48 protein-coding genes and 1 tRNA gene are annotated in these 57,389 nt (G+C 61.4%); 27 read left to right on the forward strand and 22 right to left on the reverse strand.

Going from position 1 to position 57,389, the window contains the following annotated elements; all coding sequences use genetic code 11:
• The first annotated feature begins 333 nt into the window (after positions 1-333).
• The 12 genes from AC244_RS00005 (at position 334) to AC244_RS00060 (ending at position 14,425) form a co-directional block, all read left to right on the forward strand.
• Complete coding sequence (locus AC244_RS00005; RefSeq protein ID WP_053246830.1) at positions 334-588, forward strand: hypothetical protein; 255 nt, start codon at positions 334-336, stop codon at positions 586-588.
• Between the two features lie 42 nt (positions 589-630).
• Positions 631-1,302 (forward strand): two-component system response regulator FeuP, encoded by a 672-nt coding sequence (feuP, locus tag AC244_RS00010; RefSeq protein ID WP_053246831.1) that lies wholly within the window; start codon positions 631-633, stop codon positions 1,300-1,302.
• A complete protein-coding gene (locus AC244_RS00015; protein ID WP_053246832.1) occupies positions 1,292-2,677 on the forward strand; it encodes a sensor histidine kinase in 1,386 nt (461 codons plus the stop codon). The genes feuP and AC244_RS00015 overlap by 11 nt, the downstream gene beginning before the upstream one ends.
• Positions 2,678-2,844: 167 nt before the next feature.
• Positions 2,845-3,288: a hypothetical protein gene (locus AC244_RS00020; RefSeq protein ID WP_053246833.1), complete on the forward strand. Its 444-nt coding sequence runs from the start codon at positions 2,845-2,847 to the stop codon at positions 3,286-3,288.
• A gap of 91 nt (positions 3,289-3,379) precedes the next feature.
• Positions 3,380-4,528, forward strand: a complete 1,149-nt coding sequence (ccmI, locus tag AC244_RS00025; protein ID WP_053246834.1) for a c-type cytochrome biogenesis protein CcmI — start codon at positions 3,380-3,382, stop codon at positions 4,526-4,528.
• The gene (ccmE, locus tag AC244_RS00030) at positions 4,525-4,977 is read left to right on the forward strand and encodes a cytochrome c maturation protein CcmE (protein WP_053246835.1); all 453 of its coding nucleotides are present in this window, start codon (positions 4,525-4,527) and stop codon (positions 4,975-4,977) included. The genes ccmI and ccmE overlap by 4 nt, the downstream gene beginning before the upstream one ends.
• Positions 4,974-6,962 (forward strand): heme lyase CcmF/NrfE family subunit, encoded by a 1,989-nt coding sequence (locus AC244_RS00035; protein ID WP_053246836.1) that lies wholly within the window; start codon positions 4,974-4,976, stop codon positions 6,960-6,962. The genes ccmE and AC244_RS00035 overlap by 4 nt, the downstream gene beginning before the upstream one ends.
• On the forward strand, positions 6,959-7,414 hold the full coding sequence (locus AC244_RS00040) for a cytochrome c-type biogenesis protein CcmH (RefSeq protein ID WP_053246837.1): 456 nt from the start codon (positions 6,959-6,961) through the stop codon (positions 7,412-7,414). The genes AC244_RS00035 and AC244_RS00040 overlap by 4 nt, the downstream gene beginning before the upstream one ends.
• A 219-nt stretch (positions 7,415-7,633) precedes the next feature.
• Positions 7,634-9,193, forward strand: a complete 1,560-nt coding sequence (locus AC244_RS00045) for a Do family serine endopeptidase (RefSeq protein ID WP_053246838.1) — start codon at positions 7,634-7,636, stop codon at positions 9,191-9,193.
• Between the two features lie 136 nt (positions 9,194-9,329).
• Positions 9,330-10,031, forward strand: coding sequence for a response regulator transcription factor (locus AC244_RS00050; protein ID WP_053246839.1), 702 nt, complete (start codon positions 9,330-9,332; stop codon positions 10,029-10,031).
• The gene (locus AC244_RS00055; protein ID WP_053246840.1) at positions 10,028-11,434 is read left to right on the forward strand and encodes a sensor histidine kinase; all 1,407 of its coding nucleotides are present in this window, start codon (positions 10,028-10,030) and stop codon (positions 11,432-11,434) included. The genes AC244_RS00050 and AC244_RS00055 overlap by 4 nt, the downstream gene beginning before the upstream one ends.
• A gap of 33 nt (positions 11,435-11,467) precedes the next feature.
• Positions 11,468-14,425, forward strand: a complete 2,958-nt coding sequence (locus AC244_RS00060) for a bifunctional [glutamine synthetase] adenylyltransferase/[glutamine synthetase]-adenylyl-L-tyrosine phosphorylase (protein WP_053246841.1) — start codon at positions 11,468-11,470, stop codon at positions 14,423-14,425.
• On the opposite strand, the gene AC244_RS00065 is transcribed toward AC244_RS00060, so the two are convergent.
• Positions 14,404-16,764, reverse strand: coding sequence for an ATP-binding protein (locus AC244_RS00065; protein WP_053246842.1), 2,361 nt, complete (start codon positions 16,762-16,764; stop codon positions 14,404-14,406). The genes AC244_RS00060 and AC244_RS00065 overlap by 22 nt on opposite strands.
• Before the next feature lie 288 nt (positions 16,765-17,052).
• Complete coding sequence (pepN, locus tag AC244_RS00070) at positions 17,053-19,701, reverse strand: aminopeptidase N (RefSeq protein WP_053247604.1); 2,649 nt, start codon at positions 19,699-19,701, stop codon at positions 17,053-17,055.
• A 420-nt stretch (positions 19,702-20,121) separates the two neighbouring features.
• Here pepN and AC244_RS00075 point away from each other — a divergent pair, with 420 nt between their 5' ends.
• On the forward strand, positions 20,122-21,060 hold the full coding sequence (locus tag AC244_RS00075) for a DMT family transporter (RefSeq protein ID WP_053246843.1): 939 nt from the start codon (positions 20,122-20,124) through the stop codon (positions 21,058-21,060).
• A 111-nt stretch (positions 21,061-21,171) separates the two neighbouring features.
• Here AC244_RS00075 and AC244_RS00080 read toward each other — a convergent pair whose 3' ends face one another.
• The 5 genes from AC244_RS00080 to AC244_RS00090 all read right to left on the reverse strand — a co-directional run bounded on the left by AC244_RS00080 (position 21,172) and on the right by AC244_RS00090 (position 25,468).
• Positions 21,172-22,464 carry an MFS transporter gene (locus AC244_RS00080; RefSeq protein WP_053246844.1) on the reverse strand — a complete coding sequence of 431 codons (1,293 nt, stop codon included), beginning with the start codon at positions 22,462-22,464 and terminating at the stop codon, positions 21,172-21,174.
• A 211-nt stretch (positions 22,465-22,675) separates the two neighbouring features.
• Complete coding sequence (locus AC244_RS37355) at positions 22,676-22,831, reverse strand: hypothetical protein (RefSeq protein ID WP_167590825.1); 156 nt, start codon at positions 22,829-22,831, stop codon at positions 22,676-22,678.
• 66 nt (positions 22,832-22,897) lie between these two features.
• Positions 22,898-23,074, reverse strand: coding sequence for a hypothetical protein (locus AC244_RS37360; RefSeq protein ID WP_152975804.1), 177 nt, complete (start codon positions 23,072-23,074; stop codon positions 22,898-22,900).
• 142 nt (positions 23,075-23,216) lie between these two features.
• On the reverse strand, positions 23,217-24,128 hold the full coding sequence (locus AC244_RS00085) for a uracil-DNA glycosylase (protein ID WP_053247605.1): 912 nt from the start codon (positions 24,126-24,128) through the stop codon (positions 23,217-23,219).
• Between the two features lie 41 nt (positions 24,129-24,169).
• Positions 24,170-25,468 carry an Hsp70 family protein gene (locus AC244_RS00090; RefSeq protein WP_053246845.1) on the reverse strand — a complete coding sequence of 433 codons (1,299 nt, stop codon included), beginning with the start codon at positions 25,466-25,468 and terminating at the stop codon, positions 24,170-24,172.
• 482 nt (positions 25,469-25,950) lie between these two features.
• On the opposite strand from AC244_RS00090, the gene AC244_RS00095 reads away from it, so the two are divergent.
• From AC244_RS00095 to AC244_RS00105, 3 genes are all read left to right on the forward strand, one after another.
• Positions 25,951-27,615: an electron transfer flavoprotein-ubiquinone oxidoreductase gene (locus tag AC244_RS00095; RefSeq protein WP_053246846.1), complete on the forward strand. Its 1,665-nt coding sequence runs from the start codon at positions 25,951-25,953 to the stop codon at positions 27,613-27,615.
• A gap of 458 nt (positions 27,616-28,073) precedes the next feature.
• Positions 28,074-29,072, forward strand: coding sequence for an ABC transporter substrate-binding protein (locus AC244_RS00100; protein ID WP_053246847.1), 999 nt, complete (start codon positions 28,074-28,076; stop codon positions 29,070-29,072).
• A gap of 222 nt (positions 29,073-29,294) precedes the next feature.
• Positions 29,295-30,182 (forward strand): ABC transporter permease, encoded by an 888-nt coding sequence (locus tag AC244_RS00105; protein WP_053246848.1) that lies wholly within the window; start codon positions 29,295-29,297, stop codon positions 30,180-30,182.
• A gap of 60 nt (positions 30,183-30,242) precedes the next feature.
• Here the strand turns inward: AC244_RS00105 and AC244_RS00110 are convergent, their stop codons facing one another.
• Positions 30,243-31,154: a DMT family transporter gene (locus AC244_RS00110; protein ID WP_053246849.1), complete on the reverse strand. Its 912-nt coding sequence runs from the start codon at positions 31,152-31,154 to the stop codon at positions 30,243-30,245.
• 151 nt (positions 31,155-31,305) lie between these two features.
• On the opposite strand from AC244_RS00110, the gene AC244_RS00115 reads away from it, so the two are divergent.
• Together AC244_RS00115 and AC244_RS00120 are read left to right on the forward strand one after the other, a co-directional pair.
• Entirely contained in the window at positions 31,306-31,773 is a 468-nt protein-coding gene (locus AC244_RS00115) for an Lrp/AsnC family transcriptional regulator (RefSeq protein WP_053246850.1), read from the forward strand.
• 175 nt (positions 31,774-31,948) lie between these two features.
• A complete protein-coding gene (locus AC244_RS00120; RefSeq protein WP_053246851.1) occupies positions 31,949-32,860 on the forward strand; it encodes a diacylglycerol/lipid kinase family protein in 912 nt (303 codons plus the stop codon).
• Here AC244_RS00120 and AC244_RS00125 read toward each other — a convergent pair.
• On the reverse strand, positions 32,850-34,334 hold the full coding sequence (locus AC244_RS00125; protein ID WP_053246852.1) for an ArnT family glycosyltransferase: 1,485 nt from the start codon (positions 34,332-34,334) through the stop codon (positions 32,850-32,852). The genes AC244_RS00120 and AC244_RS00125 overlap by 11 nt on opposite strands.
• On the reverse strand, positions 34,327-35,304 hold the full coding sequence (locus AC244_RS00130) for a glycosyltransferase family 2 protein (protein WP_053246853.1): 978 nt from the start codon (positions 35,302-35,304) through the stop codon (positions 34,327-34,329). The genes AC244_RS00125 and AC244_RS00130 overlap by 8 nt, the downstream gene beginning before the upstream one ends.
• A gap of 135 nt (positions 35,305-35,439) precedes the next feature.
• Here AC244_RS00130 and AC244_RS00135 point away from each other — a divergent pair, with 135 nt between their 5' ends.
• Entirely contained in the window at positions 35,440-36,393 is a 954-nt protein-coding gene (locus tag AC244_RS00135) for a lysylphosphatidylglycerol synthase domain-containing protein (protein ID WP_053246854.1), read from the forward strand.
• 21 nt (positions 36,394-36,414) lie between these two features.
• Here AC244_RS00135 and AC244_RS00140 read toward each other — a convergent pair whose 3' ends face one another.
• From AC244_RS00140 to AC244_RS00150, 5 genes are all read right to left on the reverse strand, one after another.
• Complete coding sequence (locus tag AC244_RS00140) at positions 36,415-37,917, reverse strand: AMP nucleosidase (RefSeq protein ID WP_053246855.1); 1,503 nt, start codon at positions 37,915-37,917, stop codon at positions 36,415-36,417.
• Positions 37,918-38,108: 191 nt separating this feature from the next.
• Complete coding sequence (locus AC244_RS00145) at positions 38,109-38,429, reverse strand: YnfA family protein (RefSeq protein WP_053246856.1); 321 nt, start codon at positions 38,427-38,429, stop codon at positions 38,109-38,111.
• Between the two features lie 94 nt (positions 38,430-38,523).
• A complete protein-coding gene (locus AC244_RS37365) occupies positions 38,524-38,700 on the reverse strand; it encodes a hypothetical protein (protein ID WP_162174731.1) in 177 nt (58 codons plus the stop codon).
• Between the two features lie 13 nt (positions 38,701-38,713).
• Positions 38,714-38,887: a hypothetical protein gene (locus AC244_RS37370; protein ID WP_025426369.1), complete on the reverse strand. Its 174-nt coding sequence runs from the start codon at positions 38,885-38,887 to the stop codon at positions 38,714-38,716.
• A 499-nt stretch (positions 38,888-39,386) separates the two neighbouring features.
• On the reverse strand, positions 39,387-39,728 hold the full coding sequence (locus tag AC244_RS00150; RefSeq protein ID WP_053246857.1) for a DUF2147 domain-containing protein: 342 nt from the start codon (positions 39,726-39,728) through the stop codon (positions 39,387-39,389).
• 593 nt (positions 39,729-40,321) lie between these two features.
• Here AC244_RS00150 and AC244_RS00155 point away from each other — a divergent pair.
• Positions 40,322-40,588: a sel1 repeat family protein gene (locus tag AC244_RS00155; protein WP_025426371.1), complete on the forward strand. Its 267-nt coding sequence runs from the start codon at positions 40,322-40,324 to the stop codon at positions 40,586-40,588.
• 69 nt (positions 40,589-40,657) lie between these two features.
• Here the strand turns inward: AC244_RS00155 and AC244_RS00160 are convergent, their stop codons facing one another.
• The 3 genes from AC244_RS00160 to AC244_RS00170 form a co-directional block, all read right to left on the reverse strand.
• The gene (locus AC244_RS00160) at positions 40,658-41,782 is read right to left on the reverse strand and encodes a pyridoxal phosphate-dependent aminotransferase (protein ID WP_053246858.1); all 1,125 of its coding nucleotides are present in this window, start codon (positions 41,780-41,782) and stop codon (positions 40,658-40,660) included.
• Between the two features lie 236 nt (positions 41,783-42,018).
• Positions 42,019-42,393 carry a PilZ domain-containing protein gene (locus AC244_RS00165; protein ID WP_053246859.1) on the reverse strand — a complete coding sequence of 125 codons (375 nt, stop codon included), beginning with the start codon at positions 42,391-42,393 and terminating at the stop codon, positions 42,019-42,021.
• Positions 42,394-42,602: 209 nt separating this feature from the next.
• Positions 42,603-42,959, reverse strand: coding sequence for a hypothetical protein (locus AC244_RS00170; protein ID WP_053247606.1), 357 nt, complete (start codon positions 42,957-42,959; stop codon positions 42,603-42,605).
• Positions 42,960-43,282: 323 nt separating this feature from the next.
• Between AC244_RS00170 and AC244_RS00175 the strand changes: the two genes are divergently transcribed.
• The 3 genes from AC244_RS00175 to AC244_RS00185 all read left to right on the forward strand — a co-directional run bounded on the left by AC244_RS00175 (position 43,283) and on the right by AC244_RS00185 (position 47,520).
• Positions 43,283-45,502, forward strand: a complete 2,220-nt coding sequence (locus AC244_RS00175) for a caspase family protein (protein WP_053246860.1) — start codon at positions 43,283-43,285, stop codon at positions 45,500-45,502.
• A 199-nt stretch (positions 45,503-45,701) separates the two neighbouring features.
• Positions 45,702-45,791, forward strand: a tRNA-Ser gene (locus AC244_RS00180).
• A gap of 676 nt (positions 45,792-46,467) precedes the next feature.
• On the forward strand, positions 46,468-47,520 hold the full coding sequence (locus AC244_RS00185; protein ID WP_053246861.1) for a porin: 1,053 nt from the start codon (positions 46,468-46,470) through the stop codon (positions 47,518-47,520).
• Between the two features lie 114 nt (positions 47,521-47,634).
• On the opposite strand, the gene AC244_RS00190 is transcribed toward AC244_RS00185, so the two are convergent.
• From AC244_RS00190 to AC244_RS00195, 3 genes are all read right to left on the reverse strand, one after another.
• Entirely contained in the window at positions 47,635-48,513 is an 879-nt protein-coding gene (locus tag AC244_RS00190; RefSeq protein ID WP_053246862.1) for an alpha/beta fold hydrolase, read from the reverse strand.
• A 229-nt stretch (positions 48,514-48,742) separates the two neighbouring features.
• Positions 48,743-49,228, reverse strand: coding sequence for a BA14K family protein (locus tag AC244_RS34910; RefSeq protein ID WP_082366690.1), 486 nt, complete (start codon positions 49,226-49,228; stop codon positions 48,743-48,745).
• A gap of 239 nt (positions 49,229-49,467) precedes the next feature.
• On the reverse strand, positions 49,468-51,540 hold the full coding sequence (locus AC244_RS00195; RefSeq protein WP_053246863.1) for a lytic transglycosylase domain-containing protein: 2,073 nt from the start codon (positions 51,538-51,540) through the stop codon (positions 49,468-49,470).
• Positions 51,541-51,835: 295 nt separating this feature from the next.
• Between AC244_RS00195 and dapA the strand changes: the two genes are divergently transcribed.
• Positions 51,836-52,720, forward strand: coding sequence for a 4-hydroxy-tetrahydrodipicolinate synthase (gene dapA / locus AC244_RS00200; protein WP_053246864.1), 885 nt, complete (start codon positions 51,836-51,838; stop codon positions 52,718-52,720).
• A complete protein-coding gene (smpB, locus tag AC244_RS00205; protein ID WP_025426380.1) occupies positions 52,720-53,199 on the forward strand; it encodes an SsrA-binding protein SmpB in 480 nt (159 codons plus the stop codon). Before dapA ends, smpB begins: the two co-directional genes overlap by 1 nt.
• 181 nt (positions 53,200-53,380) lie before the next feature.
• Here the strand turns inward: smpB and AC244_RS00210 are convergent, their stop codons facing one another.
• Positions 53,381-53,962, reverse strand: coding sequence for an NYN domain-containing protein (locus AC244_RS00210; RefSeq protein WP_053246865.1), 582 nt, complete (start codon positions 53,960-53,962; stop codon positions 53,381-53,383).
• Between the two features lie 470 nt (positions 53,963-54,432).
• Between AC244_RS00210 and rpoZ the strand changes: the two genes are divergently transcribed.
• On the forward strand, positions 54,433-54,840 hold the full coding sequence (rpoZ, locus tag AC244_RS00215; RefSeq protein WP_025426382.1) for a DNA-directed RNA polymerase subunit omega: 408 nt from the start codon (positions 54,433-54,435) through the stop codon (positions 54,838-54,840).
• Positions 54,841-54,943: 103 nt separating this feature from the next.
• Positions 54,944-57,169 carry a RelA/SpoT family protein gene (locus AC244_RS00220; protein ID WP_053246866.1) on the forward strand — a complete coding sequence of 742 codons (2,226 nt, stop codon included), beginning with the start codon at positions 54,944-54,946 and terminating at the stop codon, positions 57,167-57,169.
• Positions 57,170-57,389: the final 220 nt, after the last annotated feature.

The following is a 57,389-nucleotide window of genomic DNA, read 5'->3' on the forward strand; positions in this document are numbered from 1 at the left end:
GCGATATCCGCTCCCACTGCTCGTCCCGAAGGATCAGACGATCCAAAACACCCATGACTGCCTCCAAAAGACAGTCTTGAATCTGATTTGCTCACCCTTGGAAAGCCCAAGAGTCCACACGACCTAGCGCTCAGTACGGGCGCTTGCCAGGAGATGGTTTTCTGCCGTTGGCTTTTGCCGTCGAGGAATCGTTGCAATCTGCGGTCGGGTCACAGTGAATGTGTGCCTTCACTGATTGCTGTTCGCCGGGCTGGGCGGCCGACATTCATTTGCCATTCAGCCTCTATCGGTTATTGCTTTTGCCATGATGCTTCCCAAGTTGAAAGTGCGTTCATGTCTTCACCAGTGATCATCGCCGCGCTTGCCGCAGGCCTTGCGGGATTTGCTCCGCCTGAGATCAGCGTACCGTTGGACTCTGTCGTCCGTGTGGCCGGCGATTGCAGCGCGGCTGCTCAGCAAGTCGTTTCGGAGACCGGCGGCGAGTTGCTGTCGGCACAACCGACGTCCGATGGCCAGTGCGTGATCACGGTACTCGTGCCGGGCAATGGTGGACGACCGAAGAAGGTGACCGTAAGGGTGCCGATGTAATTCGCTCGTGAAGACGCTGCGAAAGAGGGGAAGTGGTTACGAATGCGCATTCTGATAGTCGAGGACGACGTCAACCTGAACCGGCAGCTCGCCGAAGTGCTGAAGGAGGCTGGCTACGTCGTCGATCAGGCCTATGACGGCGAGGAAGGGCACTATCTCGGCGATGCTGAGCCCTATGATGCCGTGATCCTCGACATCGGCCTGCCCGAGATGGATGGCATCACGGTTCTTGAAAAATGGCGCGGTGGCGGCAAGACCATGCCGGTCCTGATCCTGACGGCGCGTGATCGCTGGAGCGACAAGGTGGCCGGCATCGATGCCGGAGCCGACGATTATGTCGCCAAGCCGTTCCACGTCGAAGAAGTGCTTGCCCGCATCCGCGCGCTGATCCGTCGGGCGGCGGGCCACGCAAGCTCGGAAATCGTCTGCGGCCCGGTGCGGCTCGACACCAAGGGATCGAAGGCAACCGTCGACGGGACGGCGCTGAAGCTGACGTCGCACGAGTTCCGGCTCCTCTCCTATCTCATGCACCACATGGGCCAGGTCGTATCGCGAACGGAACTGGTCGAGCATATGTACGACCAGGACTTCGATCGCGATTCCAACACGATCGAAGTCTTCGTCGGTCGGTTGCGCAAGAAGATCGGCAACGACCTGATCGAGACGGTGCGGGGCCTGGGATACCGCATGCAAGCACCCGGCAATGGCAATTAGATCTCTCACGGCCCGAGTATTGGCGGTTTCGACCGTCTGGGCCGTCGTCGCCCTGGTGGTGATCGGGGTGGTCATTTCGGCTCTCTATCGGCAGGGATCGGAGCGCGGCTTCAAGGACCTCCTGCGCGCCCAGCTTTTCAACGTCGTCAACTCGATCTCGGTCAATGAGAAGACGGTGCTCGCCGGCAGTCCCCAGCTCGGCGACCTGCGCTTCTCCCAGCCGCAGACCGGCTGGTACTGGATCGTCGATCCGATCGGCGAGTTCGATACGCCGCCGTTGATCTCGACCTCACTCGGCAATGCCAAGCTGCCGATCGCGAGCGTCGACGAAGTGCCCTTCGATACCGGCTATGTCCGCTTCTACACCACCAAGGACCCCTTCGGGAATGAGGTCGAAGTGGCCGAGACCGAAGTCGTTCTCGATATTCAGGGCCACACCGCCCGTTTCCGCGTTGCCGGCAATCGCGACGTGCTGGAGGCCGACGTCAATCGCTTCACCCGCAATCTGACGATCGCGCTTTCCATCTTCGGCCTCGGCGGCCTCGGGATGAACGCGCTGACCATTCTCTTTGGTCTGAGGCCCCTCGATCAGGTCCGCCGCTCGCTGGAGAAGATCCGCGCCGGCGAAAGCGAAAGGCTCGACGGCGCCTTTCCGCGCGAGATCCAGCCGCTTGCAAACGAGGTGAATGCGCTGATCGACAGCAACCGGCGCATCGTCGAGCGCGCGCGCATGCAGGTCGGCAATCTCGCGCACTCGCTGAAAACGCCGATCGCCGTCCTCCTCAACGAGGCCCGCGTGCTTGAGGCGTCGCACGGCGAACTCGTACGGACCCAGGCCGATGCGATGCAGATGCAGGTCCAATCCTATCTGAGCCGCGCGCGGATCGCTGCTCAGCGCGAATCCGTTCTCGCCCGCACGGAAGCGCAGCCGGCGCTCGAGCGGCTGGTCCGCGTGATGCGCAAGCTCAATCCGGAAAAAGAGGTTCATCTATCGATCAACCCGCCGGGTCTGGTGCTTGCGATGGAGCTGCAGGATGTCGAGGAAACCGTCGGAAACCTGCTTGAAAACGCTGCCCGCCATGCCAAGGGCGAGGTCTGGCTGAATGTTCGTCCGGCTACGAACGAAGAGCACGCCAAGGAAACCGGGCGGCAATGGATCGTCCTCGACGTGGACGACGACGGAGCAGGCCTCGATCCCGATCAGATCGCGCTGGCGATGAAACGCGGCAAGCGGCTTGATGAAAGCAAGCCCGGAACAGGTCTTGGGCTGTCGATCGTCAGTGAAATTGTACGGGAATATCAGGGCACTCTGACGCTGTCGCGTCGCGACGAGGGCGGATTGCGGGCCGAGCTGGTGCTGCCGGCTGCGGTTTAGGTGTCACACTGAGGCGCGAAAGTATCGTGTCGGCGGCCCTTCCGGTTGCCTCTGCCAACAGGGGATGCCAAAAGAAAATCAAAGGGAAGTCTCGGCTCCGCCGGTCGGCGCATTCGGAGCCCCGCAGTAGAGAGTACATGTCGCGGATCATGAGGAACCAGGCAGAAATGACACGAACTATTGTCGTCAGCGGCAGGATCGCGGTGATCGCGTCGGCGGTGGCTCTTGCCGGCTGCAGCACTACCTCGGGCGGGCAGACCGCGGCGGCGGGGCTGGGCGCCACTGCGACCCGCAGCGTGTCTTCGACGACGTACATCGCGGCCCTCCAGGGTGGCGTTATCGGTCGGCTCAGCAATCTTGATATCGGAACGTCGGACCGCCAGCGTGCGCTTGAGGCCGAGTACCGTGCGCTGGAGGCTGCTCCGGGCGGTCAGCCGGTCAACTGGCAAGGGCGCAGCGTCACCGGTTCGGTCGTCGCCGCCGCGCCTTATCAGGTCGGTTCGCAGAATTGCCGCCAGTACAGCCACACCGTGACCGTCAAGGGACAGCCGACCACTGCGCGGGGTGCCGCCTGCCGGAATTCCGATGGCAGCTGGACGCCGCTCAGCTGACCGGATTTCCGGTTGCGGCGAAACGCCTCAAATCTCCGTCATCGCAGGTTTTCGAGTTGGAATGGCATGGGTGCCATAGTATTGAGCATCCATGTTGTTCTGGATCCTCGTCGCCACGCTGACGGCGGCTGTAGCCGTCATGCTCATCCTCCCGCTCTTGCGGGCGGCAGCGCCCGCATCGTCTCCCCATAGTCATGATATCGAAGTCTATCGCGACCAGCTCGACGAGCTGACGCGCGATCAGGAGAGCGGCTTGATCAGCGGCGACGATGCCGAGCTCGCCCGAGCCGAGGTCGCCCGGCGACTGCTTGCAGCCGGCGAGATCGACCGTGCCGCAGAGCCCGTCGCAACGACGCGCCGCGGCGTCAACATCGTGGCGCAGGCCTTCGTGCTGCTCTGTCTTCCCGCCATCGGGCTCTGTCTTTACCTGTTCACAGGCAGCCCAGGTGTTCCGGCGCAACCGCTGGCGGCACGCCTTGCCGATCCCGGCGCCGATATCAACATTCTGATTGCCCGCGCCGAAAACCACCTGGCGCAGAACCCGAATGATGGTGCCGGCTGGGACGTGCTTGCGCCGATCTACATGCGCAACGGTCGCGTCGAGGAGGCGGTCGCCGCCTATGACAGCGCCGTGCGCCTGCTCGGGCCGACGCCGGCGCGGCTGGGTGGCTATGCAGAGGCGCTGATCACGCTGTCGGGCGGACTGGTGACCACCGAGGCACAGTCGGCCCTGCGCAGATCCCTCGCCATCGATCCGAACGATCCGCGTTCCGAATTCTATCTTGCCCTCGGCCTGAAGCAGGAAGGCAAGAAGGATGAGGCACTGGCGGCCTTCAACAGGCTCGTCGCCCGTTCTCCGGCGGATGCGCCGTGGGTGCCGCTGGTCAAGCAGCACGTGGCCGAGCTTTCGGGTGGCGCTGCCGGAAATGTTGCGGGTGCGGCACCGGGAAATCCGAGCGCGGACGATATCGCCGCCGCGCAGGATATGAGCGCCGGCGACCGCCAGGAGATGATCCGTGGCATGGTCGAGAGCTTGGCGAGCCGTCTCAAGGAGGATCCCGCCAACGCCGAAGGCTGGGCGCGGTTGATCCGCTCGCATGTTGTGCTTGATCAAAGAGATCAGGCGGCTGCCGCCCTAAAGGAAAGTCAGAAAACCTTCCCGGCGGACGGCGAGCAGGGGAAACAGCTGCTTGCGCTCGCCCGTGAACTCGGGATCGCGACGGACGGAGAGACGCAATGACGCGCAAACAGAAGCGCCTGGCGATCATCGGCGGCGGCGTTGGCTTTCTGACGATGGCCATCCTCCTGGTGATGTTCGCCTTCAGTCAGGCGATCGCCTATTTCTACGTGCCGAGCGACCTCGCCAAGGCCGACGTGCCGCCGGGAACGCGCATCCGCTTGGGCGGCCTGGTTGAGGCCGGTTCGGTCAAGCGCGGCGACGGCAAGACGGTGACGTTTACCGTCACCGATACGCTGGGCCAGGTGCCGGTGACCTATACCGGCATCCTGCCGGACCTGTTCCGCGAAGGGCAGGGCGTGGTCACCGAAGGCACGTTCGTTGCCGGCAGCTCCGTCTTCGTTGCAGATTCCGTGCTTGCCAAGCATGATGAGACCTATATGCCCAAGGATGTCGCCGACCGCTTGAAGGCGCAGGGTGTCGAACTCAGCGGGAAGGAAACCGTTCGATGATCATCGAACTTGGACATTATGCGCTGGTTCTGGCGCTGGCGACCGCCTTCGTGCAGGCGGCCTTGCCGATTCTCGGCGCCAGGCTCAACGATCGCGCCCTGATGGAGCTCGCCTCCAGCGCGGCTGTTGCCTGCTTCCTGCTTGTCGCCTTCGCCTTCGCGGTTCTGACCTTTGCCTATGTGACGTCGGATTTCTCGGTCCGAAACGTCTGGGAAAATTCGCACTCGCTGAAGCCGCTGATCTACAAGATCTCCGGCGTGTGGGGGAACCATGAAGGATCGATGCTGCTCTGGCTCTTGATCCTGGTATTCTTTTCGGCGCTGGTCGCCACCTTCGGCCGCAATCTGCCGGAAACGCTGAAGGCGAACGTGCTCGCCGTCCAGGCCTGGATTGCCGTGGCGTTCACGCTGTTCATCCTCCTGACCTCCAACCCTTTTGCCCGCCTGATTCCGGCGCCGGGCGAGGGCAAGGACTTGAACCCGATCCTGCAGGACGTCGGCCTCGCCATCCATCCGCCCTTGCTTTATCTGGGCTATGTCGGCTTTTCCGTCTGCTTCTCCTTCGCCATCGCCGCCCTGATTGAAGGGCGCATCGACGCGGCCTGGGCGCGCTGGGTCCGCCCCTGGACCCTTGCCGCCTGGACATTCCTGACGGCAGGCATCTCGATGGGCTCCTATTGGGCCTATTACGAGCTTGGCTGGGGTGGCTGGTGGTTCTGGGATCCGGTCGAAAACGCCTCCTTCATGCCTTGGCTTGCCGGTACTGCGCTGCTGCACTCCGCCCTGGTCATGGAGAAGCGCGAGGCGTTGAAGATCTGGACCGTGCTGCTCGCGATCATGACCTTCTCGCTGTCGCTGCTCGGCACCTTCCTGGTCCGCTCCGGCGTGCTGACCTCGGTTCATGCCTTTGCCACCGACCCGACGCGCGGCATCTTTATCCTCGCCATCCTCGTCTTCTTCATCGGCGGCGCCTTTTCGCTGTTTGCCTTCCGCGCATCGCGGCTGAAAGCCGGCGGCATCTTCGCGCCGATCTCGCGGGAAGGGGCTCTTGTCTTCAACAACCTCATCCTGACGACGGCGACCGCGACCGTGCTGACCGGCACGCTCTATCCGCTGGTGCTCGAAGCGTTGACTGGTGACAAGATTTCGGTTGGGCCGCCCTTTTTCAACATGACCTTCGGGCTGTTGATGCTGCCGCTTCTGTTTGCGGTGCCCTTCGGACCGCTGCTTGCGTGGAAGCGCGGTGATCTCATGGGCGTTGCCCAGCGGCTGTTTGCGGCGGTTGCCGTCGGCCTCGTCGTCGGCAGCGGCTATTATTACGCCATGAACGGCGGGCCTATCCTGGCCCTGTTCGGCATTGCGCTGGGCGTCTATATGATCGGCGGCTCGCTGACGGATCTGGCGCTGCGATCGGGGCTCGGCAAGGTTGCGGGCAACGTCGCCTGGAGGCGGTTCTCCGGCTTGCCGCGCTCGGCCTTCGGCACCGCCCTTGCGCATATCGGTCTTGGCGTCACGCTGATCGGCATCGTCGCGGTCACCGCTTTCGAGACCGAGACCGTCGTCGAGATGAAGCCGGGCATGACGGTGGACGCCGGAGGCTACACCCTGCGCTTCGACGGCATGCGCAATGGCAGTGGCCCGAACTACTCCGAGGAATCGGGGCATTTCACCATCAGCAGCGGTGGCGTCGTCGTCACCGACATCTGGTCGTCGAAGCGGCTGTACCAGGCCCGGCGCATGCCGACGACGGAAGCCGGCATTCGCACGTTCGGCCTGAGCCAGCTCTATGTCTCTCTTGGTGACCAGATCAGCGAAGGCGGCATTGTCGTGCGCATCTGGTGGAAACCGATGATCCTGTGCATCTGGGGCGGAACACTGTTCATGATGGCAGGTGGTTTCGTCTCGCTCAGCGACCGCCGCCTGCGCGTCGGTGCGCCGACGCGCGCCAAGCGGCCGAAGACGATCCCGGTGGGGGCGGCCGAATGAACCGTTTGCTGCTTGCGCTCTTTTTGTTTCTGGCGCCGCTCGGTTCGGCCTTCGCGGTCAATCCTGATGAGGTCTTGCCCGATCCGGCGCTTGAGGCGCGGGCACGGGCGATCTCTGCCGAGCTTCGCTGCATGGTCTGCCAGAACCAGTCGATCGACGATTCCAATGCCGAACTTGCCAAGGATCTCAGGGTTCTGGTGCGCGAACGGCTGGCAAATGGCGACAGCGACGAGGCGGTGATCGACTATGTCGTCTCGCGCTATGGCGAGTTCGTGCTACTGAAACCACGGTTCGGAACCAAGACGATGATCCTGTGGGGTATGCCGGTCCTGCTTCTGCTGGTCGGTGTGGTGACCTTGCTGGTGGCGGCACTCAGGCGCGGCCGTCAATCGCGCGGCACGCCGCTTTCCGACGACGAGAAGGAAAAGCTGAAGAAGCTGCTTCAGCCCTAGAACCGACCGGATAGCGCGCCATCGCCGGCGGCCTTCGCCAACATTACCAAAAATTCATCTTCCGGACAGAACTCAGTAAGGTCCCATCCGTTACATCTTTCGTCATCGGCTGTTCCTCCAGTCAGCCAACAGCGAGATCGCCACCCCCGCGGCGGTTCTCGAAATCACGATGTCGAAGCTGCTTGTCCGCGGCTTCAAGGAAGAGAAAAGGCAAAACGGATGTTTACGACCAAATTCCTGCGTCCCTCCCTCAAGACTGTCCTGAAGACCTCGACGGTTGCGGGTCTTGCGGCCGTCATGCTGACCTCCGGTCTGCCGGCAACGATCACCCAATCCTTCGCCGAAGCCGTCAAGGTCGATGCGCCCTCGGTGCCGAGCTTTGCCAATGTCGTCGACGCCGTTTCCCCGGCCGTCGTCTCCGTCCGCGTTCAGTCGCGCGCCAACCCCGTTTCCGACGACAGCAGTGGCTTTACTTTCGATTTCGGCGGCCGCGGTCTTGACGAGCTGCCGGATGATCACCCGCTGAAGCGCTTCTTCAAGGAATTCGGCGGACCGCGTGGCGATGATCGCGCCGAACGCGGCCCCGGCCGTCGCGGCCCGCACGGCGAAGGCCGCCTGCGTCCGACCTCGCAAGGGTCCGGCTTCTTCATCTCCGAAGACGGCTATCTCGTCACCAACAACCACGTGGTTTCCGACGGTTCGGCTTTTACGGTGATCCTCAACGATGGCACCGAGCTTGACGCCAAGCTGATCGGCAAGGACAGCCGCACCGACCTCGCTGTGCTCAAGGTCGATGACAAGCGCAAGTTCACCTATGTCACCTGGGCTGACGACAACAAGGTACGCGTCGGCGACTGGGTGGTTGCCGTCGGTAACCCGTTCGGCCTCGGTGGCACCGTGACATCCGGCATCATCTCGGCCCGCGGCCGCGACATCGGCTCCGGCCCCTATGACGATTATCTGCAGGTCGACGCAGCCGTGAACCGCGGCAACTCGGGCGGCCCGACCTTCAACCTCTCGGGTGAAGTGGTCGGCATCAACACCGCGATCTTCTCGCCGTCGGGCGGCAATGTCGGCATCGCCTTCGCGATTCCGGCATCCGTCGCCAAAGATGTCGTTGCTGACCTGATCAAGGATGGCTCGGTATCGCGCGGTTGGCTCGGCGTTCAGATCCAGCCGGTGAGCAAAGACATCGCTGAATCGCTCGGTCTGTCCGAAGCAAACGGCGCGCTCGTCGTCGAACCGCAGGCCGGCTCGCCGGGCGAAAAGGCCGGCATCAAGAAGGGCGATGTCGTTACCGCACTCAACGGCGACACGATCAAGGATCCGCGCGATCTCGCCCGCAAGGTAGCCGGCATGCGCCCGGGCACCACGGTGGATGTCACGTTGTGGCGCAACGGCAAGTCTGAAACCGTCAAGCTCGAGATCGGCACGCTGCCGAAAGATGACAAGGAAGCGGCCAAGGATCAGGGCACCCAGCCCGAGGAAACGCAGCCGTCGAGCGAACAGGCCCTGGCCGACCTCGGTATGACGGTTGTCCCTTCCGATGACGGCAAGGGCGTGACGATTGCCTCGGTGGACGAAGATTCGGATGCCAGCGATCGTGGCCTGAAGCAGGGCGAGAAGATCGTCTCCGTCAACAATCAGGAAGTGAAGTCGGCGGACGACATCCTCAAGGTGATCAACCTTGCCAAGAAGGACGGCCGCAGCAAGGCGCTCTTCCAGATCGAAGCCGAGAACGGCAGCCGTTTCGTGGCGCTTCCCATCGACCAGGGTTGATCGCGGCAGCGAATGAATGACCAGGGCGCCGCGACATCTGATCGATTTCGCGGCGCTCGCCGTTTGGGGCGAAGTGATCGCCATGCCGGTTGTCGGAGAGACCGAAACCGGTTGAGACAGACAGGGGTCCGGGACTATGGTCACGCGTATGAAGATTCTTATTATTGAAGACGATATCGAGGCAGCCGCCTATCTCGCAAAGGCGTTCCGCGAGGCTGGCATTGTCTGCGACCATGCCAGCGACGGCGAAAGCGGCCTCTTCATGGCCAGTGAAAACAGCTACGACGTTCTCGTGGTCGACCGCATGTTGCCGCGCCGCGATGGCCTGTCGGTAATCTCGGAACTGCGCCGCAAGGATATCCACACACCGGTGCTCATTCTGTCGGCGCTCGGCCAGGTCGACGACCGGGTGACGGGCCTGCGCGCCGGTGGCGATGACTATCTGCCGAAACCCTATGCCTTCAGCGAGCTTCTCGCCCGTGTCGAAGTACTCGGCCGCCGCAAGGGTACGCCGGAACAGGACATGGTCTATCGGGTCGGCGACCTCGAACTCGACCGCCTGTCGCATTCGGTTCGCCGCCAGGGCAAGGAAATCCCGCTGCAGCCGCGCGAATTCCGGCTCCTCGAATATCTCATGAAAAATGCTGGTCAGGTCGTGACCCGCACGATGCTGCTCGAAAACGTCTGGGACTATCACTTCGACCCGCAGACCAATGTGATCGACGTGCATGTCTCGCGGTTGCGCTCAAAGATCGAGAAGGACTTCGATCTGCCGCTGCTTCGCACAGTGCGCGGCGCCGGCTATATGATCAAGGACGACCGGACCGCCGGCGCATGAGCAAACTCGGCGTCCTGTTCAGGACAACCGCCGTTCGGTTGTCCGCGCTCTATCTGATCCTCTTCTCGCTCTGCGCCGCCTTTCTCGTCTTCTACGTCACCGGCATGTCCGAACGCCTGCTCCAACAGCAGACGCGCGACGCGGTGACCGCAGAGGTGACCCAGATCGAACAGGTCTATACCCGTGCCGGGATCAATGGTCTGCTGCGTTCGCTTGAACGACGTGCACGGCAACCGGGCGCCAATCTCTATGTGATCGCCGGGCCGAGTGGCGAAATCCTTGCCGGCAATGTGGCGAGCCTGGAACCCGGCCTGCTCGATCGCGAAGGCTGGACGGAGCGGCCTTTCGCCTACCAGCGCTATACCGACGAGACCCGCAAGGACAGCCATGTCGCGCTTGCCCATGTGCTGATGCTCGACAACGGCCTGCGCATCCTCGTCGGGCGCGACCTGCAGGAGCCACAGAAGTTTCGCGCCCTGGTGCGGCAGGCGCTGATGGTGGCGCTTGGCATCATGGGCCTCGGTGCGCTGATCATCTGGTTTGCCATCGGCCGCAATGCGTTGAAGCGCATCGACCGCATGTCGGAGGCGAGCACCAAGATCATGGCGGGCGATCTGTCGCAGCGTCTGCCGACGAGCGGTTCCGGCGACGAGTTTGATCGGCTTTCCGAATCCCTGAATGCGATGCTCGGGCGTATCGAGAAACTGAATGAGGGCCTGCGTCAGGTCTCCGACAACATCGCCCATGACCTGAAGACGCCGTTGACGCGGCTGCGAAACAAGGCGGAAGCCGCACTTGCACGCAAGGGCACAAGTCAACGCGGTGCGCTTGAAGAAATCATCGGCGAGTCGGACCAACTGATCCGTACCTTCAATGCGCTTCTGATGATTTCGCGCGTCGAAGCGGGCTCGGCTGCCGCCGAGATGAGCGAGGTCGACCTTTCGCAGATCGTGTCCGATTGCGTCGAACTCTATGAGCCGGTCGCGGAAGACGTCGGCCTGCGGCTGGAAGCGGATTTGGCTCCCGCCATGGCGATTTCGGGCAATCGCGAGCTTGTCGGCCAGGCGCTCGGCAATCTGCTCGACAACGCGATCAAATACGCCGAAGGCGCAGGCGAGCCACTGATCAAGGTTGCGCTCGGCAGGCGTGACGGCAAGGTTGTCCTCTCGGTTGCCGACCGTGGCCCGGGCGTTCCCGAGGAAAAGCGCGACGACGTTGTCAAGCGTTTCGTCCGGCTGGACGACAGCCGCTCCAAGCCCGGCACGGGTCTTGGTCTGTCGCTCGTCGAGGCGGTTATGGAAATGCACCATGGTGCACTGGAGCTGGCCGCGACTGTTCCTGATAACGCCGACAACGGCAAGGGACTGACGGTACGCATGGTTTTCCCGGCGTCGGCGACCTGATAGACCTGTTTGCGGAGAACAGGGGGGGACGGCATGCAGGACACGACGGCAGGGCACTGGTGGGGCATGGAAACGGCGCCGATCAAACCGGCAAGCCAGGCCGACGCCAAATCCGCGCTGTCGGTGCTGAAGGACATGGCCAAGGGCCATGACCAGATCAGCCGCCTGCTGGCGTCCGAAACACCGTTCAAGGCCTTCATCGTTGCCGCCTTCGCCTTGTCGCCGTTCCTGCGTGACACCGGTGGCAGTCAGCCCGGCATACTCGAACAGATCCTGTGTGAACCGCTGCTGGAATTTCTCACCGAACGGGTCCGGCGGGCGCGGGATGCCTGGGTGCCCGCCGAGCCCGGCGTGGCGCTGCCCGATACCGAGATCATGACACGGCTTCGAAAGGCCAAGCGCGAGCTTGCCTTTGCCGTAGCACTTGCGGACCTCTCCCGGCATTTCGACGGTCGAGAGACGACGCGATGGCTGAGCGAATTCGCCGGCGCTGCGGTTTCGGCGACGATCGACCATCTGCTCTTAAGCGGCCACCAGGGCGGCAAGCTGGTGCTCAAGGACGTGACCGCACCCAGCGTTGGTTCGGGCGTCGTGGTGCTCGGCATGGGCAAGCTCGGCGCCTTCGAGCTCAACTATTCCTCCGACATCGATCTCGTGGTGTTTTATGACCCGCAGTCTGGCATCGTCGTCGATCGCGACGATGCATCCGAGACCTTCGGCCGGTTGCTGCGCCGCCTCATTCGTATTCTCCAGGAGCGCACGGGCGACGGCTACGTCTTCCGCACCGACTTGCGCCTTCGCCCGGATCCTGGCTCGACGCCGCTCGCAATCCCCGTCGAGGCGGCGATGCTTTACTATGAGAGCAGGGGTCAGAACTGGGAGCGCGCAGCCTTCATCAAGGCACGACCCGTTGCCGGCGATATCGCCGCAGGCGATGCGTTTTTGAAGGAACTAACGCCCTTCGTCTTCCGCAAATACCTCGACTATGCGGCAATCGCCGACATTCATTCGATCAAGCGGCAGATCCACGCCCACAAGGGTCACGGCGAAATTGCGGTCAAGGGACACAATATCAAGCTCGGTCGCGGCGGCATCCGCGAGATCGAGTTCTTCGTTCAGACACAGCAACTGATCGCCGGCGGGCGCATGCCCGAACTGCGGCTGAAGGCGACCGAGCCGATGCTGCGTGCGCTGGTGAAGGCCGGCTGGATCGACGAGACCACGGCAGACGAACTGGTCGAAGCCTACTGGTTCCTGCGCGATGTCGAACACCGCATTCAGATGGTGCGTGACGAACAGACCCATGTGCTGCCGGAGACCGAAGCGGAGCTGAAACGCATCGCCTTCATGCTCGGTTTCGAGGATACCGCCACTTTTTCCAAGGCCCTGTCGAAGGTCCTGCGCACGGTCGAGCGACGTTATGCCCAGCTCTTCGAGCAGGAGGCGAAGCTTTCGAGCGAGACGGGCAATCTCGTCTTCACCGGCCAGCGGGACGATCCCGATACGCTCGAAACCTTGAACAAGCTTGGATTCCAGCGGCCGTCCGACATCTCGCATACGATCCGGACCTGGCACTACGGTCGCTACCGCGCGACACAGTCGGTAGAGGCGCGCGAGCGGCTGACGGAACTGACACCGGAACTCCTGCGTGTCTTCGGCGAAAGCCGGCGCGCCGACGAGGCGCTCCTGCGTTTCGACCACTTCATCTCAGGCCTGCCGGCCGGCATCCAGCTGTTCTCGCTGCTCGGCAACAATCCGCGGCTTTTGTCTCTGATCGTCAACATCATGTCCTCGGCGCCACGGCTTGCCGAAATCATCGCCGCGCGGCCGCATGTGTTCGACGGCATGCTCGATCCGGGCCTCCTGGCGGAGCTGCCGACCAGAGACTATCTGGCGCCGCGCATCGCCAACTTCGTCGCCGGCGCCCGCCACTACGAGGAGGTCCTCGACCGGCTGCGCATCATCGCCGCCGAGCAGCGTTTCCTGATCGGCATTCGCCTGTTGACCGGCTCCATCTCAGGCGCGCAGGCCGGCCGCGCCTTTACCGATCTCGCCGACCTGATCATCGCTGCGGCGGTGGATGCGGTGCTCGCCGAGGTGCGTTCGGTCCATGGCGATTTCCCGGGTGGGCGCATTGTCGTCGTCGGCATGGGCAAGCTTGGCAGTCATGAGCTGACGGCGGGCTCCGACGTCGACCTGATTCTGCTCTACGACTATGACGACGCGGCTTCGGATTCGGATGGCGGCAAGCCACTCGATCCGATGCGCTACTTTACCCGGCTGACGCAGCGTCTGATTGCCGCGCTCTCGGCGCCGACGGCCGAAGGTGTGCTTTATGAGGTCGACATGCGGCTGAGGCCGTCCGGTAATAAGGGGCCGGTCGCCACCCGCATCAACGCCTTTGCCAAGTATCAGCGCGAAGAGGCCTGGACCTGGGAGCATCTGGCCCTGACACGGGCGCGCTGCATCTGCGGCGACGACAGCCTGAAGGCGCAGGCCGATGCCATCTTCGCCGAAGTGCTCGGCCAGAAGCGTGATGTCGCCAAGATCGGCGCCGACGTGATCTCGATGCGCGAGATGATCGACAGCGAGAAGCCGCCAAGCGACATCTGGGATTTCAAGCTCATTCCCGGCGGCCTCGTCGATATCGAGTTCATCGCGCAGTCCCTGGCGCTGATCGCGCCCGCCAAGGGCGTGCCGCCGCTTGAAGCCGGCGCCCACACGGTCGACGCCTTGAAGGTCCTCGGCGGCGCGATGATGAACCCCAATGATCTCGATACGACCATGGAGGCATTGAGCCTCTTCACCGAGCTGTCGCAGATCGTGCGCCTGTGCATTGAGGGAGAGTTCGACCCGAAGGAGGCGCCTGCCGGTCTCGTCGACCTCGTCTGCCGTGCAGGGGACTATCCCGACCTGAAAACGCTGGAGGCCGATATCAAGCGGCTGTCGAAGGCCGTTCGACGCATCTTTCAGTCGGTGGTTTCGGGATAGGGGCGCACGTCGCCGTCGCGATCGGGCATGCGCAATGAAATGATGGTACCGACATTCTCGGCGGAATGGATCTTCATCGTTCCGCCGTGCAGGCGCGTCAGCGACCGGGAGATCGCAAGCCCGAGGCCGGAACCGCCCTTGCTCTTGGCATACTGGCTCTGCACCTGCTCGAAGGGCTGGCCGATCTTCTGCAGGGCGTCGCGCGGAATGCCGATGCCGGAGTCAGCGATCGTCAGCGTCACTGCGCCCGTGACCTTGCGGGCGCGCAGTGAAATGCGCCCACCTTCATTGGTGAACTTGACCGCGTTCGACAACAGATTGAGCAGAACCTGCTTCATCGCGCGCCGATCCGCGACCACGGTCAGGCCCGAGGCAATATGTTGCACGACATGGATGTTCTTCTGCTGCGCCGGGATCGTGGTGAAGCGCAGCGTCTCCTCGATCAGCGGAGCGAGATCGATTGTCTCGCGACTGATGCGCATATGCCCGGCTTCGATCTTCGACATGTCGAGAATGTCGTTGATGACGTTCAGCAGGTGCTTGCCGCTCTCGTGGATGTCCCGCGAATATTCATCGTATTTTTCCGAACCGAGCGGCCCGAACATCTGGTTCTGCAGGATCTCCGAAAAGCCGAGAATGGCGTTGAGCGGTGTCCTGAGCTCATGGGACATGTTGGCCAGGAATTCCGACTTGGCGCGGTTCGCCCCCTCGGCACGTTCCTTTTCCGCCTGGTAGTTGGCATTGGCGATCGATAGCTCGGTCTTCTGTCGCTCCAGGGTCATGCGCGAGGCCGAGAGGTCGCCGATGGTCGCCATCAGCCGGCGCTCGGATTCGCGCAGTCGCACCTGGTGGCGCTTCAACAGCGTGATGTCGGTGCCGACCGAAACGAGGCCGCCGTCGCGCGTGCGTCGTTCGTTGATCTGCAGCCAACGCTCGTCGGCGAGCTGCACCTCTGTCGTTTGCGAATGGTTGCTGCGGTCCGGATCCGCGATGCGCCGCTCCACCACCGGGCGCGCGGCCGCCGCGTGAACGGCAATGCGCTCCGTACCCGGCACCAGCACATGGTCCGGAAGCTTGTAGGCTTCCTGGTAGTGCGTGTTGCACATGACCAAGCGGTCCTGCTTGTCCCAGAGGACGAAGGCCTCGGAGGTACATTCGATGGCATCGGCCAGGCGCTGATCTGCCTCCGCATAGCGTTGGGCCAGGCGATGCTGCTCGGTAACATCCATGGCGATGCCGATGAGATGGGCGCGGCCTGAAACGGTACGGATGATCTCGGCGCGGGCGCGCAGCCAGACATAGTGGCCGTCCGCATGGCGCATGCGGAACACCTGGTCGATCTGACGCGCATCGCCGCGGGCAATCGTGCGTGCGACCCCGTAGATACCGCGATCGTCCGGATGCATCAGCCGCGCGGCATCACCGAAGGAAAGCACGCTGCTTTCGCCGGGCATACCCAGCATTTCATACATCGACCGCGACCAGAACAGCCGTCGGTTGGCAAGATCGAAATCCCAGAGGCCGCATCGGCCACGTGACAGCGCGGTTTCGACCCGCAGGTTCGATTCCGCAAACACCGAGTCGGCGTCGCGGGCGCGCTTGGCCTGGATGTAATAGGCGTAAAGCACCACCAGCAGGATCGCCGAGATGCCGGCAAACAGCGTCACATTCAGTGAAACCTCGTCGCGCCACGCCGTTTCGAGCTGGGTCACCGGCGTTGCTGCCAGAATGACGCCGGCCGCTTCGGGCAACTGTGCAAGGGCGACGATATGGTCGACGCCGTTGAGGGCCGTCTTCATGATGCTGGAATGTTCGCCGTAATATTGCAGCGTGGCGATATCAGGCGCGACCGAGGCGAGTGTCCGGCCGATCAGCGGCACGCCGTCCGGCGTGCTGGCGAAGATCCGGCCGTCCTTGCGCACGGTCAACAGGAACATGCCCGGATCGAGCATGGTGGTGGGCAGGAACTGGGTCAGTCGCTGTTCGGCGTCCCAACGTCGGCCCTCGTCGAACAGCGTCATGCCGTCGGCCTGGAACGCAGCCACGGCCGTTGCCGCTGCGAGCCCGACGGTCTGGCGCGAGTTGTCTTCCATCCGGGCGTGTTCACCCATGATGCCGGACATGCGCGATACCGCCACGATGATCAGGAATGCGATGATGAGGATGGGAATGGAGCGCTTGAGAATAGGCTCCGCGCTCGCAAGACGCTGCGACGTCGGCTCGGCGAAAATCTTCGCCTGCGAGATGAACTCGCGTTCCAGGCCGGAAAAGCCTGGAAACTTGAGTCGCAACCGCCCGTCGGCTGCGCTCGCTGGTCGCGCGTCCGCCATCTTACCCAATGTAAAACCCTCTGATGATTCGCCGCGCCGCTCGCCCGAATCTGACTCAATGAATCACAGGGCGATTCGCCTTGTCCAGAGGCAATGGTAAAGATTTCTTAACCATTTCTTATCGTTGGAAAATAATAGGCCGGGTCGCGCAAGCGGCCCGGCCCGTGAAAAGCACATGCATTCCCCACTGCATGTTTCCTTTAATCGTATCCGATTGAAGGAAAAAACATGCAGTCAATCAAAGTGCTACAGCGACCTTAGCGCGTCTTAAATGACGCGCGGCGCTGTAGGCTTTTTTCAGGCCTTGAGCATGCGCTCGACGATGTCGCTGACATCGGCCGAAAGCTTGGTCGCGCCGGCGATTTCCTTCAGCGCATTGCGGGCATGTTGGGCGCGCGCGTCTTCGAGCGAGCGCCAGGAGCGCATCGATGTCAGGATGCGTGCCGCCAGTTGCGGATTGCGCGGATCGATGTCGAGGATCTGCTTCGCCAGGAAACGATAGCCCTCGCCATCGGCGCGGTTGAAGCCTGTCGGATTGGCGAAGGCATAGCTGCCGACCAGAGACCGGACGCGATTGGGATTGTTGCCGTTGAAAAGCGGCTCGGTCATCAGCGCCTTGACGCGCTCGAGTGTCGCGGATCCCGGGATCGTCGCCTGAACCGCGAACCACTTGTCGATGACCAGCGCGTTATCGGCGAAGCGCTTGCGGAAGGCCGCCAATGCCTGAGCCGTCTCGGAAGCGTCCGGGAACCGGTGCGCGAGCAGTGCCAGCGCATGACTGAGATCGGTCATATTGTCCGCGGCTGCGAAGGCTTCGGCCGCCCGCTTCGGATCGTCCTCGCCCTGGACGAGATAGGTGAGTGCTGCGTTGCGCAGAGCGCGACGTCCGGCACTTTCCGCATCGGGGCTGAACGAACCCGTCGACGCCATTTCGCCCGCCAGTCGAAGAAAGGTCTCGCGGCCGACGGCCGCGATCGCCTTGAGGATCTGCTGCCGGGCGGCATGGATGGCATCCGGATCGTTGTCGGCGCCGATCTCGCGGGCGATGTCGGCTTCGCTCGGCAGTGACAGCGCCTGCGACCGGAATGCCGGCTCCAGCTTGTCGTCAGCCGCCGTAGCGATAAGGCCGTCGATGAGCGCCTTTTCGCACGTAACGGGTTTACCCGCGCGAACATTGGCCGTCGCCGACACCAGATTGGCAAGCGCAATGGCATTGAGCGCCTGCCAGCGTGCGAAGAGATCGCTTTCGTGGCGCGCAATCAGCGCCAGATCGTCGTCGGTCTGCTCGATATGCAGATTGATCGGGGCGGAAAAGCCGCGGTTGAAGGACGGCACCGGCCGCGAGGTGATACCGGTGAAAACCACCGTCTGCTTGCGGTCGGTGAGATGCAGCACATCACCGGTGATGTCGGCGCCCGAGACGCTCGAAAGGTCTGCTTCGCCGCCGCTTTCCAGCAGCAGGCCCATGCGCAACGGAATGTGCATCGGTTCCTTGGCACTTTGTCCCGGCGTCGGCGGCACGGTCTGTTCGAGCGACAGGGTGAAGGTCTGCTTGGCCGCGTCATAGGCGCCGGAGGCCGTCACCAGCGGCGTTCCTGCCTGGTGGTACCAGAGCGAAAACTGGCTGAGATCGCGGCCGCTGACATCAGCGAAGCAGGCGACGAAATCCTCGATCGTCACAGCCTGGCCGTCGTGGCGCTCGAAGTAGACATCCATGCCCTTCTTGAACAGGTCGCGACCGAGAAGGGTTGCGATCATCCGGGTGACTTCGGAGCCCTTCTCATAGACCGTGGTCGTGTAGAAGTTGTTGATTTCTCTATATTTCGTCGGCCGGACCGGGTGGGCGAGGGGGCCGGCATCCTCGGGGAACTGTTCTGATTTCAGGTGCCGCACTTCGGCGATGCGCTTGACGGCACGCGAACGCATGTCGGCGGAAAACTCGTGGTCGCGATAAACAGTCAGGCCTTCCTTGAGGCAGAGCTGGAACCAGTCGCGGCAGGTGATGCGGTTGCCGGTCCAGTTGTGGAAGTATTCGTGCGCGATGATCGCTTCGATGTTGGCGTAGTCGGCGTCGGTTGCCGTTTCCGGATCAGCCAGCACGTATTTGTCGTTGAAGACGTTGAGCCCCTTGTTCTCCATGGCGCCCATGTTGAAGTCGGAGACGGCGACGATCATGAAGATATCCAGATCGTATTCGCGGCCGAACGCCTCTTCGTCCCACTTCATCGAGCGCTTCAGGGCATCCATGGCGTAGGACGCGCGCGGCTCCTTGCCGTGTTCGACATAGATCTTCAGCGCGACGTCGCGGCCGGACATGGTGGTGAACGTGTCTTCGACCACACCAAGATCGCCGGCAACCAGCGCAAAGAGATAGCTGGGCTTCGGATGCGGATCGAACCAGGCGGCGAAATGCCGGCCGTCGCCCATGTCGGCACCGCCGAGATAGTTGCCGTTTGAAAGCAGCAGCGGAGCGGATTTCTTGTCGGCGATGATGTTGACGGTATAGACGGCAAGAACGTCGGGACGATCAGGGAAGTAAGTTATGCGGCGGAAGCCTTCCGCCTCGCACTGCGTGCAATAGACGCTGTTGGTGCGGTAGAGACCCATCAGCTTGGTGTTCGTCTCGGGCGAGAGCAGCGTGGTGATGGTGACTTCGAACGGGGCGGTCTCGGGCAGGCCGCGGATCGTCAGCGTATCGTCGGTAACGTCGTAGAGCGAGGCCGCAAGCTCTTCCTGGTCGAGGAGCAGGCCGGTCATGACGAGCTCGTCGCCGTCGAGCACCAAGGGCGCGGATGCCTCTACGCCCTCCCGCCGATGCAGGATCAGCCGCGCTTCGACCTTGGTTTCCTTCGGGTCAAGCTCGAAGGTCAGATCCACTCTTTCAAGAACGAAGTCGGTCGGCCGGTAGTCTTCCAGATGAATGATCTGGCCAGTATTTGTCCGCATGGTCAGTCCCGCTCGCGCCTTGCTACTGGTGGATTTGTAGAGGGCGCTTGTGATGGTGAAAAGGCCAAAGGGCGAAAAGCCGGATATGCCACACGATTGTGATGCCGGCGACCGCACTTCCGGCAGAAAAGACATGGCGTCCGGTATTCTTCCCGCTCCCTTATCTCTTTGACGTGTATCGAAGTGGCACTAACAAGAAATAAACCGGAAAGGTTTTTTTCGACCACGCTAAAGAATTATGGCGATTGTCATTGCTTCGATGAATTCATCAAGAAAAAACACAAGTCATCAAGAAGTTTGATCCGACTTTCGCAGGCGGCGCAGCTAGAGTGACATGGTTCCCCGGCGAGCCTCTCGCCCAAATCTCCCAAACTATCGCCGCTGCGGTCCTTGTCCGCTCAGGCTTGAAAAGCGCTTTCCATGGATGCCGAAGTCGAAAACCCGATGAAGGGGATCCTGCTCAAGGTCCTTTCGGTGATCATTTTCGTATGCATGTCGACCTTGATCAAAGCGGCGGGAAGCGCGATCGCTACCGGCCAGATCACCTTCTACCGGTCCGCCTTCGCCATGGTGCCAATCCTCGGCTACCTCGCCCTTCGCGGGCAAGTGCGCGATGCTTTCAAGACGAAGGACCTCGGTGGCCACATCGCGCGTGGCTTCGTCGGCATCCTGGCGATGAGCTTCGGCTTCTATGGCCTCGTGCATTTGCCGCTCCCCGAAGCCATCGCCATCGGTTATGCGATGCCGTTGATCGCCGTGGCCTTTGCCGCGATCTTTCTCGGCGAGACCGTCCGGCTTTACCGCTGGTCGGCCGTCGTCATCGGTCTGGTCGGCGTCATGATCATCACCTGGCCGCGGCTGACACTGTTCCGTGAAGGCGGTCTCGGATCGTCCGAGGCGCTCGGAGCGGCGGCGGTGCTGCTGTCGGCAGCTCTCGGCGCGATCGCCATGGTGCTGGTGCGCAAGCTGGTAAAGGCCGAGCGCACGCACACGATCGTGCTCTACTTCTCGCTCTCGGCCTCGGTCTTTTCGCTCGCCACCCTGCCGTTCGGCTGGCCGAGTATTTCGCGCGAAGCCTTCCTGCTGCTCATGGTGGCCGGTTTCTGCGGCGGCGTGGCGCAGATCCTCTTGACCGAAAGCTACCGCCACGCGGACATGTCGACGATCGCGCCGTTCGAATACACGTCGATCGTGCTCGGCCTGATCATCGGCTATTTTCTGTTTGATGACGTCCCGACGGGCACGATGCTGATCGGGACCGCCATTGTCGTCGGTGCCGGTATCTTCATCATCTTTCGCGAACATCGGCTTGGCCTGGAACGTAAAGGCGCGCGCAAGCACGTCACGCCGCAAGGCTGACGTCCGGTTCTAGAGCGTTTCCGGCTTAGACGGAGTCACAGAAACGCTCTATCTCTTTGTTTTGACGCATTTTCTGACGGAAAACCGCTTCGCACTTTTCCTGGAAATGCTCTATTCCGGCTGTCTTTCCCAGGCGGGCACGGTGTCGTCTTCGATCAGGCCGTCCAGTGATGCCTGCTGGGCGATCGGGCTGGTGACGTCGGGCCCTGGTGTGGGCAGCACCGTCGTCGCCTGGAAGTCGGTCTTGGCGACCAGGCCCTGGTGTTGATCGCGTCTCAGGATTCGCCAGGCCGCATAACTGCCGTAGAGCGCGAAATAGACGGCAAGCACGAGGAACAGTGCCGCCGGCCCGAACCGGTCCATGACGGGCCCGACCATCAGCGGTCCCGAGATCGTGCCGAGCCCATAGGTGATCATCAGGCCCGAGGAGATTTCGACATATTCGTCGGGTTTGGCGAGGTCGTTGGCGTGGGCGACATTCAGCGCATAGATCGGAAACAGGACCGAGCCGACGCAGGCGGCGATCGCGTAGAGCACCGTCGGGCTGCTGCCGATCGACGCGGACATGACCAGGCAGGAGATCACGCCGACAATACCGCAGCCGGCCATGACGACGCGCCGGTCGATGCGGTCGGAGGCGCGGCCGATCGGGATCTGCGAGATGGCGCTGCCGGTCAGGAGCGAAGCAAGCAATGTTGCGCCTTCGCCGGTCGAAAGGCCGATCTTCTGCGTGAACACGCCGCCAAGGTTCAACCAGGCGCCCGACAGCGCGCCGGCGAGAAAGCCGCCGACCACGGCAACGGGGGAGCGGCGAAACAGCCCGGGAATGTCGAAGCGCGCCTGCGCCGGCGGTGCCGGCATCGGCGAAGAGGAAAGCGCGGTCGGCAGCAGCGCCAGCGAGAACAGGACGCCGCAGAGGATGAAGAGCGATGTGTTGGTCGGGTCTCCAAGCGGCACCATGTACTGTCCGCCGATCGTGCCGACCATCGTGGTGATCAGGTAAAGCGAGAAGAGCATGCCGCGGTTGTCGTTGGTCACCCGTTCGTTGAGCCAGCTTTCGATGACGAGATAGCTGCCGGAGATCGCGAAACCGGATATGGCGCGAAAGGCGATCCAGAGGCGCCAGTCGACGACCAGCCCGCACAGCAGGATGGCGATCGAAAGCAGGGTGATGAGCGCCGTGAAGACGCGGACGTGGCCGACGCGCAGCACGAATTTCGGCGTGATGATGCAGGAAAGTGTGAAGCCGATCGTGTAGCCGGTGGCGATGACCGACACCGTCATCGTCGACCAGTTCTCGGCGACGGACCGAACCGGGATGACGTAGCTCTGAAGGCCGAAGGCCACCATCATCAAGAGGGTGGACAGCATCAGGCTGAGGACGGAAGCGAGACTGGCCAGCATCGGCGCTCCTGAAAACAAATGCGCGCCGTGTTGACCAACCGGATGGCTGGCAACGAAGGCGCGATGCGGAGCGAGCGCAGTCAGGCGAAGATGCCGGATAGACCTGTCGCTTCGAAGTCGAAAACGACTGTGGCTCTATCCAGTTTCAAAGGCGCTGTCGATTGCGACAGCCGATAACAAAAAGACGGTAACGGTCTGTCGCTAAAGGCGATCAGTTCGGCAGCAGCGGGCTGATCGCCGAGCGATGGGCGCGGCGGGCGTCCTTGGTGGTGCTGAGCGCGGTGTATTCGCGCGAGGCACGAACAGCCGTGCCGATGTCGGCGATCGAATCGAACAGGACCTTCAGGCTTGCGATGGGCTTGGTCATGATCTTGTTCCTTGTCCTTACGTCGTCTCATTCACGCGACACGCCGTTCGGCGCACCGCGTGGGGATCAGCGCTGGATGAAGTCGGCGAAGAGCTGCGCCGGACGGGTGGTTCGGGCAAGGCCGATTGCAGTCATCTGCTCGTTGGCTGCCGTGCCGAAGCGGTTGAACGGCGTCCGCAGAGCAGCGCCGGTGTGGCGGAGCGTCTCAAAGCTGCTGTGGATCGGACGAAAGCGGGCAGTCATGGTTCTTGTTCCTTATTCCATTCCTCCCGTGTCGATATATTGCGCTGCAACATGAATTTTGCAATGCATCAGAACGCTGCGCAGATATGCGCAAACCGCATGGCTTTCTTCACACTTTGTTCATGAAATGGACAGGCGGCCGTCAGCCGTTGATGCGGGCCTTGAAGGCAAGCATATCCTGCCAGGCGAAGCGCTTGTTGATCGGCGCCGTCACTAGGTCCTGCGGGTGCAGGGTCGCCAGCGTCTGGACCGTGTGTCCAGCCATCTGAAGGTCGCGCCATTCGCCGCGCAGTTGGTGGATGGTGTCGCTGCCGCCGAAAAAGAAGCGCGCCGTGAAATTGCCGAGCAGCAACAGGTGCTTGGGCTCCGCCAAGGCGACCTGCCGCTCGATGAAGGGGCGGCAGATATCGGCTTCGCGGGCTGTCGGCACGCGGTTTCCCGGCGGGCGCCACGGCACGACATTGCTGAGCAGCACGCCCTCGCGCGCCAAGCCGATGCCGGCAAGCATGCGGTTGAGCATGTCGCCCAACCTGCCCGAGAAAGGTTGGCCGTCGCGATCGTCATCCGCATAGGGCATGGGACCGACGATCATGATGCCACTTGACGGATCGCCTTCGGCAAAGACGAGATTGCGGGCGCTGTTTCTGAGATTGCAGCCGACGAAGCCTTCCATGGCGAGGCGCAGCTCGGCAAGCGATCGCGCCGAATCGGCGGCAAACTGCGCCTCCTTGACGGCCTGGGCGTCGGGGATGGCCACCGCCGGCGCGTTGACGGCAGGTGCTGGCGCGCGTGGTTCGCGGGACTGGCTGGCGGCCGAGCTGGCCGGCTGCCGCGTTGCAGGCGAAGCCCCCGAGCGCGTCGCTGGCTGGCTTGCGCTCGTCTGCTGGCGCGAATCGGCCTGCTGGCGCGAATCGGAACGTGCCGCCTTCATCGCTTCGAACTCGGCGAAGCGATCGACCGGCTCCTCCTCCATGAGCCACTCGACGCCCGCATCCGCATGGAAGGCGAGCAGGGCCGCGAGCTGGCCGGGGGAGAGGTTGTCGGCAGAAATCATGGACGGCAACCTAGCACGTCAGAAAATGCGGTCCAATGGCTTCATGCAGCATTCGCGGTCCAGTGGCCGATATCCTCATGTTCGCCGATCAGCGCCAGACCGTGCGCGATCGACAGCAGTTCGCCGCCGCTTTCGATCCGGTCCTTTTCGAAGCGGCGCTCGAACAGGTTGCGCACCGCGGGCACGAAGGAGGTGCCGCCGGTGAGGAAGACCTTGTCGATACTTGTCGGCGGCGTTTCCGTCGTCTTCAGGACTTCGTCGAGCGCCTCTTCGATGCGCGCAAGTTCAGGCGCGATCCAGCTTTCGAAGTCGGCGCGGCGCACGGTGCGGCGCGACATCTCGCCAAGCGGCGAGAAGTAGAACTCGGTCTCCTCCTCCTGCGACAGCCGCATCTTCGTCGCGGAGATCGCCTGGTAGAGCGGATAACCCTCGTCATGCTCGATCAGGTCGACGAAGGCCTCGAGCTTTTCCGGCTCCACGCTTTGGCGCACCAGCTTCTTCAGATCGGTGAAATCTTTCAATGTCTTGAAGATGGAAAGCTGATTCCAGCGGCCAAAGTTCGCATAGTAGTTCGACGGCACTTCAAGCAGCTTGTCGAAGCTTTTGAACAGACTCCCCTTTCCGATGAGGGGCGAGATCACGTTGTCGATGATGCGGAAGTCGAAATGGTCGCCGGCGATGCCGACGCCCGAATGCCCGATCGGCGTCGCCGTCAGGCGGCCTGCCTTGGTCTCGAAACGGATCAGCGAGTAGTCGGTGGTGCCGCCGCCGAAGTCGGCAACCAGCACCGTGGCGTCGCGCTTGAGGTTCTGGGCAAAGTAGAATGCCGCCGCCACCGGCTCGTAGACATAGTGGACCTCGGGAAAGCCGAATTCCGAAAGGGCTGTGCTGTAACGCTCGAGCGCGAGTGCCGGGTCGGGGCTGGAGCCGGCGAAGCGAACGGGTCTTCCGACGACGATGCGACTATACTGGCTCGCCCAATCGTCACCGGCATATTCCCGCAGCTTGGTCAGGAACACCCGCATTAGGTCTTCGAAACTATGGCGCTTGGCGTAGATCTGGGTGCCCTGAAACAGCGGACTTGCAGCGAAAGTCTTGATCGACTGCAGGAAGCGACAGTCGCCGGGGTTGTCGATGAACGAGCGGATTGCCGCCTGTCCGGCTTCTACCTTCAGCGCGGACGCGCCGAGGTTGGAATCTTTCATGAAAGAGAGTGCCGTGCGCATCGCATCGGTGCTGCCTGACAGGCTGTCGAAGTTCATCGAATGGGTGGTGTCGCCTGCCGAAACCGCGAGGACCGAGTTGGTGGTGCCGAAGTCGAAGCCCAGTGCTCTGGCCATGTGATGTCTCCTGACGTCTGTGTTTTGGTGTCGCTGCGCCACGCGCCCTTTCGGGGCTTCGCAAGGCGACACGGCTCTGTTCCGCGCACCGCGTTCAGGGCCAGCGCCAGGGAGGTCGGCGGTGCCCGGAATGAAGCGAAAGGCATGCCGTTCCGGCGCTGTGGGGCGCCTTGCCGAAATGCCGGTTGCGGATGGGATTGCCGGCGTCTTCCGCCGGAAAGTCGAATGCCCGGCCTCCTGACATGGCTATTCGGCAAAAGCAAGGCTGGACGGCGGTTGGCCCACAATGACATTGGAGAAATCACGTATTTACGTTTACGTTCACGTCATATAGACATTTGTGCTAAACTCATGACCTCATGCGCAAAAGCGGGCATCGGCTGTCGCATCCCGGCTCGACAAGCCAAACGGCATTTGCGATGACGACATGATATGGCCTGGGAACTGAGCTGGCAGAAGACCGGCGAGACTGGAGAGACGGTATGAGCGAGCCACAAGATCTACCCGAGCGCGAGAGCATGGAGTTCGACGTGGTGATCGTCGGCGCCGGGCCTGCGGGTCTGGCGGCGGCGATCCGGTTGAAGCAGATCAATCCCGAACTCTCCGTCGTGGTGCTGGAAAAGGGTGCCGAAGTCGGGGCGCATATCCTGTCGGGCGCCGTCGTCGATCCCATCGGTATCGACCGGCTGCTGCCGGGCTGGCGCGACGAGGCCGACCATCCGTTCAAAACGCAAGTCACCGACGACCAGTTCCTCTTGCTCGGCCCGGCCGGCTCGATCCGCCTGCCGAACTTCGCCATGCCGCCTTTGATGAACAATCACGGCAACTACATCGTATCGCTCGGCAATGTCTGTCGCTGGCTGGCCGGCCACGCCGAAGCGCTCGGCGTCGAGATCTATCCGGGCTTTGCCGCCACCGAAGTGCTCTACAACGATGACGGCGCCGTTATCGGCGTTGCCACCGGCGACATGGGCATCGAGCGCAATGGCGAGCCGGGCCCGAACTTCGCCCGCGGCATGGAACTGCTCGGCAAGTACACGCTGATCGGCGAGGGCGTGCGCGGCTCGCTGGCCAAGCAGCTGATTTCAAAATTCGATCTCTCGAAGGACCGCGACGTCCAAAAATTCGGCATCGGGCTGAAGGAACTGTGGCAGGTCAAGCCGGAGAACCACAGGCCCGGCCTGGTGCAGCACTCGTTCGGCTGGCCGCTCGGCATGAAGACCGGCGGCGGTTCGTTCCTTTACCATCTCGAGGACAATCTGGTTGCCGTCGGCTTCGTCGTGCACCTGAACTACAAGAACCCCTATCTCTACCCGTTCGAGGAGTTCCAGCGCTTCAAGACCCATCCGGCCATTCGCGGCACCTTCGAGGGCGGCAAGCGGCTGTCCTATGGTGCGCGGGCGATCACTGAGGGCGGCTACCAGTCGGTGCCGAAGCTGTCGTTCCCCGGCGGCGCGCTGATCGGCTGTTCGGCCGGGTTCGTCAACGTGCCGCGCATCAAGGGCAGCCACAATGCGGTGCTGTCGGGCATGCTCGCCGCCGACAAGCTGGCGGAAGCGATCGCCTCGGGCCGGGCCAATGACGAACCGGTCGAGATCGAGAACGAATGGCGCCAGACCGACATCGGCCGCGACCTGAAGCGGGTGAGGAACGTCAAGCCGCTGTGGTCGAAGTTCGGCACCGCGGTCGGCGTGGCGCTCGGCGGTCTCGACATGTGGACCAACCAGCTGTTCGGCTTCTCCTTCTTCGGCACGCTGAAACACGGCAAGACCGACGCCCAGAGCCTAGAGCCGGCAGCACAGCATAAGAAGATCGACTATCCGAAGCCGGACGGGGTACTGACCTTCGATCGGTTGTCCTCGGTGTTCCTGTCGAACACCAACCACGAGGAAGACCAGCCGATCCATCTGCAGGTGAAGAACCCGGAGCTGCAGCGCACCTCGGAACTGGAGGTCTTTGCCGGTCCGTCGACGCGCTACTGTCCGGCCGGGGTCTACGAATGGGTGGAGAAGGACGGCAAGCCGGTCTTCGTCATCAACGCGCAGAATTGCGTGCACTGCAAGACCTGCGACATCAAGGACCCCAACCAGAACATCAACTGGGTGCCGCCGCAGGGCGGCGAAGGGCCGGTCTATCCGAATATGTAAAACAAGTTCTGCCACGCCAGTGTAGGCGAGCGACCATGAAAAGGATCGAGGCGTCGGGGAAAATCCCGGCGCCTCTTTCGTTTTTGGTCTCATGCCCAGGCTTGGTGAATCGACAAGCAGTCGCGTGATCAAGGCCTCCAGAAAAAGATGCGCCTCACAGCGGCGTTTCGCTCGGAAGGTGACCCCGGTGCCGCAGCTCGCGAAGGATCGCGCACAAAGGCCCGAGGCGGCATCTCGAATATTAGGAAAGGCAATCGTTGGCGCAAATGGGAAAGCGCTTGCCGGAAAACCCCTATAACTTTCAAGGTGTCGTCGGCTTGCCTGGCAGGCCGACGGACCCGCAGGTCGTTCGGTCCCTGTTGTTTTTGAGTCGGGCCGAACTCTGTTGACACGCTGCCGATCCCTGCGGTGAGATTGGCAGTCCGACGGGACGTACCGCCAGAACAAAGGGAACAGAAATGAACAAGCTTCTTGCAGCAACCTGCCTGGCCGCCGGCTTCCTCGGCCTTGCCGGCACGGCTTCGGCAGCCGAATGCGGCGATGTGACGATCGCCAACATGAACTGGCAGAGCGCTGAGGTCTTGGCGAGTGTCGACAAGATCATCCTGACGGAAGGCTATGGCTGCAATGCCGAACTGGTGGTCGGCGACACGGTGCCGACGATCACCTCGATGATCGAAAAGGGTCAACCGGACGTCGCGCCGGAAGGCTGGGTCGATCTGCTGCCCGACGTCGTCAATCGTGGGCTCGAGGAGGGTAAGCTCGTCGGTGCCGCCATTGCGCTCTCCGATGGCGGCGTCCAGGGCTGGTGGGTCCCGAAATACGTCGTTGACGCCAACCCCGACATCAAGACGATCGAAGATGTGCTGAAGCACAAGGAACTGTTCCCGGATCCGGAGGACGCCAGCAAGGGCGCCGTCTTCAACGGTCCGCAGGGCTGGGGCGGCACGGTCGTTACGACCCAGCTCTACAAGGCCTATGGCGGCGAGGCGGCTGGCTTCACGCTGGTTGATACCGGCTCGGCGGCCGGCCTCGACGGCTCGATCGCCAAGGCTTACGAGCGCAAGCAGGGTTGGGTCGGCTACTACTGGGCACCGACCGCGCTTCTCGGCAAATACGAGATGGTGAAGCTGGAACATGGCGTGCCGGCCGATGCTGCCGAATGGAAGCGTTGCAACACGGTTGCCGATTGCCCGGATCCGAAGAAGAACGACTGGCCGAAGGACAAGGTCCAGACGCTTGTGACCAAGACCTTTGCCGATCGGGCCGGTCCGGCGATGGACTACCTCAACAAGCGTGCCTGGGCCAACGATACCGTCAACAAGCTGATGGCCTGGATGACCGACAACCAGGCAAGCGGCGAGGAAGGTGCGAAGCATTTCCTCCAGGAAAATCCTGACATCTGGACCACCTGGGTCTCGCCGGACGTTGCCGAGAAGGTCAAGTCCGCGCTCTGATCGCCATCGCGTGACAAGAATGGGCGGCGCGCCGATCTCGTGCGCCGCCTCATGGGGCATTTCCAGGAAAAGTGCGAAGCGACTTTCCGTCAGGAAATGCGTAAAAACAATGAGATAGAGCGTTTCTGCGGCACCGTTTAAACCGGAAACGCTCTAGATGCTGACGGTGGTCAAAAAACAAATAATCAGGGTCGTCGTCGGGGAGCAGTGAAGGGGAATGGAATGGAATGGCTGACCCAGTTTCCGCATATGGACGATGATCGCCTGCGGACGTTGAAGAAAGCGATCGACGAAGGTTTCCGCAACTTTACGCGTGCCTATGGCGACGGCATCGAAGCGTTTTTTGAACCGTTGCAGTTCTTTCTGATCCAGTCGGAGCGCTTCATGACGCGTACTCCCTGGCCGATCATCATCCTGCTGATTGCGGTTCTCGCCTGGTTTGCGAGCCGGAACTGGAAGATCGTCGCCGGCTGTGTCGGCACGCTGCTCCTCATCGGCTACTTCGACATGTGGGACGATACGATGAAGACGATCTCGATGATCTTCGTCTGCACCGTGCTGTCGATCGCCATCGGCATACCGATCGGCATCATCATGTCGCGGTCGGACCGGTTCCAGAATGTCGTCAATCCGATTCTCGACGTGATGCAGACCATGCCGAGCTTCGTCTATCTGATCCCGGTGGTGATGTTGCTCGGCATCGGCAAGGTTCCGGGGCTGATCGCAGTGGTCATCTATGCGATACCGCCGATGATTCGCCTCACCAATCTCGGCATCCGCCTGGTCGACAAGGATGTGCTGGAGGCGGCCGATGCTTTCGGCTCGTCGGGCTGGCAGAAGCTCAAGAACGTGCAGATGCCTTTGGCATTGCCGACGATCATGGCAGGCATCAACCAGACGATCATGATGGCGCTGGCCATGGTGGTCATCGCCTCGATGATCGGGGTTCAGGGGCTTGGTCAGCCGGTGCTGAAGGCGATCGCCAATCAGTATTTCACGCTCGGCATCTTCAACGGTCTTGCGATCGTCGGCATCGCGATCATCTTCGACCGCGTGAGCCAGGCCTATGGCCACCGGCTGCAGAAACATCGCGAGATCATCCACGGCTGAAACCGACAAGCGAAATGACCCGGAAACTCTCGTTTCCGGGCCATTTTTTGTTCTTGCCCTTCACGCCCTGCGTGGCGAAAGGATGCCGGTCGAGAGCGCCACGCCGATAGCGGTGATGACCGCAGCGACAATCTCGAACGGGCCGATCCGCTCGCCGAGAAGCATCGCGCCGCCGATCATTGCAAGCACGGGGGTGAGCGCGGTGAAGGCGGCGGCCTGGGTTCCGCCGAGGCTGCGGACCGCCACGCCATAGGCGACCATTGCCACGAGGCCCGAGAGAAGGCCCTGGCTGGTGATCTGCAAGGCGATCTCCTTGAGGGGGACGCTGGCAAGCGTGCTGCCGAAGATGCCGGCAAGCAGCAGGTGGATGAGGAACGACCAGACGGCGATCAGCGCACTGCCTTCGAGCGGGCTGAGGCCGGAGCGCCGGAAGGCGTGAGTATAGATCGCCCAGAGTGTGGCCGCTGCCGGAAGAAGGGCGTAACCGGTCCAGCCGGTGCCCGCGGTGCCGGCAAGGCTGCGGGCGAGCAGAAGGGCGACGCCGGCAACGATGGCGGTAAAGCCTGCGACACGCATGCGGTCGGGCCGCTCGCCGAAGATGGTGATGCCGATCAGGGCCGTTGCCAGCGGCATGGAGCCGCCGAGCAGCACGCCGACCGAGGAGGCGGGCGTGACGTGAATGGCAAAGGCTGCGACCTGGAAGAACAGCGCGCCTGAACCTGCGACCATCAGGAGAAGCAAGAGGATCGGCAGCTTGCGCGGCAGAAGCCCGGTCCTCAGCCACACCGGCGCGAGAACCAGCGCCGGGATGCCGTAGCGGATCAGGCCAAGGTCGATCGTGCCGAGCGTGGTGCCGGCAGTGTGCCGCGTCGCAAGAATCCACCCCGCCCAGATCAAGACGGTGACCAGGGCACCGGCATAGCCGGTGGCGACGGGTGCAGCGCTGCCGCGACCGAGTGTGAGGGCAACCATCTGATTTTCCTTCCCGATTTGAATGCCCGCAATTGTTTGGGCCTGGGAAGAAGATTACTGCCAACGGGCAGGGCATGTCCTTGCGATTTGTGCTTCAAATGGACTATGGTACGCAATCATGTGCCAATACGGCCTCAATGGATTATCAACTATGCCAAATCTGGATAAATTCGATCTCGCGATTCTCAAGATCCTACAGGAGGACGCGCGGGCAACGAACGTGGAGATTGCCGAACGTGTCAATCTGTCGCCATCGCCATGCCTGCGGCGCATCCGCAATCTGGAGAAATCGGGGATCCTGCGCGGGTATCGGGCCGATATCGACCGCAAGGAGGTCGGGCTTGGATTGACCGTCTTCGTGGAAATCAAGGTCGGCCAGCACAGCCGCGAGAATGCCCAGCGTCAGCAAGAGGCCCTGCTTGCCATTCCCGAGGTTGTCTCCTGCTTCCTGATTTCCGGCAACGCCGATTTTCTTGCCGAGGTCGTGGTCGAAGATCTCTCGGCCTATGAGACGCTGCTGACCGAGACATTGCTGGCCATGCCCGGCGTGACCGACATCCGCTCCAACTTCGCCATCCGCTCGATCAAGACGGGTGGCCCCCTCAAGCTGCCGGAGTAAGGTCGGAAGCGCTGCCGCGCCGCAAACAGGGGCGCGCAGCGGCGGTGAAGCCGGGCCGCTCGTCCGGGATGGGGTCAATGTTAAGTTTTGGTAAGGCTCTGGAAACGGCGCCGATTGCGCTTATCTCATCGCAGTGGACGCACTTTGCCACGGCAATGGAGCCAGTAAGCCTTTCATGAAAATCAAAGCTATCTTCAATCGGGACGGTGGGACCTTCCGAACGACGGACATGACGGCCTATGGCAATAGGGTTGAGGCGATCTTTCGCGACGCCGGTCATCAGATCGAGATCGCGACCGTCTCAGGCGCCGAGATGCAGGAGACCCTGGAAAAGACCTGCCGGCGCGACGATCTCGATGCGATCGTGGCTGGCGGTGGCGACGGTACGATTTCGGCAGCCGCCGGCGTTGCCTGGAAGACCGGCATGCCGCTTGGCGTCGTGCCCGCCGGGACGATGAACCTTTTTGCGCGCACGCTGAAATTGCCGCTCGACATCTGGAAGGCGCCGGAGGTTCTGGCGCAGGGCACAATCATCGACGGTGATATCGGCAGTGCCGATGGCCGGGCCTTCGTGCACCAGTTCTCGATGGGCCTGCACGCTCGCATGGTGCGCTACCGCGAATCGTACAGCTTCCGATCGCGGCTGGGCAAGATCACGGCGAGCACCCGGGCCGCCGTCGGTGTCATTCTCAATCCGCCTGATTTCGAGATCGAATTCGACGTGGATGGTCACCACGAAAGTCGCCACGTATCGGCCGTGTCCGTGTCGAACAATCCGTTCGGGCGCGATACGCTGATGTATGCGGATGACGTGACGGCCGGTCATCTCGGTTTCTACACGGCGCCCCCCTTGAGCCCGCCCGGCGTTGCCAAGCTTGCGCTCGACGTGCTGCGCGGCAAGTTCCGCGATAACCCTGTTATTACCGAGATGAGCGGTTATGCCTTGGATCTGCATTTCCCCAAGGTCGACCGCAAGATCAACTGCGTGATCGACGGCGAGCTTCTGCCGATGGGACGGGACGTCGCGTTGCGGATCCATCCGGGCGAACTCAAGCTGCTCGTCGGCGCCGACCGGTCTAGTTCGTGACCCAGAGAAAGCCGAAATTGTAGCGGTCCCCAGCCTTGCCATGCAGATAGGGCAGGGACAGAACCTGCGGCGTCGCCGTCGTCGTCGAAAAACCACGCGCTTTCATCGCGTTTGCTAGCGCCTCGGGCAAAATCGGCTCCGCCTTGCCGTCATCGCTCCAGACGACAAGAAGCGGCATCGATGCCCGGGGCGTCCCCACGCCAAGATCGCTGGGGGCGAGCACGGTCGCATCGTGAAGGTGGGTGCGAAGATTACCCGCGATCAACTTGTCTTTTGCAAGGATCAGGATCGGTTCGCGACCCTTAAGCTCAACCACCGTTTCGGCCAGCGTGGCGTAGGGAATGCTCAACCGCGAATATTTGCCGAAGAGCGGCCGTACGATCGCCCGGGTGGAAACGACCATGAGTGCAGTGAGCACGATGAACGCAACGAGCCAGAGGAACGGTCGAAGTTCAAACGTTGCGTCGACGCCGGCCGCTTCGACCTTGAGGCAGAGATAGAGCGGCAGCAGAACCAGGAAGAGCACGAGCCATTTCTCCCGGATATGCGTGGCGCCGACACCGAGGACGATCAGCAGGACCGCGAAGAGGCAGATCGCGAGCATTCGGCCGACAATGCGCGTCCATTGGCTTTGCGCCGAACAGATCGCAGGAAGGTTCTTCCGAAAAACAAGACCGAATACTACGAGCGGCACGATGCTGCCTCGGATCGTGGCGGCAACGAGAGAAACCATGCCGTGGAACGCCTGCGCGAGTCGGCCTTCCGCATGCGCCTCACGCATCTCGATAAGGGTGCTGTTTGAGGCGGAGCCGAGGTTTTCGAGGATCCACCAGCCGTGTGGCAAAGCGATCAGCGCTGCAACTGCGAACGAAACCAGGATACGCCAGTCGAACAGCCGGGTGCGCAGATTGGGCTCTGGCAGAATGGCAAGAACGGCAGCGGCGGGGACGGGGGCAAAATTGTACTTTGCGGTGAAGGCTATTCCGACCGCAAGGCCGGTCAGTGCGTAGCCAGCGAGACTCGGGCGGGCCAAGGTCCGCAGGAAGCCGTAGAGGAACAGCGATACGGCAAACAAGGCTGCGACCGTATGTGAAAGGTCGCGCTGAGCAAGCAGGAAGATCGGCGGCAGCGTCAGCACGCCGAGCATGGCAATCACGGCAAGACGTCGGTCCGCAAGGACCTCGCGCGCGGCAAGGCCGTAGAAAAGGCAGCAAAAAAACAGAAGCAGGTTCTTGAGCAACGTCATCGTCGCAAGAGATGGTCCGAGAACCGCCCCAAACCCGTACTGCAGCCAATTGTAGAAGGGCGGCTGCGAACCGTAGCCGAGCCGCAGGAACTGCGACACGAACGCCTGCTCCGCCTCGTCGATCTCGAGTGAATTCGAAACGGTGAGGCGCAGGGCGATACAGAGCAGGAAATAGGCCGCAATCAGGGCGATGACGAGGTTGGGTCGGCGCTCGACGAACTCAAGCATTCGTCTGATCCCGCACGAACACCTCTCGCACGATATAACTGGCCGTTTCGTCATCGCGGAAATAGGCGCGCGCCATCATCTCGGCGAGAATGCCCGTCGTCACCAACTGCACCGATGACAGAAAAAGCATCACGCCGACGATCAGCATCGGGCGGGTGCCGATATCGTTGCCGAGAATGAACTTGTCGAAGGCGAGGTAGAACAGGATGAGTGCGCTGGCTGCGCCCGCCGCAAGCCCGATCGAACCGAAGAAATGGCCAGGTCGCGCCTTGTAGCGCATGAAGAACAACACGGACAACAGATCGAGAATCACGCGAAACGTGCGGGAGATCCCATATTTCGAGTGGCCATGTTGGCGGGCATGATGGGTGACAGGCATTTCGCCAATGCGGCTGCTGGGCACGACGCCTGCGACCCAGGCAGGGATGAAGCGATGCATCTCGCCCATCAGCTTGACCTGCTTGATGATCGAGGCGCGATAAACCTTCAGGCTGCAGCCATAGTCATGCAGCCTGACGCCGGTGATCTTGCCGATCAACCGGTTGGCGCACCAGGACGGGATTTTTCTGAGCAAGAGGCCGTCCTGACGATTCTTGCGCCAGCCGACGAGCAGGTCGAGTTGCCGCTCCTCGATCGCTTTGACCATTGCGGGAATATCGGCCGGGTCGTTCTGCAGGTCGCCGTCGAGCGTGGCGATCAATCGGCCGGCGGCCGCGTCGATGCCGGACTGCATGGCGGCTGTCTGCCCGAAGTTCTTCTGCAGTTCGATGATCTTCAGCTGAAGATTGGGGTGACAGAGCGCCCTTCTTGCGTTGGTCAACGTGCGATCGGTGCTGCCGTCATCGACCAGGATCAGCTCCCAAGGTGCTGAAAAACTCGCCATGGCGTCACTCACTCGCGTGATGAGCGGCTCAATGCTGTCCTCTTCGTTGAAGACCGGGATGACGACGGATAACTCGATGGGGGGCATGGGATCGCTCGTGCATTCGGTGCGTCTTGCACGCGCCGGAAGAATAGGGATGCGCTTACATAGTCGTTTTCTTGCACAGTTATCGGTGATAACCAACGTGCAAAGTTGCGTTTCAACACGGGAAATTGGCATCTGATGAATTCTGGCTGCGAGTTCGAGCGGCGATCGTGGCTGGCGCGCAACCGCGTGACGCTGATATCGGCTGCGGCGATTGCCACCTATGCGATTTTTGTCGAATGGGTCTGGGGCTGGCAAACGCTGCTCGAGCAATGGACGAAAATCGGTGTCGGTTCCGGGCTCGCGGCGTTGGTGCTTCTTGTCGCGACCTATTTCATCCGCTGCTATCGCATCTACGATTACTTCCCGACGGAGACGTCAGGCCGGTTTCTGGCGCTGTTTCGCGTCACGCAGGTGCATAATCTCCTGAACATCATGCTGCCGTTTCGCGCCGGAGAGACGAGCTTTCCGCTGTTGATGCGGTCGGAATTCTCGATTCCGCTGGCGCGCGGAACCGCGGCGCTGCTGGTCATGCGGCTGCTCGATCTACATGCCCTGTTGACGGTCGCTGCGATCGGCCTCGTTTTCGGCCGTGGGTCAGCTGTCGCCTGGGCGCTCTGGATCGCAGCGCTGGTCTCGCCGCTTCTGGTCTTTCTGTTGAAGGATCGCGTGGTCGCCCTGGGGCGGCGGTTGCTGCCGGCAAGACTGGAATCGATCGTCGAAGAGTTGAATGCAGGTCTGCCCGGCGCGACAGGCGCATTCCTCAGGGCCTGGGCGATGACCATTCTGAATTGGGCGGTCAAGGTCGTTGTTCTCGCCTGGGTTCTGGCGATCATGGGCGTTGCGCCGCTTGCTGCCTGTTTCGGCGGAGCGCTCGGTGGCGAGCTCTCCTCGGTGCTGCCGATGCATGCGCCGGCGGGCGTCGGCACCTATCCGGCGGCGATCGCCGCCGGTGCCGTTTCTTTCGGAGCAGGGGCGGACCGCGCGGCGCTGGAGCAGTTGGCCGGGGCCGGTGTCAACGCGCATCTGCTGATCATCGTGTCCGCTGTCGCGGGCACGATGCTGTCGATGCTTCTGCAGAGAAAGCCTTGAGCGTCGCTGCTGGCCGAGGGGCTACTGGAACGACGTCTCGTAGAAGCTTCTGAGCTTGCGCGAATGCAGCTTCTCCGGCGGCATCGCCGCGAGTTTCTGCAGGGCGAGAATGCCGATCTTCAGATGCTGGCTCACCTGTGTCCGATAGAAGGCAGTGGCCATGCCTGGAAGCTTCAGCTCGCCGTGAAGCGGCTTGTCGGAAACGCAAAGCAGCGTGCCGTAGGGCACCCGGAAGCGGAAGCCATTGGCGGCGATCGTTGCCGATTCCATATCGAGCGCGATGGCGCGCGCCTGCGACAGGCGCTTGACCGGCCCGCGCTGGTCGCGCAGTTCCCAGTTGCGGTTGTCGATGGTGGCGACGGTGCCGGTGCGCATGATCTGCTTGAGATCGTAGTCGCGATAGCCTGTGACCTCGGCGACGGCGTCCTGCAACGCCACCTGCACTTCGGCAAGCGCGGGCAGGGGGATCCAGACCGGCAGGTCGTCGTCGAGCACATGATCCTCGCGCATATAGGCATGGGCGAGCACATAGTCGCCAAGCCGCTGGCTGTTTCGGAGCCCGGCGCAGTGCCCGAGCATCAGCCAGACATGCGGGCGCAGCACGGCGATATGGTCGGTGATCGTCTTGGCGTTGGACGGGCCGACGCCGATATTGACCATGGTGATGCCGCCGTGGCCCTTCTTCTTCAGGTGGTAGGCCGGCATCTGCGGCAGGCGGGCGAGCGTATGGTCGGTTTCCGGCCTGTCGGCGCCGGCCGGGGTGATGATGTTGCCGGGCTCGACAAAGGCCGTGTAGCCGTTGCCGCCTTCCGCCATTTGCCGGCGCGCCCAGGCGCAGAACTCGTCGACATAGAACTGATAGTTGGTGAACAGCACGAAGTTCTGGAAATGGTTCGCGCTCGTGGCCGTGTAGTGGCTGAGGCGGGCAAGCGAGTAGTCGATGCGCTGGGCGGTGAACGGCGCCAGCGGCGAGGGCTCCCCCGGGCCCGGCTCGTAGGAGCCGTTGGCGATCTCGTCGTCGGTCGTCGTCAGGTCGGGCGCATCGAAGAGATCGCGCAAGGGAATATCGATGGTGCTTGCCGCGGATGCCTCCACATGGGCACCTTCGCCGAAGGCGAAATGCAGCGGGATCGGGGTGGCCGATTCGGATACGGTGACGCCGAGGCCGTGATTGCGCATCAGGTGCCCGAGCTGCTCCTTCAGGTAGTGCCGGAACAGTTTCGGCCGCGTGATCGTCGTCGTATAGACGCCGGGTGCACTGACATAGCCGAAGGACAAGCGGGAATCGACATGGCCGAAGCTGCTCGTCTCGATGCTGACCTGCGGATAGCAGGCGCGATAGCGGGTCAGTGGCTTGTCGGTCTTGCCCAACTCCTCGAAAGCCTCTGTGAGGAATCGGGTATTGCGCTCGTAAAGCGCCTCGAGGCAATCGACGGCGGCGGCAGGATCATCGAAGAACTGCGGCTCGAAAGGCTCGGGCGTGCTGATCGAAAGGGCGGAGTGTGAAGAGATTTGCTTGTTCATGTCGCATTATAGGCTGCGGCATCTGACAAGCAAACGACAAGATGCGGACATGCACAACTGCGTCGATCAACACAACTCTACAGCGCCGCGCGTCAGATATGACGCGCGAAGGACGCTGTAACACTTTAAGCTTGCTGCATAATTTTCGCCTCAAATCGTTTTCGATTGAAGGAATTATGCAGTAGCTGCCCCTAGCGCGGTCCGGCGAGGATGATGGCGCTGCCGACGAGGGCGACGGCCATCCCGGTCAGATCCCAGCGGTCAGGTCGCACGCCTTCGGCAAGCCACAGCCAGATGAGCGAGGCGGCGATGTAGACGCCGCCATAGGCAGCATAGGCGCGGCCGGCCGCCCCGCTGTCGATCAAGGTCAGCAGCCAGGCAAACAAAGCCAGAGACACCATGCCGGGGATCAGCCACCAGATCGGCTTGTCGAGTTTCAGCCAGGCCCAGAAGGCAAAGCATCCGGCGATCTCGGCAAGGGCAGCAAGGGAATAGACGGCGTAGGCTGGCATCGATGGCGGGTCCTTTCAACCGTGAAAGGACAGGAAGGCGCTCGGCGATGCAAGAGAGACAGGCAAAATAAAAAGGCGCCGATGGCGCCTTTGGTCAGCTCATCGATTGACGCTGCAGCGTCACGAAGAGAACGAGGCCGGCCCCCTGCTTGCCGATACCAAGGCCATTGGCCTTGCTATAGGCGAGCGCCCCCACCGGCGCCATCAGCAGGCTGGCAAGTGCAAGGACACGCAGCGAGAGAAAGGCGGATGTGGAAAGGGCGGCCAGCATGTCGGTCTCTCCGTTAGAGCTTGGCTTGGCAGTATTGCGCCGTGTGCGCGGTGCAATCCGTCAGCGAGCCGAGATAGGTGTTGCTGCGGCGACGTTCGGTATCTGCGCTGACTGCGGCGGCAAGGGTCATCGCAAAGACAACCATCAGAAGGCTGATAATGGTGAGGCGCCGAGCAAGAATGTCCATGGTTCTGTCCGTTGGTCTGGAGGCGGTTCAAATCGATTGAGTGTGTTTTCGCACAACCAAACTGAACTCTTGCTGATATGGCCGTTCATCTGGCGTTCATCTTGTGATTGATGTCGCTGCCGTTCTCGCGGGCAGGGGTGTGCCCAACCCAGTGACCCCAATGCATCCGGAGAGAATGGTAACTGCCCAGATCGAGCTTTGTTACTGGCGTGCGCCGAACGGCTGGAAGTCACCGCCATCCTGGAGGAATTGGGCGCTCCCTATGAGGTAAAAACCTCAACATCGGCGGGGCGAGCAGTTCGCGCCGAAGAACCGCATGCCGGCGATCATCGGATGTGGCCCGCAGTCAAGAAACCCATCGGAGTTAGAAAGGAAGAACGTGCCTGCCAGGCAAGCCTTGTCGAAGACAGGCACGCACAAAAGATCATCTTTGGGCAACGTGCCTGCTGATAGGCGCAAAAAGGGCGACCCGACGGCCGCCCTTTGTAAGTGATCGATCCTAGAGGCGCGACCAGGTCTGCGATTTGCAGAGAATCTTGAGCACGCAGCCCTTCATCTTCAGCGAGTTGCCGTTGACGGCGCCCGAACCGCTATAGGTCTTGTCGGTTTCGGGATCGGTAATTTCGCCTGAATAGCTGCCATCCGTGCCGGACAGATTGCCGATCCGCTTGCCGGCGTGTTTGCCGGTCTTCAGCGTGACGCAGAAGGCACCGCCGCAAGGGGCAATCTCGGCCGTCGCGCCGGTTGCGGTCTTCCAGTTGCCGACGATCGCTTCGGCGGCAACGGCCGTTCCGGCGACGCCAAGAGCGAGAGCCGCGGTCATGAACAGGGTACGAATCATTCATTCCTCCAGATAAGGCCGCCGGCGCGGTCCGCTTCGCCGGCATCTCTTCAGATATCCTCGTTTGAAAGGCAGTCTCCTCACCGCCGCCGGCAAAGTAGCTTACGCGCACGTAAAGGTAAACTGGTTCGAGTGCGCCTATTTGTGCTTTTTATTTGCCGGTTTTCGGCCGAGAAAAATCGAGGAAATCCAGGACTGGCAGGTCGGACACTTTTTTCGTGGTTACCGTTTGGTTGAAATCGGCGGTTGAATATTTCGTAAATTTTTATGCGAATGCGCCAGATTTCCGGCCTTTCGATGTTTAACAAAAACTCAAGTTTACCAAGTGTTTGAACTTTGTTTGTCTCAAATTAATCATGCATTTTAAGCGCGTATTGAAGGCCGTGCTGCATAGTAAGACCCATAAGACGAGCGGAGAAATTCACCCCGCCAAATGACCGAAGATGACGCTGCAAAAGATGGCGCGGTTCGGAAAGGCCCACAAAGAGGCACGGTCGAACAGGGACCAAAAACGAATGCTGATCTGGAGCATGGTCCGCCTCTAAAGGGCGGGCCGCTTCGGAAAACCAACCAGGCAAAACAGGGACAAGACAATGGCACGCTTTGATATGCAGGTTGCTTCGAATACCGCGATGGGTGGTGAAAACCAGGCGGACGTCTTCTGCGAAATGGGTCTGGCCTATGCGACCGGTCGTGGTCGTCCGGTCGATCTGGTGGCCGCCCATAAATGGCTGAACATCGCCGCGATCAAGGGCTGCGACCGCGCCGTCGATCTGCGCGCCGACCTATCGATGACGATGAGCAAGTCTGATCTTGCAGCAGCACTTCGCGCCGCCCGCGAATGGATGACCGTTCACTGAACGGCAAGGCGGGGGGCCAAGCTCCCGTCCCGCGGCGCCCGCAAGCGGGCAGGCGCCGGGCATGATGGCCTACTGGCCGCCTGCCAGTTTCGCCAGAACCTTCGGCAGGGCGGCTTCAAGCAGATCCATCTCCGCCTCAGGCCCGGTGCTGACGCGAATGCAGCGATTGAGCGGGGCGACGCCGGGCATGCGGATGAAGATGCCGTGGTCGCTCATCAGCGTATCGACGATCGCGCGCGCATAGACCGCGTCCCGTCCACAATCGATCGCAACGAAATTGGTCGCCGATTCGAGCGGCGACAAGCCGTTGCTCCTGGCGATCTCAGCGATGCGCTCGCGCGAATGCGCAATCTTCGCCGTTACCGAGCTTAGATAGTCCTGATCCGCAAGCGCTGCGACTGCCGCCGCCACGCCGATCCGATTCATGCCGAAATGATTGCGGATCTTGTCGAACGCCTGGGCGGTCCCGGGCGTGGTGATGACATAACCGACGCGCGAGCCGGCAAGGCCATAGGCTTTCGAGAACGTTCGGGTCCTGACGACATTGGGCATGTCTATAAAAGCGTCGATTGCGGGCAGGGCCTGCGCCGGCGCCGTCTCGCAATAGGCCTCATCCAGAATGAACAGCGTGGTCTCGGGCAGGGCCTTGGCGAATTCGACGATGCGTTCGGTGTTCCACCAGCTTCCCATCGGGTTGTCCGGGTTGGCGAAGTAGACCAGCGGGGCATTCTCCTGTTTGACGGCTGCAAGCAACCCGTCGAGATCTTCGCGATCGCCGACATAGGGCACAGTCGCCAGCCGGCCGCCGTGACCGACGACGTGATAGTTGAACGTCGGATAGGCGCCGAGCGAAGTGACGACAGGCATGCCCGGCTCGATCACCATCCGCACGATCTGCCCGAGCAGTCCGTCGATGCCTTCGCCGATCGCAATGTTGGCGGCAGAGACACCGAGCCGGGCGGCCAGCGCCTGCTTCAGATCATGGTTTTCCGGGTCCGCATATTTCCACGTTCCCGTTGCCGCCTCTCGCATCGCTTGCACGACGCTTTCAGCAGGCCCAAACCCGCTTTCGTTGGCGCCGATGCGGGCAGCAATGGCGCGCCCACGCTGGCGCTCGATGGCCTCGGGTCCGACGAAGGGTATCGTGGAGGGAAGGGATTGGATGAGCGGCGTGAAGCGAGAGAATGCGGACATGCTTTATATAAGGCTCCGTTCGAACAAAGTTCGCGGAACTTACTGCATAATTCCTTAAATCGGAATCGATTTAGGGCAAAATTATGCAGCAACTCAAAGTGTTACAGCGACCTTTGCGCGTCTAAACAGACGCGCGGCGCTGTAATGCATGCTTTGGCAATGCGGAATCTCTTCGACGAGAAAAACCGACCCGAATTGTTGGATTTTGACGGCCTGTTGCAACGGCCGCATAGGCATTAGCGGCGCTTGGGCGCTTTCGCGTCCTGGCCGGTGAAGAACTCCTGCCGGATGATCTCGCGCAGCAGGGTCTGTTCGATCGGCTTGATGAACTGTACTCCGATGCGATCGCCATTTCGATAGACCTCGGCGCAACCGATGCGAAGCGGGGTGCCGATGATATGAAGATAATAATGCTGCGGCAGGCCAATGGTGGTCTGCACTGCAAAGCTGGCGCCACCGCGGGAGATATCGATCATCCGACAGGTTCGGACCGACACGCTGCCAAGCCCCGGCTGTACCGTCGTCAGGGTGGCGGCATGGCCGATGGAAAAGCGCTCGTAGCGACGCTCGTAGAACGGCGAGGGCACGCAGGAATACATCGTCTGCTGCATCTGTCATTCTCCGTCAACGCCGGATCGCGAAATGCGATCTTTGCCAAACTCGGCCTTCGATCGTGGGCAATTCATTCGCCCACGCTTAATCCTCGTCTCAATGTCGAGGTAAGTCGAGTGCAGTCTCGGTGCAGAAGTTTGCAATCCGCTGAAGGAGATCGATAAAAATCTAACATCGGTCATTTTCCCTCGGCGGAACCCGGCCGCGGTCAAAAGCCGCCGCTTGAAAATTGCATGCGGATCAGCCGGCTGACGAAATCGGGAGCGAGCAGCATGTTGAAGCGCACGCCGAGCTCCGCGCCGTTGCGATGAACTTGAGAACAGCCGATCTCTTCCTTGAATCCGTCGATCTCCAGAAAGAAGTGTTTCGGCACCATGAGTGCGGCATTGAAATCGAGCATGGCGCCGGCGATCGAAATGTGACGCAGCAGGCACTGATATTTGGTCTTTGCCTTGAGGTGCTGGCCGATGATCAGAATCCGGCAGGGACGCTCAATGAAGTAATGTTGATACGTCGCTGCCAGTTGCCCTGGCTTCGCTTCCGCGACGTGCATTTTCATCGACATGGCAAGCTCCGAGAACGCATAGCCTTTCATTGGCGCAGGAGGCGCATCGGGCCATGACGGAGTCACCCCGGCCCGAGCGACGCGGCGTCTGAGTTAAGATCGCCGACTTGCTTCGACCTTGCGGGAGCGCGAAAGACGAACTGCCTCAAAAAAAATATGGCGACCGGAGACATTGAAAGCCCCTGGCTCATACGTAATAGTTTCATCAGGGCATGATTGTGGGGCGGCGGCATCGTCCCGAAGTGCCGTCAATGGGGTTGAGCGCCTCCCGTCTCCTGCTCCCGATGAGCCAGGGGATAAAGGGTTGTGCCGGAGGGAAGTGCATGTTTACGGGGCATTCGTCGCGTTGGCGGCCGTTCGTCATTCTGTTCGTGGCGGTGCTGGCGTTTGCGCCAGCCGATGTCTTGGCTGCAAAGCGTGTCGCCCTTTTGATCGGCAACGAGAAGTACGAGGCGACCTCTCAACTCAACAATCCCGCCAATGACGTCGAACTGATGAAGGCCTCGTTCGAGGATGCGGGCTTCGATTCCGTCACCACGGTTCATGACGTCGGGCGCCAGGACATGGTCAAGGCGCTGCGCGATTTCGAGGATCTGGCAACGGGCGCCGATGTGGCGATTGTCTACTACTCCGGCCACGGCATGGAAATGAACGGCCAGAACTTCCTTCTGCCGACCGATGTGCAATTAAAGACGGACAAGGATATCGAGGACGAGGCGATCGGCCTTGATCGGGTTCAGCGGTCGCTCGAGGGTGCAACCAAGCTCAAGCTGGTGATTCTCGACGCCTGCCGCAACAATCCGTTTGAGCAGAGCATGACGCGGTCGATCTCGACGCGCGCGGTTTCCCGCGGGCTCGCGCGTGTTGAGCCCGAATCGGCCGACCTGCTGGTCGCCTTCGCGTCCAAGGCCGGAACAGTTGCGCTCGATGGCGAGGGCAGGAACAGCCCTTTTGCCACAGCACTTGCAAAGTATCTGACTGAGCCGGGCGTCGACGTGCGCATCGCCTTGGGCAAGGTGCGCGACGAGGTGGTGTCTGTCACAAACCGCGGCCAGGAGCCCTTTGTCTATGGATCGCTCGGTGGCGCCCAGATCTTCCTGAACATAAAGGAAGTGAACATCAACATCACCAACAACGGTGAGCAGCTCTCGCCAAACAGCCAATCGGCCGCTGCTGCCGATTGGCAGAACATCCGCGATCTCGCCGACAAGGATCTGATCGCTGCCTTCCTCGCCAAGCATGGATCCGATCCTGTTTATAAGGTGCTGGCGGAAAAGAAGCTGAAGCTTCTGGCCGAGGCTGAGCAGACGTCGAGCGCGACGCCCGACGAGATTGCCTGGGACGCTCTGAAGCAGTCGACCGACGCCGCCGCGCTCACGCGGTTCCTCGAGCGTTATCCCGACAGCAAGCACAAGGTGGAGGCGGAGCAGCAGATTGCCGCGCTCGAACCGCAGAAGGGCCTCAACATCTCGCAGACCGGCAAGGACACCCAGGCTTCGCGCGATTGCTATCTGCTGGCAGGCGAGCCGCAGTCCATGCCCGGCTTCGTCGGCGTCAACTTCCTGAAGCTTGATTCCGCCCGGGCGCTGACGGCCTGCGCCCAGGCGGTCAACGAGAATCCCGACGACATGATGCTCGTCAATATGCTGGGCCGGGCCCAGGATGCCGGACGCGACTATGTCGAGGCACGCCACAATTATCAAAAGGCCGCCGACGGCGGCAATATGTACGCATTGACGAATCTGGCCTGGTTCTCCGTCTACGGCACCGATGGCGCCGTCGATGTCGACCAGGGCAAGCGCATGTTCGAGCAAGCGGCCAAGGCCGGCAATGCCTATGGCCAGGCATCGCTCGGCTGGCTCTATCGCGAAGGTTACGGCGGCATCGCCCAGGACTATGATGAAGCTGCCAGGTGGTATCAGTTGGCCGCCGGTCAGGGTTATGCCAACGCCATGGCCACCGTGGGCTGGTTCTATCGAGAGGGGCTTGGCCTGCCCAAGGACCTGGCGCAGTCGCTGTCCTGGTACAAGAAGGCGGCCGAAGGAGGCGACGTCAACGCCATGTCGTCGCTCGGCTGGGCCTGCCAGAACGGGCTTGGCACCGAGCAGAACTATGCCGAAGCCAAGACCTGGTACGAAAAGGCGGCCAATGTCGGCGATTCCTATTCCATGGCATTGCTCGGCTGGTTCTACGATGTCGGCACCGGCGTCGCCCAGGACTATGCCCAGGCACGCACCTGGTACGAGATGGCGGCAAATGCCGGCAGCGCCTACGCGATGGGAAATCTGAGCCGTCTTTATGACTATGGCCTCGGCACCAAGGCGGATGCGAAGGAGGCTGTGCGCTGGGCGGCAGCCAGCGTCGAGGGCGGCGATCCGGCCAAGCTTCAGGAGCTCAAGACCCAGCCGAGCAATTTTACACCGGCCTTCCGCAAGGAGATGCAGGTGCTCTTGAAGGATCGCGGCTTTTATAGTGGTCCCGTCGATGGAGATTTTGGTGCCGCGACGCTCGATGCGATCGATAGGCTTTCGCGAAAGACATAGAGCGGCGCAGGCGACAGCCAGATTCCGTTCTGTTTGCCTCACATTGCTGCCGCCGCCGCGCAAACCGCAGCTTCCCGCATGTCTTCGAGGGCATGAACGGGCCGGTTCCTCGGGCGCCCACATGAAAATGTGCCGATTTGCCGGAAACCGACAAAAAAATCTTGCATTGCCCGCGGTCTGACACTAGTCAGGCGCTAACGGAGAGGTGGCCGAGTGGTCGAAGGCGCTCCCCTGCTAAGGGAGTATACCCGGAAGGGTATCGAGGGTTCGAATCCCTTCTTCTCCGCCATCACCCTCTGATGGTTGATTTTTCCCGCTCATCGTATGTCAGTCGCCCGCTCGTCGGCCGATATGTCATTCTTCAATCCAGATGACATCGGCCTAGCTGCAAGCGGGAATGCATTCTCGGCGCCATCTGCACCAATGTCGATGAACCTCCTTGGCTTCGGTAAGCCATCTTCTCCACCCAGAATCAGACGTCGCGAACGATCGACTGCGAATCTCTCGCATTGATTCTGGCGATTCCGGTGGTCGGAGCGGCAGTGGGCAATGTCGATTCCGTGAAATGTGGCGGTGCTGCACCTCGCTCTTCCCAGGAAATTGGCTGGCCGGATCGGCTTTTCCCCCCATTTTGGGCCGCTTTCTGCCTCTTTCTGAAACAGGCGGTACCCCCCGCTCTTTTTCTAAGCCCTCAGGAATAAAGGCTTTTCTTAATCCTTTATTAATTTTCTCAGGCTGCATGCGGCGATTTTGTGTCGTTTCAGCAACAGGGTTCGGCGAAGGGCGGCGGAAAGCACGTCATCTCGCCAGTTGGACGTTGCGCCGATGACCGCGTCTTGTATTTTCAAATCCGGAAGCAAGGGCGGTTGATCGTCCGACTTCTTGAACGTTGGGGATGGGGCAGGGAACGCTGTCCTTCAGCAAAATACCCAGACCCGTTTGAAACTTTTGACTGGAGGTCAGAAATGAACATCAAGAGCCTTCTTCTCGGCTCCGCTGCAGCTCTCGCAGCAGTATCCGGCGCACAGGCAGCCGACGCAATCGTCGCAGCCGAGCCGGAGCCCATGGAATACGTTCGCGTTTGCGACGCTTTCGGCACTGGCTACTTCTACATCCCGGGCACCGAAACCTGCCTGAAGCTCAGCGGCTTCATCCGCGTTCAGGGCTCGTTCGGCCGTGACGCGGTAACCAGCCGTTACAATGGTAACGTTGACGGCCCCGCCGGCACGGTGGCCACGTCGGACTGGGATGTCTTCTCCCGCGCTTACGTCGCATGGGATGCCAAGAGCGACACCGAATACGGCACGCTCACCGGCTTCTTCGCCGCTGAGTTCAACGCCGACAACGACAGCGACATCGGCGACAGCGACTTCATCGACGTCGATGAAGCCTACATCCAGCTCGGCGGCCTCAAGGCTGGTTTCTTCTACAGCTGGTGGGATAAGGGTCTGAACGGCGAAACCGACACGCTCGGCAACTTCACCGAGTTCAACTCGATCGCCTACCTCTATGACGGCGGCACGTTCCAGGCTGGTGTCTCGGTCGACGAGCTCGAAGGTACGGTCACCACCAGGGACAACGGCGTCGGCATTGCCGGTATCGTTTCGGCTTCGCTCGGCGGCGTATCCTTCGACCTGCTCGGCGGCTTCGACACCGAAATGGAAGAAGGCGCGATCCGCGGCTTGCTCTCGGCTGACCTCGGTCCGGGCGTCTTCCAGATCGCTGGTATCTGGGCTTCCAACCCGAACGCTTACTGGGCTCAGTCCGAGTGGACCGTTGCAGCTTCGTACCGCTTCAACGCAACCGACAAGCTGGCGATCACTCCTGGCGCTCAGTACTTCGGTAGCCTGCAGGATTCGCTCACCAGCTTCGGCAACGACGATGCATGGCGCGCTGGCGTAACGGTTGACTACAAGATCACCGAAGGCCTCGCTACCCGCGTGTCGGTTCAGTACGAAGACGAAGACAACGGCGACGACCAGGTATTCGGCTTCGTCCGCCTGCAGCGCGACTTCTAATCTGATCTGACCTCGGTCAGTTTAGAGAAGCCCGGCTTTCGAGCCGGGCTTTTTCGTTTGGCGTCTTCCGTACGGGAAAGACATTCTCCCGCGAGAGCGCAGGCACGCGCTCGTTTAGCGGTGAACAAAGGCGGCTATGGCATGCCTGGGGCCGTCGAGATGCAGTAGCGGTGCATGGCCTTGTCCAGCGGCGGTCACGGTCGCCAAGTTGGGATGCCTATTCTTCATCTCATCAACCGTGGCGCTTGACAGCAGCTTGGAATGTTCGCCGCGAACGACCATCATCGGAAGCCCCGTAAAGGCGTGGAACTGGGGCCAAAGATCCGGCGGTGACATGTCCGCCGTAAGCGCCTGCAGTTGCGCCGCAATTGCTGGGTCGAAATCGGCGGCGGGAACGCCGCCTTCGTCGCGATAGATCGCCCTTGCCATCTGCAGCCAATCGACCTCTCGAAGGATCGGGAAATCGTCTCCGTGTATGGCTTTCAGGTAGTCGGGCGCTGCGGCCCAGCTTGCCGGTCCGGTCCCTGTGTTGAGATAGTCCCGGATCCCGAGCAATCCCTCAAGTTCGATCACAGGCCCGATGTCATTGAGCACGACCCCTGCGATCAAGCCGGGGGCCAGGCCGATCAGATGGTGCAGGATCAGCCCCCCACGTGAGGTGCCGATAAAAATTGCCTTTTCGATAGCGAAATACGCGCAAGCGGTGATGACGTCGGACGTTTCGACTGCAATCGTATAGCGGCTCTTATCGCCGTCGCGTTCCGAATTCCCGCGGCCACGGTAGTCCAATGAGATGACGGGATGCCCGCCTCCAGACGAAGATGCGAGAAAGGTGGCAAGCTCGTGAAAGTCTCGGCTGTTGCGAGTGAGCCCCGGCAGGCAGATGACCGGAGTTGCCGCCCGTGGCTCAGGCTCAGGTCCGTAGGCCCGCGCGTAGAGCTGCAATCCGCCGACCCCGTGGAAACGATGTTCCCGAAACGCGCCTCGATCCATGCTCGCCCTCCATTCAGCGCAGGACCGGATCGTAGCCGTTGAAACGGAAACGGCAAGCACGCGGTCGGGCATTCAGGGACGAGAAGGGCGCTCTTGGTCCGCGTTACCTCTTGGGGCCGCGAAATTGCCGATTGCCGGGGTCACAGATTGAAACCGGTTGTTGCACCGACCTGAGGAGCCGACACATCGGCGTGGCTGCCAGGAGTGGCCGCTTCCTCATTTCTCATTGTCAGTAGGGCGAATAGCACTGCCGCCGCGGGCCGTTATAGGGCTGATACGTGTTGTCCCAGGCCCGATAGGACCGGAATCGCGCGTAGCACCAGCGTGTATGTGGGCTGCCGCCGGCAACTCTCGGACCGTTGTAGTATCTTGGCTGGCTCAACAAGCCGCCGATAATCGCGCCGGCCGCAAGTCCGCCAATGAACGCGCCGGCATCATTATCACGGTCCCGATAGTATCGGCGATAACCATCACGATAATAGCCGTGTCGTTCGCGGTAGTAACCGCGCCGGTCGTACCGATAGCCACGTGCGCAATAGGGGAGACTACACCCACTGCCGCCTTTCCGCGCTTCACCACGCTCGTACGGGAATTGCGCCGGTTGGACATCGGTGGCTTGAGATGCAATCCTCGGAGCGATCGGAAATGCCTGTGCAGGTGGAACGCTGCTCATTGCCGTCAACACCGACAGGGCGATAACTGTTAACGTCTTCATTGCCTTTACCATTTCCGTCGGGAAGACGGAACCTTCAAGCAAGGAAATGCTTGAGATCGTACTTTGTGCCGCCTCCGGAGATCACGATTATTTGATCATCGCCATCTGTCAACGATCACGACGAACAACCAGTATGAACCTAACTTTTCCCGTTGGAACGGGTTCATGGCAGCGCGTTATCTCTTTGTTTTTACGCAGTTTCTGACGAAACGCCGCTGCGCCCTCTTGCCTGAATTGCTCTAAGGCGACTGTCGTCCCATTCTAAGGTCTGCGACTATGTCGGCGCTTTGACCGAGCCTGACTTTGTAGACCTGATAGTTTTCCATCACACGCTGGACGTAGTTCCGCGTTTCCTGGAACGGGATGCGTTCGATCCAGTCGACGACTTCGTCGATCGGTTTGCCGCGGGGATCACCATATCGGCTGAGCCAGTCCGGGACACGACGCGGACCGGCGTTATAGGCGATGAAGGTGAGAATGTAGGAGCCGCCGAAGCTATTGATCTGCTCACCGAGGTAATGCGCGCCGAGGGTGGCGTTGTATCCGGCATCGCTCGTCAGGCGGTCTTTGGAATAGGCAAGGCCGTAGCGGCTCGCCACGCCTTTGGCCGTTCCGGGCAGGAGTTGCAGCAGGCCCCGCGCGTTGGCTGTGGAGACCGCCGCAGGGTTGAAGGCGCTTTCCTGCCGCGCGATCGCATAGGCGAGCGCCTTGCCCGAGCCATCGATGTTGGCCGTCGACGGGATGACACCGACAGGGAAAGCGAGTGCGGCAACATCGATGCCACGGCCAAAGGCGGTCTTGCCGATCTGGAGGGAAAGCTGGTGATTGCGGGCTTTTTCGGCGCGTGCCGAAAGGATCGCCAGCTCGCCGGGGCTCGTCAATTCTTCCGCCAGCGCTCGATAGATGCTGTCGGCGCGCCAGCCGTGGCCGGCGGCGTCGAGCCGTGCGATGGCACGAACCGCCTCGCGGCTTTCGAAACGGGCTCGGTCCTCCGCTGAGGGGGCTGGATAGGTGACATTGAGTGCCTTGCGGCCGAGCCGTGCTGCCGCAAGCTGGCCGTAGAAGGTGCCGGGAAAGCGGGCCGCGTTGGTGAAATAATCCTTGGCGTTGCCCGGTCCGCCCGCTTCCGCCGATCGTCCAAGCCAGTACCAGGCCCGGGATGCCGAAAGCGGCCGGTTCGAAACATCGAGGATCCGTCGGAAATGCCGCGATGCCGTGGCCGGATCTTCCATGCCGCGCAGCGCGTACCAGCCGGCGTGAAACTCTGCGTCGACGATATCGGTCGCCTCGGTCGCCTTGTGGTTGGCAGCAACCCGGTAAGCGCCGCGGAAATCCCCCTTGTCCAGCAGGCCACGGCTGACGATCCGTTGTTCGGTCCACCACTCACCGGGATTGACCAGCGAGTCCTGATCTTTCGGCATCGTGGCCAACAGCTTGGCGGCGTCCGCATACTTGTCCTGCTTGCGCAGGCTTTCGACGCGGATGAACAGGTAGGCCGGGTCACCATGCCACGAGGGATCCACCGCCGATATCAGGGCAGGAGCGTTGGCCGTGCCGCGGCTGACGGCCGCCCAGGCGCGATAGAGCGACTGCGCCTTGCCGAGATCGCTGAAGCGTTCGGCCTGCTCGATGCGATTGCGATAAAGCAGCATCGTCATCCGCTGCCGATGGTCTGCAACAGTCAGCAGGCCGGAGAACTCCGACAGGATCTGTGTTTCCACATCCTTGTCGAGCCCCTGTTTGAACCAGAGTGCGCGCAGCCGCGTTGCTGCTGTCGCACTCTGCCCCTGTGCCACCAGCGCGCGGGCAAGGATGATCGTCCCTTCAGTGGTCTCGGGCTGCGTCTGGCCGAAGGCGGCAAGTATATCGGCGGCTGGCGGGTTTTCGCGATAGAGCGCGCGTTCGGAATTGGCACGCAGAGATTTGAGGCCAGGCCACCCCTGCAGTTCGCGCTGGGCATCGGCAACTTCGAAAGATGGGATGCCGCGTTGTCCCGAAACGGCGATCGCCCAGGTCAGAATGTGACGGTCGAGCGTGCCCTCGCGCATGCCGTTTCGAACGGTGATCGCCTTGGCGGGATCCTTGTTGGAAAGCGCATCCAGCCCAAGCTTCAGGTCGCCTTGGATCGGGGATACCGTTGCGGGGACCGCGCCGGTGATATCTTTGCTCGAAACGCGGCCGGCCTTGTCGGAGATTGCCGGTTTGCTGCCCGGTACCGGCACTTTGTTCGGGGCTTCCGAGGAATTGGCCGACGAGGCCAGCAGCGCTGCGCCGATCATGGCGGCGACAGGCAGAAAGATTGATCCGCGCATCAAGAGCCCCGTGTTTCCCCGTGTCTCACATTCATTTGCCGCCGGATTGCCTAACGAAGGGTTACCGGGGCTTATCGATCATAGCAATCGCACCGCCGCCACCTGCGCACCGGATGGCGAGCCTCAAGGATTATGCGGCTTGCACGTCAAGCTTTTCCGTGAAAACCGGCATGAAATGCCGTGTCACGGCGCTTGCCGCAGCCCCCTCACATGATTATGGTGCGGCAGTTTTTTAACCGTCGATTACGGCCAAAGCGTGAGTGTATTCGCGTTTTTGAGCCGTCAGGAGTTGTGCATGTTCAAGGGTTCCATTCCCGCTCTCGTAACACCGTTCACCGCCACCGGCGCGGTGGATGCGGAAGGTTTCGTCGCGCATGTGGAATGGCAGATAAAAGAGGGCAGCTCCGGTCTCGTGCCCGTCGGCACGACAGGTGAATCGCCAACCCTTTCGCATGCGGAGCACAAGCAGGTCGTCGAGCTCTGCATCAAGGCAGCCGCCGGTCGCGTGCCGGTGATTGCCGGGGCCGGCTCCAATAATACGACCGAGGCCATCGAGCTTGCGCAACACGCCGAAAAGGCGGGTGCGGATGCCGTACTCGTCGTCACGCCGTACTACAACAAGCCGACGCAGAAGGGCCTGTTCGCCCACTATTCGGCGATCGCCGAAAGCGTGAAGCTGCCGATCGTCATTTACAACATCCCCGGCCGCTCCGTTGTTGATATGAGCGTCGAAACGATGGCCGCGCTCGCCAAGGCCCACCCGACGATCGTCGGTGTCAAGGATGCCACCGGCAAGATCGAACGCGTGTCCGAGCAGCGCATGGCCTGCGGCAAGGATTTCGTTCAGCTTTCCGGCGAGGATGCGACGGCGCTCGGCTTCAACGCCCATGGTGGTGTCGGCTGCATTTCGGTCACGGCAAACGTCGCGCCGCGGCTCTGCGCCGAATTCCAGCAGGCAACGCTTGCCGGCGACTACGCCAAGGCGTTGGAATATCAGGATAAGCTGATGCCGCTGCATAAGGCGATCTTCATGGAACCCGGCCTGTGCGGCGCCAAATATGCGCTGAACCGTCTCGGCCGCATGAGCCGTGCGGTGCGCTCGCCGCTGCTTTCGACACTCGAGCCGGCAACGGAAGCCGCCATCGATGCAGCGCTCAGACATGCAGGATTGATGAACTGATGGCACCCAAGGGAAGCCAGCGCACGGTCAAGAAGATTGTCGCGGAGAACCGAAAGGCCCGCTTCAATTATGAGATCGTCGATACCTACGAGGCTGGTCTGGTGTTGACCGGCACGGAGGTGAAGTCGCTGCGCGAAGGCAAGGCAAACATCGCGGAATCCTACGCCACTGACGAGGGTGGCGAGATCTGGCTGATCAATTCCTATCTGCCGGAGTATCTGCAGGCGAACCGCTTCAACCACGAAACGCGCCGTCGTCGCAAACTGTTGCTGTCCAAGCGCGAGGTCAATCGGCTGCAGGGTGCCGTCAATCGCGAAGGCATGTCGCTCATTCCGCTCAAGATCTATTTCAACGATCAGGGCCGCGCCAAGCTCGAGCTGGCGCTCGGCAAGGGCAAGAAGCTGCACGACAAGCGCGAAAGCGCCAAAGAGCGCGATTGGAACAGGCAGAAGAGCCGATTGCTCAAGGAGCGCGGCTAGAGCATTTCCAGGAAAAATGCGAAGCGGTTTTCCGTCAGGAAATACGTAAAACAAAGAGATAGAGCGTTTCCGTGACGCGGCCTAAAGTGGAAACGCGCTAAAAGCGGCCGCACTCTCTCCACGGCTTAGCGCAGCGTAGCCTCTGCTATCTCTTCCGCTGGTGGGCGAATGATTGGCTCGCTCAGATCTCGACGGGGTCGGCCACCGGCTCTACATGCTGCCGGGGAACGCGCTCGGATGGGTCGCGGCCGATCTCGGCGCGCAGTGTGACGAGGTCGATGAAGTGATCTGCCTGTCGGCGCAGGTCATCGGCGATCATCGGTGGCTGGGTCGACATCGTCGATACCACCGAAACCTTTCGACCCTTGCGCTGCAGCGCTTCGACGAGCGTGGTGAAATCGCCATCGCCTGAGAAGATCACCAGATGATCGACAGTTTCCGATTGTTCCATGGCGTCGATCGCGAGTTCGATGTCCATGTTGCCCTTGATCTTGCGGCGGCCGAGCGAGTCCGTGAATTCCTTCGCCGGCTTGGTCACGACCTTGTAACCGTTGTAGTCCAGCCAGTCGATCAGCGGACGGATCGACGAGTATTCCTGGTCCTCGATGAGAGCCGTATAGTAGTAGGCGCGCAGCAGGTAGCCGCGTTTCTGGAATGCCTTGAGCAGTTTGCGATAGTCGATGTCAAAACCGAGACTTTTCGACGCGGCGTAAAGATTGGCGCCGTCGATAAAAAGAGCGATTTTCTCGCGAGGGTCAAACATCGTTATTCCTTTTTAGTGCGCATCGCGTTCGGGTAAACCGCCCATCGGCGGATGCGCGAAAATACGGCCATTACATTAATAATTGCTGATATTGCAAATAATGTAGTTAACCACTTGCATTATTCCAAGCGGCTCCGCGCGAATATAGCTAGTTTTAGCAGTTGCTGCAGTTCGTCCACATAGGAAGTCGGCAGTTTCTACCAGGCGTTTCCGGTTTGCATTAAAATGTGCAACTAGGGGGGGCGCGCGCGAAATCCAGCCCGTCCGCGTGGCATTTTGTTGGGCAGCACCGGATGATGTGAACGCCCCATGCAGGAAAAACTTGAACTTATGCTGTTTTGATTGTATCCGGGCGGCTAATTCCAGAAATCGGAGCCGACGAGGCCGTCATCCGGCGGCCGTTCCGGTCTCGTGTCGTTAATCCGTGCTGCGGCGATGATCGCCGCGCTTTGAGCCCAAAAGGACAGGCAATGGCCCGCGTCACCGTCGAAGATTGCATTGACAAGGTCGACAACCGTTTCGAACTCGTGCTGCTCGCCAGCCACCGCGCCCGCCTGATCTCGCAGGGCGCAGCGATCACCATCGATCGCGACAATGACAAGAACCCCGTCGTGGCGCTGCGCGAAATCGCCGACGAGACGCTCTCGCCCGGCGACCTTAAGGAAGACCTGATCCATTCGCTGCAGAAGCATGTCGAAGTGGACGAGCCCGAGCCCGATCCGGCTTCGCTGGTTCAGGCCGATGCCGACACGACTTTCGCCGAGACGGCGGAAGACGACGATCAGCCGGAAGCAATCACCTTCGACCGCATGTCGGAAGAAGAGCTGCTGGCTGGCATCGAGGGCCTCGTGCCCCCGGAAAAGAGCGACGACTACTGAGATCCGTAACGGAACAAACGTTCCCGCGTGTTTTCAAAGCAGTGCGCCACTCGTATGATTGGCGCACTTTTTTTATTGTCTTTTCCCACGGAGCCGCCAGCGAATGATGCGCCAATACGAGCTCGTTGAGCGCGTTCAGAAATACAAGCCCGACGTCAATGAAGCCCTGCTGAACAAGGCTTACGTCTACGCCATGCAGAAACATGGGCAGCAGAAGCGGGCAAGCGGCGACCCCTATATTTCCCACCCGCTGGAAGTGGCGGCGATCCTCACCGAAATGCATCTCGACGAATCGACGATCGCGGTCGCGCTCCTGCACGACACGATCGAGGATACGACAGCGACGCGGCAGGAGATCGACGATCTCTTCGGCGAGGATATCGGCGCCCTGGTCGAGGGCCTGACCAAGATCAAGAAGCTCGATCTCGTTACCAAGAAGGCCAAGCAGGCGGAAAACCTGCGCAAGCTGTTGCTGGCGATCTCCGACGACGTGCGCGTCCTCCTGGTCAAGCTTGCCGATCGCCTGCACAACATGCGCACGCTCGACCATATGACGGCTGAAAAGCGGGCACGCATCTCCGAAGAGACGATGGACATCTATGCGCCGCTCGCCGGGCGCATGGGCATGCAGGATATGCGCGAGGAGCTCGAAAACCTCTCGTTCCGTCACATCAATCCCGAGGCCTTCGAAACCGTCACCCGGCGTCTGGAAGAACTGTCCCAGCGCAATGAAGGCCTGATCAAGAAGATCGAAGACGAATTGACCGAGCTGCTTCAGACCGAAGGGTTGAAAGGTGCCCAGGTCAAGGGGCGGCAGAAGAAACCCTATTCGGTCTTCCGCAAGATGCAGTCGAAGTCATTGTCCTTCGAGCAGCTGTCCGACGTCTGGGGCTTCCGTATCGTCGTCGACGATATCCCGTCGTGCTATCGCGCACTCGGCATTGTGCATACGCGCTGGCGCGTCGTGCCTGGTCGCTTCAAGGATTATATCTCGACCCCGAAGCAGAACGACTACCAGTCGATCCACACGACCATCGTCGGCCCTTCCCGTCAGCGCATCGAGCTGCAGATCCGCACGCGACGGATGAACGACATCGCCGAATACGGTATCGCCGCCCACTCGCTCTACAAGGACGGCGAGGGGGTCTCCACCGAAACCGCGCTGTCGCCGACGTCGAATGCCTATTCGTGGCTGCGGCGCACCATCGAATCGCTGGCCGAAGGCGACAATCCGGAAGAGTTTCTCGAACACACCAAGCTCGAGCTTTTCCAGGACCAGGTGTTCTGCTTCACGCCAAAGGGTCAGCTGATCGCGCTTCCGCGTGGCGCGACGCCGATCGACTTCGCCTATGCGGTCCATACCAACATCGGCGACACCTGCGTCGGCGCCAAGATCAACGGCCGCATCATGCCGCTGGTGACGCGCCTCAATAACGGCGATGAGGTGGAGATCATCCGCTCGGGCATCCAGGTGCCGCCACCGGCGTGGGAAGAGATCGTCGTGACCGGCAAGGCGCGCTCTGCCATCCGGCGCGCGACGCGCGCTGCCATCCGCAAGCAGTATGCCGGCCTTGGCTACCGTATTCTGGAGCGAACCTTCGAGCGCGCCGGCAAGACGTTTTCGCGCGAAGCGCTGAAGCCCGCGCTGCATCGGCTCGGACATAAAGAGGTCGAGGATGCGATCGCGTCGGTCGGCCGCGGCGAGCTGTCGTCGCTTGACGTGCTGCGCGCGGTGTTCCCCGACCATCAGGATGAGCGCGTAACCGTCAAGCCCAACGCCGATGATGGCTGGTTCAACATGCGCAGTGCTGCCGGCATGGTGTTCAAGTTGCCGGGCCGATCCAAGGAGGCAGGCGAGCCGGCGCAGGCGGAAGGTCCGGAAGCGCTGCCGATCCGCGGGCTCTCGGGCAACGCCGGCGTGCATTTCAGCGCCGCGGGTGCCGTTCCCGGCGATCGTATCGTCGGCATCATGGAGAAGGACAAGGGAATCACCATCTATCCCATCCAGTCGCCGATCCTGCAGAAGTTCGATGACGAGCCGGAGCGCTGGATCGACGTGCGCTGGGATCTGGACGAGGCCAACAGCAGTCGTTTCATGGCGCGCATCGCCATCAGTGCCTTGAACGAGCCGGGCACGCTGGCGGAGGTTGCCCAGTCAATTGCGACGAGCGATGTCAACATTCGCTCGCTTTCCATGGGGCGGGTGGCTGCCGACTTCAGCGAGTTGCAATTCGATCTCGAGGTGTGGGATCTACGTCAACTGAACCACCTGATCACGCAGCTGAAGGAACTGCCCAGCATTTCCACGGTCAAGCGCCTCTTCGAGTGAGGGGGGGCCGCTCGGCCCTCGTATAGGCGGCCAAGCCGTCATCATCGGCACCATTGTTCTCGTCACCGGGCGGGGGCAATGGTTTTTGCCTTGGGGCGCGGATGATGGCCAGACGTTTTTCCCTTCTCGCCTGCGCCTGTCTTGCCGTTTGTTAAGCCCGGCTACACCTGTCTCCGGCCGGGAGACCGCCGTGAGGTCACGGCCACTGCGCGTCTGTTTT

It is taken from the genome of Ensifer adhaerens (assembly GCF_001270265.1).
Lineage (GTDB): Bacteria > Pseudomonadota > Alphaproteobacteria > Rhizobiales > Rhizobiaceae > Ensifer > Ensifer adhaerens_B.

Excerpts from the sequence above, each read along its gene's own strand:
- AC244_RS00005 (WP_053246830.1), top strand. The coding sequence starts at position 334 with ATGTCTTCACCAGTGATCATCGCCGCGCTTGCCGCAGGCCTTGCGGGA.
- feuP (WP_053246831.1), top strand. The coding sequence starts at position 631 with ATGCGCATTCTGATAGTCGAGGACGACGTCAACCTGAACCGGCAGCTC.
- AC244_RS00015 (WP_053246832.1), top strand. The coding sequence starts at position 1,292 with ATGGCAATTAGATCTCTCACGGCCCGAGTATTGGCGGTTTCGACCGTC.
- AC244_RS00020 (WP_053246833.1), top strand. The coding sequence starts at position 2,845 with ATGACACGAACTATTGTCGTCAGCGGCAGGATCGCGGTGATCGCGTCG.
- ccmI (WP_053246834.1), top strand. The coding sequence starts at position 3,380 with ATGTTGTTCTGGATCCTCGTCGCCACGCTGACGGCGGCTGTAGCCGTC.
- ccmE (WP_053246835.1), top strand. The coding sequence starts at position 4,525 with ATGACGCGCAAACAGAAGCGCCTGGCGATCATCGGCGGCGGCGTTGGC.
- AC244_RS00035 (WP_053246836.1), top strand. The coding sequence starts at position 4,974 with ATGATCATCGAACTTGGACATTATGCGCTGGTTCTGGCGCTGGCGACC.
- AC244_RS00040 (WP_053246837.1), top strand. The coding sequence starts at position 6,959 with ATGAACCGTTTGCTGCTTGCGCTCTTTTTGTTTCTGGCGCCGCTCGGT.
- AC244_RS00045 (WP_053246838.1), top strand. The coding sequence starts at position 7,634 with ATGTTTACGACCAAATTCCTGCGTCCCTCCCTCAAGACTGTCCTGAAG.
- AC244_RS00050 (WP_053246839.1), top strand. The coding sequence starts at position 9,330 with ATGGTCACGCGTATGAAGATTCTTATTATTGAAGACGATATCGAGGCA.
- AC244_RS00055 (WP_053246840.1), top strand. The coding sequence starts at position 10,028 with ATGAGCAAACTCGGCGTCCTGTTCAGGACAACCGCCGTTCGGTTGTCC.
- AC244_RS00060 (WP_053246841.1), top strand. The coding sequence starts at position 11,468 with ATGCAGGACACGACGGCAGGGCACTGGTGGGGCATGGAAACGGCGCCG.
- pepN (WP_053247604.1), bottom strand. The coding sequence starts at position 19,701 with ATGCGGACAAATACTGGCCAGATCATTCATCTGGAAGACTACCGGCCG.
- AC244_RS00075 (WP_053246843.1), top strand. The coding sequence starts at position 20,122 with ATGGATGCCGAAGTCGAAAACCCGATGAAGGGGATCCTGCTCAAGGTC.
- AC244_RS00080 (WP_053246844.1), bottom strand. The coding sequence starts at position 22,464 with ATGCTGGCCAGTCTCGCTTCCGTCCTCAGCCTGATGCTGTCCACCCTC.
- AC244_RS37355 (WP_167590825.1), bottom strand. The coding sequence starts at position 22,831 with ATGACCAAGCCCATCGCAAGCCTGAAGGTCCTGTTCGATTCGATCGCC.
- AC244_RS37360 (WP_152975804.1), bottom strand. The coding sequence starts at position 23,074 with ATGACTGCCCGCTTTCGTCCGATCCACAGCAGCTTTGAGACGCTCCGC.
- AC244_RS00085 (WP_053247605.1), bottom strand. The coding sequence starts at position 24,128 with ATGATTTCTGCCGACAACCTCTCCCCCGGCCAGCTCGCGGCCCTGCTC.
- AC244_RS00090 (WP_053246845.1), bottom strand. The coding sequence starts at position 25,468 with ATGGCCAGAGCACTGGGCTTCGACTTCGGCACCACCAACTCGGTCCTC.
- AC244_RS00095 (WP_053246846.1), top strand. The coding sequence starts at position 25,951 with ATGAGCGAGCCACAAGATCTACCCGAGCGCGAGAGCATGGAGTTCGAC.
- AC244_RS00100 (WP_053246847.1), top strand. The coding sequence starts at position 28,074 with ATGAACAAGCTTCTTGCAGCAACCTGCCTGGCCGCCGGCTTCCTCGGC.
- AC244_RS00105 (WP_053246848.1), top strand. The coding sequence starts at position 29,295 with ATGGAATGGCTGACCCAGTTTCCGCATATGGACGATGATCGCCTGCGG.
- AC244_RS00110 (WP_053246849.1), bottom strand. The coding sequence starts at position 31,154 with ATGGTTGCCCTCACACTCGGTCGCGGCAGCGCTGCACCCGTCGCCACC.
- AC244_RS00115 (WP_053246850.1), top strand. The coding sequence starts at position 31,306 with ATGCCAAATCTGGATAAATTCGATCTCGCGATTCTCAAGATCCTACAG.
- AC244_RS00120 (WP_053246851.1), top strand. The coding sequence starts at position 31,949 with ATGAAAATCAAAGCTATCTTCAATCGGGACGGTGGGACCTTCCGAACG.
- AC244_RS00125 (WP_053246852.1), bottom strand. The coding sequence starts at position 34,334 with ATGCTTGAGTTCGTCGAGCGCCGACCCAACCTCGTCATCGCCCTGATT.
- AC244_RS00130 (WP_053246853.1), bottom strand. The coding sequence starts at position 35,304 with ATGCCCCCCATCGAGTTATCCGTCGTCATCCCGGTCTTCAACGAAGAG.
- AC244_RS00135 (WP_053246854.1), top strand. The coding sequence starts at position 35,440 with ATGAATTCTGGCTGCGAGTTCGAGCGGCGATCGTGGCTGGCGCGCAAC.
- AC244_RS00140 (WP_053246855.1), bottom strand. The coding sequence starts at position 37,917 with ATGAACAAGCAAATCTCTTCACACTCCGCCCTTTCGATCAGCACGCCC.
- AC244_RS00145 (WP_053246856.1), bottom strand. The coding sequence starts at position 38,429 with ATGCCAGCCTACGCCGTCTATTCCCTTGCTGCCCTTGCCGAGATCGCC.
- AC244_RS37365 (WP_162174731.1), bottom strand. The coding sequence starts at position 38,700 with ATGCTGGCCGCCCTTTCCACATCCGCCTTTCTCTCGCTGCGTGTCCTT.
- AC244_RS37370 (WP_025426369.1), bottom strand. The coding sequence starts at position 38,887 with ATGGACATTCTTGCTCGGCGCCTCACCATTATCAGCCTTCTGATGGTT.
- AC244_RS00150 (WP_053246857.1), bottom strand. The coding sequence starts at position 39,728 with ATGATTCGTACCCTGTTCATGACCGCGGCTCTCGCTCTTGGCGTCGCC.
- AC244_RS00155 (WP_025426371.1), top strand. The coding sequence starts at position 40,322 with ATGGCACGCTTTGATATGCAGGTTGCTTCGAATACCGCGATGGGTGGT.
- AC244_RS00160 (WP_053246858.1), bottom strand. The coding sequence starts at position 41,782 with ATGTCCGCATTCTCTCGCTTCACGCCGCTCATCCAATCCCTTCCCTCC.
- AC244_RS00165 (WP_053246859.1), bottom strand. The coding sequence starts at position 42,393 with ATGCAGCAGACGATGTATTCCTGCGTGCCCTCGCCGTTCTACGAGCGT.
- AC244_RS00170 (WP_053247606.1), bottom strand. The coding sequence starts at position 42,959 with ATGTCGATGAAAATGCACGTCGCGGAAGCGAAGCCAGGGCAACTGGCA.
- AC244_RS00175 (WP_053246860.1), top strand. The coding sequence starts at position 43,283 with ATGTTTACGGGGCATTCGTCGCGTTGGCGGCCGTTCGTCATTCTGTTC.
- AC244_RS00185 (WP_053246861.1), top strand. The coding sequence starts at position 46,468 with ATGAACATCAAGAGCCTTCTTCTCGGCTCCGCTGCAGCTCTCGCAGCA.
- AC244_RS00190 (WP_053246862.1), bottom strand. The coding sequence starts at position 48,513 with ATGGATCGAGGCGCGTTTCGGGAACATCGTTTCCACGGGGTCGGCGGA.
- AC244_RS34910 (WP_082366690.1), bottom strand. The coding sequence starts at position 49,228 with ATGAAGACGTTAACAGTTATCGCCCTGTCGGTGTTGACGGCAATGAGC.
- AC244_RS00195 (WP_053246863.1), bottom strand. The coding sequence starts at position 51,540 with ATGCGCGGATCAATCTTTCTGCCTGTCGCCGCCATGATCGGCGCAGCG.
- dapA (WP_053246864.1), top strand. The coding sequence starts at position 51,836 with ATGTTCAAGGGTTCCATTCCCGCTCTCGTAACACCGTTCACCGCCACC.
- smpB (WP_025426380.1), top strand. The coding sequence starts at position 52,720 with ATGGCACCCAAGGGAAGCCAGCGCACGGTCAAGAAGATTGTCGCGGAG.
- AC244_RS00210 (WP_053246865.1), bottom strand. The coding sequence starts at position 53,962 with ATGTTTGACCCTCGCGAGAAAATCGCTCTTTTTATCGACGGCGCCAAT.
- rpoZ (WP_025426382.1), top strand. The coding sequence starts at position 54,433 with ATGGCCCGCGTCACCGTCGAAGATTGCATTGACAAGGTCGACAACCGT.
- AC244_RS00220 (WP_053246866.1), top strand. The coding sequence starts at position 54,944 with ATGATGCGCCAATACGAGCTCGTTGAGCGCGTTCAGAAATACAAGCCC.